The sequence below is a fragment of the Affinundibacterium seohonense genome (assembly GCF_014284305.1).
GTDB lineage: Bacteria > Pseudomonadota > Gammaproteobacteria > Burkholderiales > Burkholderiaceae_D > Undibacterium > Undibacterium seohonense.
Genome location: NZ_JACOFW010000010.1, coordinates 57,672 through 115,342, shown reverse-complemented (window position 1 = coordinate 115,342; position 57,671 = coordinate 57,672). Strand labels below are relative to the sequence as shown.

At 46.5% G+C, this 57,671-nt stretch carries 56 protein-coding genes and 1 pseudogene (2 of these 57 cut by a window edge); 19 read left to right on the top strand and 38 right to left on the bottom strand.

The window, feature by feature from the left end; translation table 11 throughout:
• On the bottom strand, positions 1 to 199 hold the 5' end (the start) of the coding sequence (locus tag H8K52_RS10900) for an efflux RND transporter periplasmic adaptor subunit (RefSeq protein WP_186922927.1). The gene continues 1,007 nt to the left of window position 1, outside the view; 199 of the gene's 1,206 nt are visible here — the first part of the coding sequence; its start codon is at positions 197 to 199; the stop codon falls past the left edge of the window.
• A gap of 3 nt (positions 200 to 202) precedes the next feature.
• Positions 203 to 754: a hypothetical protein gene (locus tag H8K52_RS10895; RefSeq protein ID WP_186922926.1), complete on the bottom strand. Its 552-nt coding sequence runs from the start codon at positions 752 to 754 to the stop codon at positions 203 to 205.
• Between the two features lie 239 nt (positions 755 to 993).
• On the opposite strand from H8K52_RS10895, the gene H8K52_RS10890 reads away from it, so the two are divergent.
• Complete coding sequence (locus H8K52_RS10890) at positions 994 to 1,674, top strand: heavy metal response regulator transcription factor (RefSeq protein ID WP_186922925.1); 681 nt, start codon at positions 994 to 996, stop codon at positions 1,672 to 1,674.
• Positions 1,674 to 3,089, top strand: a complete 1,416-nt coding sequence (locus tag H8K52_RS10885; protein ID WP_186922924.1) for a heavy metal sensor histidine kinase — start codon at positions 1,674 to 1,676, stop codon at positions 3,087 to 3,089. Before H8K52_RS10890 ends, H8K52_RS10885 begins: the two co-directional genes overlap by 1 nt.
• Before the next feature lie 58 nt (positions 3,090 to 3,147).
• On the opposite strand, the gene H8K52_RS10880 is transcribed toward H8K52_RS10885, so the two are convergent.
• From H8K52_RS10880 to H8K52_RS10870, 3 genes are all read right to left on the bottom strand, one after another.
• Positions 3,148 to 4,581, bottom strand: a complete 1,434-nt coding sequence (locus H8K52_RS10880) for a M20/M25/M40 family metallo-hydrolase (RefSeq protein ID WP_186922923.1) — start codon at positions 4,579 to 4,581, stop codon at positions 3,148 to 3,150.
• A 156-nt stretch (positions 4,582 to 4,737) separates the two neighbouring features.
• Complete coding sequence (locus tag H8K52_RS10875; protein ID WP_246464448.1) at positions 4,738 to 6,129, bottom strand: ATP-binding protein; 1,392 nt, start codon at positions 6,127 to 6,129, stop codon at positions 4,738 to 4,740.
• 49 nt (positions 6,130 to 6,178) lie between these two features.
• The gene (locus H8K52_RS10870; RefSeq protein WP_186922922.1) at positions 6,179 to 6,838 is read right to left on the bottom strand and encodes a response regulator; all 660 of its coding nucleotides are present in this window, start codon (positions 6,836 to 6,838) and stop codon (positions 6,179 to 6,181) included.
• Positions 6,839 to 7,034: 196 nt separating this feature from the next.
• Between H8K52_RS10870 and H8K52_RS10865 the strand changes: the two genes are divergently transcribed.
• From H8K52_RS10865 to H8K52_RS10850, 4 genes are read left to right on the top strand one after another with little or no spacing between them, the layout of a single operon-like run.
• Positions 7,035 to 8,321: an efflux RND transporter periplasmic adaptor subunit gene (locus H8K52_RS10865; RefSeq protein WP_186922921.1), complete on the top strand. Its 1,287-nt coding sequence runs from the start codon at positions 7,035 to 7,037 to the stop codon at positions 8,319 to 8,321.
• Positions 8,321 to 11,455, top strand: coding sequence for an efflux RND transporter permease subunit (locus tag H8K52_RS10860; protein WP_186922920.1), 3,135 nt, complete (start codon positions 8,321 to 8,323; stop codon positions 11,453 to 11,455). Before H8K52_RS10865 ends, H8K52_RS10860 begins: the two co-directional genes overlap by 1 nt.
• On the top strand, positions 11,448 to 11,774 hold the full coding sequence (locus H8K52_RS10855; RefSeq protein WP_186922919.1) for a DUF3240 family protein: 327 nt from the start codon (positions 11,448 to 11,450) through the stop codon (positions 11,772 to 11,774). Before H8K52_RS10860 ends, H8K52_RS10855 begins: the two co-directional genes overlap by 8 nt.
• Complete coding sequence (locus H8K52_RS10850) at positions 11,774 to 13,039, top strand: TolC family protein (RefSeq protein WP_186922918.1); 1,266 nt, start codon at positions 11,774 to 11,776, stop codon at positions 13,037 to 13,039. Before H8K52_RS10855 ends, H8K52_RS10850 begins: the two co-directional genes overlap by 1 nt.
• A gap of 154 nt (positions 13,040 to 13,193) precedes the next feature.
• Here H8K52_RS10850 and H8K52_RS10845 read toward each other — a convergent pair whose 3' ends face one another.
• Positions 13,194 to 14,468, bottom strand: coding sequence for an MFS transporter (locus H8K52_RS10845; RefSeq protein ID WP_186922917.1), 1,275 nt, complete (start codon positions 14,466 to 14,468; stop codon positions 13,194 to 13,196).
• 193 nt (positions 14,469 to 14,661) lie between these two features.
• Here H8K52_RS10845 and H8K52_RS10840 point away from each other — a divergent pair, with 193 nt between their 5' ends.
• Positions 14,662 to 15,042 (top strand): hypothetical protein, encoded by a 381-nt coding sequence (locus H8K52_RS10840; RefSeq protein WP_186922916.1) that lies wholly within the window; start codon positions 14,662 to 14,664, stop codon positions 15,040 to 15,042.
• On the opposite strand, the gene lnt is transcribed toward H8K52_RS10840, so the two are convergent.
• A complete protein-coding gene (gene lnt / locus H8K52_RS10835) occupies positions 15,039 to 16,595 on the bottom strand; it encodes an apolipoprotein N-acyltransferase (protein ID WP_186922915.1) in 1,557 nt (518 codons plus the stop codon). The genes H8K52_RS10840 and lnt overlap by 4 nt on opposite strands.
• A gap of 6 nt (positions 16,596 to 16,601) precedes the next feature.
• On the bottom strand, positions 16,602 to 17,483 hold the full coding sequence (locus tag H8K52_RS10830) for an HlyC/CorC family transporter (RefSeq protein ID WP_186922914.1): 882 nt from the start codon (positions 17,481 to 17,483) through the stop codon (positions 16,602 to 16,604).
• Between the two features lie 231 nt (positions 17,484 to 17,714).
• Here H8K52_RS10830 and H8K52_RS10825 point away from each other — a divergent pair, with 231 nt between their 5' ends.
• Positions 17,715 to 18,026: a DUF1294 domain-containing protein gene (locus tag H8K52_RS10825; protein ID WP_186922913.1), complete on the top strand. Its 312-nt coding sequence runs from the start codon at positions 17,715 to 17,717 to the stop codon at positions 18,024 to 18,026.
• Between the two features lie 84 nt (positions 18,027 to 18,110).
• On the opposite strand, the gene H8K52_RS10820 is transcribed toward H8K52_RS10825, so the two are convergent.
• Complete coding sequence (locus tag H8K52_RS10820) at positions 18,111 to 18,593, bottom strand: histidine phosphatase family protein (RefSeq protein ID WP_186922912.1); 483 nt, start codon at positions 18,591 to 18,593, stop codon at positions 18,111 to 18,113.
• A gap of 200 nt (positions 18,594 to 18,793) precedes the next feature.
• On the opposite strand from H8K52_RS10820, the gene H8K52_RS10815 reads away from it, so the two are divergent.
• From H8K52_RS10815 to H8K52_RS10805, 3 genes are read left to right on the top strand one after another with little or no spacing between them, the layout of a single operon-like run.
• Positions 18,794 to 19,381 (top strand): hypothetical protein, encoded by a 588-nt coding sequence (locus H8K52_RS10815; RefSeq protein ID WP_186922911.1) that lies wholly within the window; start codon positions 18,794 to 18,796, stop codon positions 19,379 to 19,381.
• Positions 19,382 to 19,390: 9 nt separating this feature from the next.
• The gene (locus H8K52_RS10810; RefSeq protein WP_186922910.1) at positions 19,391 to 19,642 is read left to right on the top strand and encodes a helix-turn-helix domain-containing protein; all 252 of its coding nucleotides are present in this window, start codon (positions 19,391 to 19,393) and stop codon (positions 19,640 to 19,642) included.
• Positions 19,643 to 19,695: 53 nt separating this feature from the next.
• The gene (locus H8K52_RS10805) at positions 19,696 to 20,340 is read left to right on the top strand and encodes a DUF4386 family protein (RefSeq protein WP_186922909.1); all 645 of its coding nucleotides are present in this window, start codon (positions 19,696 to 19,698) and stop codon (positions 20,338 to 20,340) included.
• A 34-nt stretch (positions 20,341 to 20,374) separates the two neighbouring features.
• Here the strand turns inward: H8K52_RS10805 and ybeY are convergent, their stop codons facing one another.
• The 4 genes from ybeY to H8K52_RS10785 all read right to left on the bottom strand — a co-directional run bounded on the left by ybeY (position 20,375) and on the right by H8K52_RS10785 (position 23,878).
• Positions 20,375 to 20,839, bottom strand: a complete 465-nt coding sequence (gene ybeY / locus H8K52_RS10800) for an rRNA maturation RNase YbeY (RefSeq protein WP_186922908.1) — start codon at positions 20,837 to 20,839, stop codon at positions 20,375 to 20,377.
• An 11-nt stretch (positions 20,840 to 20,850) separates the two neighbouring features.
• Complete coding sequence (locus H8K52_RS10795; protein WP_186922907.1) at positions 20,851 to 22,017, bottom strand: PhoH family protein; 1,167 nt, start codon at positions 22,015 to 22,017, stop codon at positions 20,851 to 20,853.
• Between the two features lie 139 nt (positions 22,018 to 22,156).
• Positions 22,157 to 23,482, bottom strand: a complete 1,326-nt coding sequence (miaB, locus tag H8K52_RS10790) for a tRNA (N6-isopentenyl adenosine(37)-C2)-methylthiotransferase MiaB (RefSeq protein WP_186922906.1) — start codon at positions 23,480 to 23,482, stop codon at positions 22,157 to 22,159.
• Positions 23,483 to 23,560: 78 nt separating this feature from the next.
• On the bottom strand, positions 23,561 to 23,878 hold the full coding sequence (locus H8K52_RS10785) for a hypothetical protein (RefSeq protein WP_246464446.1): 318 nt from the start codon (positions 23,876 to 23,878) through the stop codon (positions 23,561 to 23,563).
• Positions 23,879 to 24,100: 222 nt separating this feature from the next.
• On the opposite strand from H8K52_RS10785, the gene H8K52_RS10780 reads away from it, so the two are divergent.
• Both H8K52_RS10780 and H8K52_RS10775 read left to right on the top strand, forming a co-directional pair.
• Entirely contained in the window at positions 24,101 to 24,610 is a 510-nt protein-coding gene (locus H8K52_RS10780) for a flavin reductase family protein (RefSeq protein ID WP_186922905.1), read from the top strand.
• Positions 24,607 to 24,861, top strand: coding sequence for a SemiSWEET family sugar transporter (locus tag H8K52_RS10775; protein WP_186922904.1), 255 nt, complete (start codon positions 24,607 to 24,609; stop codon positions 24,859 to 24,861). The genes H8K52_RS10780 and H8K52_RS10775 overlap by 4 nt, the downstream gene beginning before the upstream one ends.
• Positions 24,862 to 24,905: 44 nt before the next feature.
• Here H8K52_RS10775 and H8K52_RS10770 read toward each other — a convergent pair whose 3' ends face one another.
• The 9 genes from H8K52_RS10770 to H8K52_RS10730 form a co-directional block, all read right to left on the bottom strand.
• The gene (locus tag H8K52_RS10770; RefSeq protein WP_186922903.1) at positions 24,906 to 25,937 is read right to left on the bottom strand and encodes an L-threonylcarbamoyladenylate synthase; all 1,032 of its coding nucleotides are present in this window, start codon (positions 25,935 to 25,937) and stop codon (positions 24,906 to 24,908) included.
• A gap of 12 nt (positions 25,938 to 25,949) precedes the next feature.
• Complete coding sequence (locus tag H8K52_RS10765; protein WP_186922902.1) at positions 25,950 to 27,152, bottom strand: 5-(carboxyamino)imidazole ribonucleotide synthase; 1,203 nt, start codon at positions 27,150 to 27,152, stop codon at positions 25,950 to 25,952.
• A gap of 266 nt (positions 27,153 to 27,418) precedes the next feature.
• A complete protein-coding gene (gene purE, locus H8K52_RS10760; protein ID WP_186922901.1) occupies positions 27,419 to 27,925 on the bottom strand; it encodes a 5-(carboxyamino)imidazole ribonucleotide mutase in 507 nt (168 codons plus the stop codon).
• 1 nt (position 27,926) lies between these two features.
• Positions 27,927 to 28,823 carry a phosphoribosylaminoimidazolesuccinocarboxamide synthase gene (locus tag H8K52_RS10755; RefSeq protein WP_186922900.1) on the bottom strand — a complete coding sequence of 299 codons (897 nt, stop codon included), beginning with the start codon at positions 28,821 to 28,823 and terminating at the stop codon, positions 27,927 to 27,929.
• Between the two features lie 144 nt (positions 28,824 to 28,967).
• On the bottom strand, positions 28,968 to 30,032 hold the full coding sequence (gene fba, locus H8K52_RS10750) for a class II fructose-bisphosphate aldolase (RefSeq protein WP_186922899.1): 1,065 nt from the start codon (positions 30,030 to 30,032) through the stop codon (positions 28,968 to 28,970).
• 333 nt (positions 30,033 to 30,365) lie between these two features.
• Positions 30,366 to 31,796, bottom strand: a complete 1,431-nt coding sequence (gene pyk / locus H8K52_RS10745; protein ID WP_186922898.1) for a pyruvate kinase — start codon at positions 31,794 to 31,796, stop codon at positions 30,366 to 30,368.
• Between the two features lie 157 nt (positions 31,797 to 31,953).
• Complete coding sequence (locus H8K52_RS10740) at positions 31,954 to 33,147, bottom strand: phosphoglycerate kinase (RefSeq protein ID WP_186922897.1); 1,194 nt, start codon at positions 33,145 to 33,147, stop codon at positions 31,954 to 31,956.
• Between the two features lie 199 nt (positions 33,148 to 33,346).
• Positions 33,347 to 33,670: an AzlD domain-containing protein gene (locus H8K52_RS10735; RefSeq protein WP_186922896.1), complete on the bottom strand. Its 324-nt coding sequence runs from the start codon at positions 33,668 to 33,670 to the stop codon at positions 33,347 to 33,349.
• On the bottom strand, positions 33,663 to 34,445 hold the full coding sequence (locus H8K52_RS10730) for an AzlC family ABC transporter permease (RefSeq protein ID WP_186922895.1): 783 nt from the start codon (positions 34,443 to 34,445) through the stop codon (positions 33,663 to 33,665). The genes H8K52_RS10735 and H8K52_RS10730 overlap by 8 nt, the downstream gene beginning before the upstream one ends.
• 200 nt (positions 34,446 to 34,645) lie before the next feature.
• Between H8K52_RS10730 and H8K52_RS10725 the strand changes: the two genes are divergently transcribed.
• Genes H8K52_RS10725 through H8K52_RS10710 form a run of 4 tightly spaced genes read left to right on the top strand, consistent with a single transcriptional unit; the run spans position 34,646 to position 36,889 of the window.
• Positions 34,646 to 34,849 (top strand): zinc-finger domain-containing protein, encoded by a 204-nt coding sequence (locus H8K52_RS10725; protein ID WP_186922894.1) that lies wholly within the window; start codon positions 34,646 to 34,648, stop codon positions 34,847 to 34,849.
• 54 nt (positions 34,850 to 34,903) lie between these two features.
• Positions 34,904 to 35,335 (top strand): YybH family protein, encoded by a 432-nt coding sequence (locus H8K52_RS10720; RefSeq protein ID WP_186922893.1) that lies wholly within the window; start codon positions 34,904 to 34,906, stop codon positions 35,333 to 35,335.
• On the top strand, positions 35,335 to 36,291 hold the full coding sequence (locus H8K52_RS10715; RefSeq protein ID WP_186922892.1) for a YheT family hydrolase: 957 nt from the start codon (positions 35,335 to 35,337) through the stop codon (positions 36,289 to 36,291). The genes H8K52_RS10720 and H8K52_RS10715 overlap by 1 nt, the downstream gene beginning before the upstream one ends.
• Positions 36,284 to 36,889, top strand: a complete 606-nt coding sequence (locus H8K52_RS10710) for a DUF2946 family protein (protein ID WP_186922891.1) — start codon at positions 36,284 to 36,286, stop codon at positions 36,887 to 36,889. Before H8K52_RS10715 ends, H8K52_RS10710 begins: the two co-directional genes overlap by 8 nt.
• 115 nt (positions 36,890 to 37,004) lie before the next feature.
• Here H8K52_RS10710 and H8K52_RS10705 read toward each other — a convergent pair whose 3' ends face one another.
• The 5 genes from H8K52_RS10705 to H8K52_RS10685 form a co-directional block, all read right to left on the bottom strand.
• Positions 37,005 to 37,436 carry a DUF4265 domain-containing protein gene (locus H8K52_RS10705; RefSeq protein WP_186922890.1) on the bottom strand — a complete coding sequence of 144 codons (432 nt, stop codon included), beginning with the start codon at positions 37,434 to 37,436 and terminating at the stop codon, positions 37,005 to 37,007.
• A 115-nt stretch (positions 37,437 to 37,551) separates the two neighbouring features.
• Positions 37,552 to 38,196 carry a DUF6928 family protein gene (locus tag H8K52_RS10700; protein ID WP_186922889.1) on the bottom strand — a complete coding sequence of 215 codons (645 nt, stop codon included), beginning with the start codon at positions 38,194 to 38,196 and terminating at the stop codon, positions 37,552 to 37,554.
• A 101-nt stretch (positions 38,197 to 38,297) separates the two neighbouring features.
• On the bottom strand, positions 38,298 to 38,849 hold the full coding sequence (locus H8K52_RS10695) for a pyridoxamine 5'-phosphate oxidase family protein (protein WP_186922888.1): 552 nt from the start codon (positions 38,847 to 38,849) through the stop codon (positions 38,298 to 38,300).
• A gap of 160 nt (positions 38,850 to 39,009) precedes the next feature.
• Positions 39,010 to 39,603, bottom strand: a complete 594-nt coding sequence (locus H8K52_RS10690; RefSeq protein ID WP_186922887.1) for a hypothetical protein — start codon at positions 39,601 to 39,603, stop codon at positions 39,010 to 39,012.
• A 533-nt stretch (positions 39,604 to 40,136) separates the two neighbouring features.
• Positions 40,137 to 41,738 (bottom strand): M48 family metalloprotease, encoded by a 1,602-nt coding sequence (locus H8K52_RS10685; protein WP_343044183.1) that lies wholly within the window; start codon positions 41,736 to 41,738, stop codon positions 40,137 to 40,139.
• A 141-nt stretch (positions 41,739 to 41,879) separates the two neighbouring features.
• Between H8K52_RS10685 and moaC the strand changes: the two genes are divergently transcribed.
• The gene (gene moaC, locus H8K52_RS10680) at positions 41,880 to 42,401 is read left to right on the top strand and encodes a cyclic pyranopterin monophosphate synthase MoaC (protein ID WP_186922886.1); all 522 of its coding nucleotides are present in this window, start codon (positions 41,880 to 41,882) and stop codon (positions 42,399 to 42,401) included.
• A gap of 32 nt (positions 42,402 to 42,433) precedes the next feature.
• Here moaC and H8K52_RS10675 read toward each other — a convergent pair whose 3' ends face one another.
• Both H8K52_RS10675 and H8K52_RS10670 read right to left on the bottom strand, forming a co-directional pair.
• On the bottom strand, positions 42,434 to 43,969 hold the full coding sequence (locus tag H8K52_RS10675; RefSeq protein WP_186922885.1) for an acetyl-CoA hydrolase/transferase family protein: 1,536 nt from the start codon (positions 43,967 to 43,969) through the stop codon (positions 42,434 to 42,436).
• Between the two features lie 64 nt (positions 43,970 to 44,033).
• A complete protein-coding gene (locus H8K52_RS10670; protein WP_186922884.1) occupies positions 44,034 to 45,698 on the bottom strand; it encodes a PglL family O-oligosaccharyltransferase in 1,665 nt (554 codons plus the stop codon).
• A gap of 214 nt (positions 45,699 to 45,912) precedes the next feature.
• Here H8K52_RS10670 and H8K52_RS10665 point away from each other — a divergent pair, with 214 nt between their 5' ends.
• Positions 45,913 to 46,662: a hypothetical protein gene (locus tag H8K52_RS10665; RefSeq protein WP_186922883.1), complete on the top strand. Its 750-nt coding sequence runs from the start codon at positions 45,913 to 45,915 to the stop codon at positions 46,660 to 46,662.
• 106 nt (positions 46,663 to 46,768) lie between these two features.
• Here the strand turns inward: H8K52_RS10665 and H8K52_RS10660 are convergent, their stop codons facing one another.
• From H8K52_RS10660 to H8K52_RS10620, 9 genes and pseudogenes are all read right to left on the bottom strand, one after another.
• Positions 46,769 to 47,350 (bottom strand): FHA domain-containing protein, encoded by a 582-nt coding sequence (locus tag H8K52_RS10660; protein WP_186922882.1) that lies wholly within the window; start codon positions 47,348 to 47,350, stop codon positions 46,769 to 46,771.
• A 128-nt stretch (positions 47,351 to 47,478) separates the two neighbouring features.
• Positions 47,479 to 48,285 carry a Stp1/IreP family PP2C-type Ser/Thr phosphatase gene (locus tag H8K52_RS10655; protein WP_186922881.1) on the bottom strand — a complete coding sequence of 269 codons (807 nt, stop codon included), beginning with the start codon at positions 48,283 to 48,285 and terminating at the stop codon, positions 47,479 to 47,481.
• A 390-nt stretch (positions 48,286 to 48,675) separates the two neighbouring features.
• Complete coding sequence (gene sucD / locus H8K52_RS10650; RefSeq protein ID WP_186922880.1) at positions 48,676 to 49,557, bottom strand: succinate--CoA ligase subunit alpha; 882 nt, start codon at positions 49,555 to 49,557, stop codon at positions 48,676 to 48,678.
• Positions 49,558 to 49,575: 18 nt separating this feature from the next.
• Entirely contained in the window at positions 49,576 to 50,760 is a 1,185-nt protein-coding gene (gene sucC / locus H8K52_RS10645) for an ADP-forming succinate--CoA ligase subunit beta (protein WP_268977982.1), read from the bottom strand.
• A gap of 578 nt (positions 50,761 to 51,338) precedes the next feature.
• Positions 51,339 to 51,797 (bottom strand): recombination regulator RecX, encoded by a 459-nt coding sequence (gene recX / locus H8K52_RS10640; protein ID WP_186922878.1) that lies wholly within the window; start codon positions 51,795 to 51,797, stop codon positions 51,339 to 51,341.
• 140 nt (positions 51,798 to 51,937) lie between these two features.
• Positions 51,938 to 52,975, bottom strand: coding sequence for a recombinase RecA (gene recA, locus H8K52_RS10635; protein ID WP_186922877.1), 1,038 nt, complete (start codon positions 52,973 to 52,975; stop codon positions 51,938 to 51,940).
• 320 nt (positions 52,976 to 53,295) lie between these two features.
• Positions 53,296 to 53,637 (bottom strand): annotated as a pseudogene (locus tag H8K52_RS10630) (IS3 family transposase); the annotation flags it as partial.
• Positions 53,638 to 53,699: 62 nt separating this feature from the next.
• Positions 53,700 to 55,019: an ABC transporter substrate-binding protein gene (locus H8K52_RS10625; protein ID WP_186922875.1), complete on the bottom strand. Its 1,320-nt coding sequence runs from the start codon at positions 55,017 to 55,019 to the stop codon at positions 53,700 to 53,702.
• Positions 55,016 to 57,671, bottom strand: partial view of an EAL domain-containing protein gene (locus H8K52_RS10620; protein ID WP_186922874.1) — the 3' portion only. The gene runs 344 nt beyond the window's last position; 2,656 of the gene's 3,000 nt are visible here — the last part of the coding sequence; its start codon lies beyond the right edge, outside the window — the gene reads right to left on this strand; the stop codon is at positions 55,016 to 55,018. Before H8K52_RS10620 ends, H8K52_RS10625 begins: the two co-directional genes overlap by 4 nt.

Genomic DNA, 57,671 nt, shown 5'->3' with positions numbered 1-57,671 from the left:
AACGCTGAGCGGAAGTCGCATCTAAGATGCTTGGCTTGACGCTTGCGACTGCGCTAGATTTGGTCGCCGGTTTGGCTGGTTTTTTACTATGATCTTCATCGCCATGCGCTTGTGCCAGATTGAATTGCACAAGGAATAAGACTGGGAGAAAAACAGTAGAAAACTTCATTGTCGGTTTCAATAGAGATAGATTTTTCATGACTTATGCTCCCCAGCCTGAACGGCTTTGACGGCGTTTGAACATAACAGTCGCAGAAATCATGACGATCAATAACAAACCTAAAGCAATCCACCACCACGGCATGTGCTCTTCTGGATGATCGTGCGCTTCCTCGCTGAGATCGGGAATTTCTAGACTAGCGGTCATGACGTCACCGATTTCGCCTGCTTGTACCGAAATCGATAAAGGATATTTGCCGACTTTTTCCATCACCCCTTTCGCCAGTTCAATCACATACACACCCGGTGCAGTTTGCTTCGCGATTGCTTTCAAGCCGCCACCGCCCTCAACTTCAATCTGCGCATCCGCTACCTGACTATTGTCGGTAAAACGATCAAGATAAATGATCAGCGAGCGGCCTTGCAAGACGGCGACCAGTTCAAAGTCTTCAGTTTGCGCACTGGCACGCGGCGCCACTTGCGTGGTTGGTGCAGCAGGCGCTGCATGTTCATGGTCGTCATTGCCATGTGCGCTTGCCGTTCCGGCAGTATGCAAACTAAGCAACAATACAATCAGGGTAAAAAGAGACTTCAAAACACACTCCTTGCTGGTGTCGAATGAGGCTAGTGCCATGCTAAAAATAGCCGCCATTATCGCTTTCGCATCACTACAGTTAGCTGACCGCCAGATTACAAATCTGTAATCTACGTGGAGAGAGCTGGTGTTTATTGGGATTTAGTGGAATTTCGCAGGTAAAATTGGCAAAAATCGGAACCGCCAGCAAATGGCACCCTTGGCTCCCATAACAATGCACTCAAAAAACTAAGCCCGACATGAAAATCCTAATCGTTGAAGACGAACAAAAAACTGGCGATTACCTGAAACAAGGTTTGACCGAATTCGGCTTTAGCGTTGATCTCGCGCGCAATGGTTTAGATGGATTGCATTTAGCAAAATCAGGAGAATACGATTTGCTGATTTTGGATGTGATGCTACCCGAACTCAATGGTTGGCAGGTTTTAGAAGCACTACGTCGTCAAGGCTTACAAACACCCGTCTTATTTTTAACTGCAAAAGATCAAGTCGAAGACCGAGTCAAAGGTTTAGAACTCGGTGCCGACGACTATTTGGTCAAACCATTTGCCTTTTCTGAATTAGTCGCGCGCGTCAGAACTTTACTGCGTCGTGGTAAAAATCAAATTGAGTCAACTAACCTGCGGGTTGCTGATCTTGAATTAGATCTACTCAAACATCGCGTTACACGCAATGGACAACGCATAGAACTCACTGCGAAAGAGTTTTCTTTACTCGAACTTTTTATGCGCCGCCAAGGTGAAGTCTTAACGCGCTCACTGATCGCCTCGCAAGTATGGGACATGAATTTCGATAGCGACACCAACGTGATTGAGGTCGCCATGCGTCGCCTGCGTAGCAAAATCGATGACCACTTTGAACCCAAGTTAATTCATACACTACGCGGCATGGGTTATGTGCTTGAAGTGAAAGAAGTCTGATGCCTAGCCTCTCGCAACTCTCGCTCACCGCACGTTTAACACTCTTCTTCACCAGCTTGTCTTGTGTGGTCTTGCTTAGCTTGGGCTGGCTGATTGGCGCGTCGATTGACGAGCATTTTAAAGAACAAGATCATCATGCATTAAGCGGTAAATTAGAACTTGCGCAGCACATTATTGAGCGCGTAAATAGCGAACAAGATGTGCGCAATTTGGCGGATCAGCTCGGTGATGCCTTAGTTGGTCATCATGACTTGGTAATCACGATCTTAGATAATCAAAACAAGGTGATTTTGGCTTCTGAGATGGTGGAATTTCCAGCGCAATACTTGCAACAGGCAAAAACGCAAAGTCGCTCTACCCTGTTTTCTTGGGAAGCGAAAGGTGATCATTACCGTGGTCTGGTGAGTGTATTCAATACCAAAGATAAGCGATATGCGCCCATCACTGTGGCCATCGCAACGGATATCGCGCATCATCAAGAATTCATGGCGAGTTTTCGCAAGACTTTATGGCTATTCGTCTTTGTTGCCGCTTTGTTGACCGGCGTATTAGCCTGGTTTGCTGCGAGTCGTGGCTTACGCCCATTGCGCATCATGCGGGAGCGCGCTGCTAAAGTCACCGCCAGCAAATTGAATCAACGTCTATCGATCGAAGCCGTGCCACCTGAGTTGGCGGATTTGGCGCACAGCTTGAATCAAATGCTAGCAAGACTGGAAGAAGCCTTTCAACGTTTATCAGATTTTTCTTCTGATCTCGCGCATGAACTACGCACCCCAATCAGCAACTTAATGACGCAAACGCAAGTGTCCTTATCGCAAGCCCGCGATGCACAAAGTTATCGCGAAATTTTGGAATCGAACGCGGAAGAATACAGCCGTTTGGCACGCATGATCGCGGATATGTTGTTTCTGGCGAAAGCAGAAAATGGCTTAAGCTTAGTGAATGTTGAACAAGTCGATGTGGTGCGTGAACTCAAGGATTTATTTGAGTTTTATGAGGCACTCGCGGATGAAAGAAAAATCCATTTTGATCTGCAAGTCGATCAATCAAACGATGCAGGATCATTGATACAAGGTGATCGCTTGATGTTACGTCGAGCACTCAGCAACATCTTATCGAATGCTTTGCGCTACACACCTGAAGGCAAAAACATACGGGTACATCTGCAACAACAGTCCGCATATTTGGAAATCAAAATCTGCAATCCCGGCACCACCATTCCTGCGCATCATCTGAGTCGCATCTTTGAACGTTTTTATCGCGCCGATCATGCGCGTCAACATGCCGATGGTGAAGGTTCAGGTTTGGGCTTGGCGATTGTCAAAGCGATTATTGATGGGCATCGTGGGCAGATCACAGCATCTTCCTACAATCAACTCACTTGTTTTACGATTCATCTGCCGCAAGCCAATTAACAAAAAGCGTCTTGCGTATCAACCACAAGGCGCTTCATGTCGTGGCATCAAGCTAGTTTTACTGACTTAGGCGTTTCGCCAACGCATATAAAAATTGCTGGCCTTCATACAAGGATTTCACTGGCAAGCGTTCATTCAAACCATGCGCGTTAGAGCCTTCGGGATAATGAAACATCCCACTAACACCATACGTCCAAATCCCTGCATTGTTCAAAAACCGGCCATCAGTCCCGCCTGGTGACATCGTCGGCACCACCGGAATACCCGGCCACATTTGATTGGTGAGATCGGTCACGGCCTTCATCAATTCCGGATGTAAGGGTTGTGCTGGTGAGGCAGTAGCGACACCAACGGGCGTGATCTTAATTGCACTGTCTGCCAATACCGTTTGCATTATTGCTTGGGTCTGTTCTACCGTTTCACCCGGCAAGATACGGCAATTCACATTCGCTTGTGCGCGTTGTGGCAAAGCGTTAGCGGCGTGTCCAGCATTCACCATCGTGGCGACACAAGTCGTACGCAGACTAGCGTTATAAAATGGCGTGCTCGCACTTAAACGAGCTAAGGCTTCGGTATCGACCGGTTCGCGCAAGATCGCTTTCATATCCGCTGCGAGCTGACCACTTTCCAAAGTCGCCATGGTTTCAAAAAAACCTCGCGTGGTTGGCGTCAGGCGGAACGGAAACTCAAACTTGCCCAGACGCGACAAACCATCGGATAGTTGATAAATCGCATTGTCTTTACGCGGCACCGAACTATGTCCACCGGTGTTCGTCACTTCCAAACTAAAGCTTTGGAATATTTTCTCGCCCGCTTGGATGCCATGTCGCACTGGCTTGCCATGTTTATCTAAACTACCACTGCCGCCCTCATTCAAGGCCAGTTCGGCATCAATCAAATCACGATGATGTTTGAGTAAGTATTCAACACCATTGTGTTTAGCGGGCACTAATTCTTCATCGCAGGTGAGCGCCAAAATCAGGTCGCGGTTGGTCGTCAACCTTTCCTTCTTATAGCGCATCATATTGGCAACGAAGATCGCCGCCATCGCTTTGTCATCCGAGGCACCGCGTGCGTAGAAAAAACCGTCCTCTTCGATCAATTTAAACGGATCGCGTATCCAATCTTCACGCTTTGCTTCTACCACATCAATATGCGCCAACATCAGTAGTGGTTTTTTACTATTAGCTTTATCACTAGACGTTGCTTTCAATCTGGCGATGAGATTCCCTTTTTTGGGCGCATCGGGCGGCACAACGATGTGCATTTCAGCATCGCTATAGCCAGCCTTTTTCAAATGCTTCGCCATCGCTTTGGATGCCGCTGTGCAGCTACCGACAGAATTGGTGGTATTAATTTCGACCAATTCTTGATAAATCGCGCGCAATTGTTTTTGTTCGGGATTTAAGTTCTGCGCGTTGGCAAAGCTTGCGCCGCTACTAAGTGCAATGGCGACCAGTGTGCTGGTGATTTTGATGCGAGATTGAGGCATAGCAGATTCCTAGAAAATAAACGGCGACTGAACAAAAATGTCGTGAATGCAGATGGACTCAGAATGTAACATCATAGTTCCATGCAAAGACGCAATTACCTAGATTAACAACGAACGCCGGCATTTTAGCGAAGATTCCAATCCCGATTTTGGGCACTAAGACGCAAACCAAACCGTCACAATCAAGCCTTGTCCCGCCGCTTCACCAAGTTCCAATCGCGCATCATGGCTACGCACGATACCTTTCACGATCGATAATCCTAAGCCACTCCCAGAAGCACTGGCACCAGGCAAACGGAAGAAGCGCTCAAACACTTTCTCTCGCATCTCTTCAGGAATACCTGGGCCGCTATCACTTACACGCAAGAAAGCACGCCCATCGACGTTACCGCAAGCAAGTTCGATCTGACCGCCTACAGGCGTATAACGCACGGCATTGTCGAGCAAATTGCGTAGCATGATGGCCAACGTATCTGGGTTCATCAAACAAGATGCGGCTTGCAAATTGCATGTGAAATTTAGTTGTTTTCTTTCTGCGAGAAGGGCAAATTCAGGTACCTGTTTGGCTAAAAAATGTTGCAAATCATAAGTCTGCAATGCGGGATCACGCGCATCTTGCGGATCTAGTCTTGATAAAGTCATGAGCTGTCCGACCAAACGCGTAGCCCTATCAACACTAATGAGCAAACCCGCGGCGGCCTCGTCGCGTTCCGGATCATTTCGAGCGCGTTGGATCACTTGCAAATTCGCTTTAATCGCAGCCAGTGGCGTCCGCAATTCATGCGAGGCATTGGCAGTAAATCGCTGTTCCTGCTCCATCGCATGACTCACACGTTCAAACAAATGATTTAAAGCAGTGAGCAATGAATGCAATTCCACCGGCGCACCAGCCAGATCGACTTTTTCTAAATCATTTGGTGTACGTTGACTGACTTGATCTGCAGAATGTTGTAAAACGCGGAACAAGCGATTGATCATCCACCATATTGCGCCCGCCATCAGCGGCAACACCAAGACAGCAAAGAGTAACAATTTATAAGCGAATCGTCCGCTGATATCTTTACGGTGGCTGATCGGCTCGGCAATTTGAATTTGCAAACGATGCGGTGCATTCCAGATCGAGTAAGTACGCCACGGTTGTCCGTTCAATTGCGTCCAGCCAAAGCCGCTAGTCGTATCGGTGGTGAGTGGCGTTTCTGGCGCTGCATTATTTCGATACAGCAGGCGTTTTTGTGTATCCCAAATTTGAAATAGCAAATACTGACTGTGTTTTTCGACGTTCGACTCAGTCAAGGTATGCGCAGTGGATGCCAAACTCTCTTCAGCTTCATGATCTGCCAACGTCAATAACAGATGCGCGGTTTCAGCCAACGATTGATCGAACAATTCTTGGCTTTCTTGATCAGCTTCGATATACACCACGATGCCACTAAAGCCCCAGATAGACACCGTGATCGCCAATACAATCGCCAAGATCGAGCGACGTAGCGACCAGCCGTGGCCTTCTTTCATCGCCAAATTCTTTAGTTCAATCTTTTTTAAATCCATGTTTGTTTCACCCAATGTGACAACGTCACTTAGGCAACTCTGTCGCAATTTATTCTTTATCAATCACATAACCAACAGCATGCGAAGTACGAATCAGCTCTTTGCCCAACTTCTTACGCAAATGGTGGATATGCACTTGTATGGTATTGCTTTCGATTTCATCACCCCAGCTATACAGCGCTTGCTCAAGCTGATCTTTGCTAATAATTTGTCCGATGTGTTCAAACAAAATCTGCAGAATATTGAACTCGCGCGTCGTCAAGCTAATCGATTCACCATGCAATTTGACTTGTCTGGCGGCAGTATCAATTTCAACACCTCGATGGCTCAATACTTCACGGCTACGGCCAGCCAAACGACGCCGGACTGAGCGGATTCTGGCGGCAAGCTCATCTAAATCGTATGGCTTAACGATGAAATCATCCGCACCACTGTCTAGACCCATGATGCGATCAGGCACTTGATCTCTGGCGGTCAAAATCAAAATTGACTCATCAAAACCCGATGCACGTAATTTTTTAAGCAAAGACATGCCGTCCTGTCGCGGCAATCCCAAATCGAGGAGCAAACATTGATACTGATGCAGTCTGATCGAGATTTCAGCATCCTCTGCTGATTGCACCCAATCGACCGCATAGCCCGATTGATCCAAACCCAACTGGGTGGCGCGTCCTAATTGTGGATCATCTTCTACCAACAAAATACGCATGCTCTTCCTTAATATTATTTTGCCAACGATGCATCTTCCAAATACACATTTTTCCGGCTACAGCTCACTGAGTATTTGTCGATTAACAACAACGTACTGTTAAATTCACTTTTCTTAAATAATAAGCCTGACATGTTAAGGAGTTCTTAAGAACCAACAACTAGAATGGTTTCATCCTTTCCTCAATGAGACTATTATGCTTACTTTAATTCATCAAGAAAAACAATTTAGCAAGCTTCTACTCCTCAGCACACTTGGGTTCTTTGGTCTGGTACCAAACAGTGATGCGCAGACCAATGCGCAGATTCATATAAGCCAGCAGCAAATCACTCGCTCAGGAATTCGGATTGAAGCGGCAGTACCAGCCACGAACGGTGGCTTGGCCGCGAATGCGAACCTCGCAGACAAAGGATTGCGATTGTCAGGCACGGTTGTGGCCGCGACCTCTGCAACTCAGCTACTTAGCGCGGTCGTGAGCGGTGTGATTCAAACTATTCATGTCAATCCCTTGCAGGAAGTCAAAGCAGGAACGCCAATTGCGACTATCTTTAGCCAACAATTGATGGAAATGCAAAGAGAATATTTGCAATTAGCAACGCAAGCACAATTGGCACAAGATAAGGTGAATCGCGATGAGAACTTATTTAAAGAAGGCATTGTGTCACAGAGCCGACTTCAAGAAAGCCGCGCGCAAGCGATGCAAACGGAAGTTGCTGCGAGCGAGCGTCGCCAGAGTTTAAAGGCGGCAGGACTAAGTGATAACGCCTTAAAGCAATTGCTCAAAACCAGAAGTTTAATAACGACTACCGCGATTTATGCCAAATCAAAAGGGACAGTGCTGGATTTTCAGGCTCAGCTTGGACAACGAATCGAAGCCGGCATGCCGATCGCCAAACTCAGTGGCGATGCGCCATTTTGGATAGAATTCCAAGCTTCCAAAATTCAAGCGGTACAAATTCGTGTCGGTGACATGTTGCAAATCAAAGACTGCGGCAACGCTAAAGTCATGGCGATTTCACCGCAAATTGATGCAGGCAATCAGAGCATTATTATTCGTGCACAAGAAGTCAATCAGGCGAAACAAGCCTCATGCTTGCGCCTGAACCAATTTGTCGAAGCTAGCCATATTGGTCATCAGGCAGTCAAAAACAGTTATGGTGTGCCAGCGAATGCCTTGGTACGTAGTGGCAATCAGCAATATGTGTTTTTAAAAAACAATCAGGGTTTTGAGGCACTCGAAGTCAAAGTCGTTTCAGGCTCACCCGATAAAATTTGGCTGACAGGTAATTTCGGCAGCAATCCACAAATCGCGACGCAAGGTTTAGTCGTACTCAAAGGCGCATGGCTGGGGTTAGGTGCGGAAGGAGAAGATGCGCCAACACCTGCACCTGCTCCGGCCACCAAAGCAGCGAACAAGGGCGGCAATCAGAATGCAGCTCAGAACGCAACTCAGAACGCAGCTTCAGCAAGTGAGAAGAAATAATGTTAGCGCGCCTTATCGCCTTTTCCTTAGCTCAACGACTATTGGTTCTCGTTATTACGGTAGTCTTGATTGCGGCTGGCTTTCAAGCTTTTCATAATCTCCCCATCGACGCCTTTCCCGACGTATCGAGTACACAGGTAAAACTCATCATGAAGGCGCCTGGCATGACGCCGGAAGAAGTAGAAACGCGTATCGTCGCCCCGATAGAACAAGAACTACTCGGCATTCCGCACCAAGTGATTTTGCGCTCGCAATCCAAATATGCGCTGGCCGATATCACCTTGGATTTTGAAGATGGCACCGACGTCTATTGGGCGCGCCAGCAAGTCAATGAGCGCTTAAATGGTGTACTGAAAGATTTACCAGCTTCGGTCAGTGGCGGTCTGGCACCAATCACCACTCCGCTAGGCGAAATCTTCATGTTCACCATCGAAGGTCCATTGTCCTTGATGGAAAAACGCACCTTACTTGATTGGACAGTACGCCCGCAGCTACGCAACATTCCGGGCGTGGCAGACGTCAATACTTTAGGCGGTCTAGTCAAAAGCTTCGAAGTCATTCCCGATCCAGTTGCCTTAGCGGCGCGCAAGGTGTCTCTGCAACAATTACAAGATGCGCTCGAGAGTAATAATCGCAATGATGGTGCAGGTCGTTTGAATAGCGGCGAAGAATCCTTGCTAGTACGCAGTGACGGTAGCATTCGCAGCATCGACGATGTGCGTGCGATTACGATTGATCAACGCGGTGGTGTTGCGGTAAGAATTGGTGATGTCGCGACGGTGACGATCGGTCAATTAACCCGCTACGGCAGTGTGACGAAAGACGGCAAAAGTGAAGCGGTTCAAGGTTTGATTTTGGGAATGCGTGGCGCCAATGCACAAAAGGTAGTTGAACAAGTTAACCAACGTCTCAAACTCATAGAAAAAACGCTGCCACAAGGTACGACTATCAAGCCCTTCTATGATCGTGGTAACTTAGTTGAACGCGCAGTGAATACTGTCACCAAAGCATTAGCCGAAGCGACGATCTTAGTGGTGATCTTGCTTTATCTATTTTTGGGGAATGTGCGTTCCGCCTTAGTTGTTGCGTGCATCCTGCCACTCGCCGCGCTCGGCACCTTTTTATTGATGCGACAATTTGGACTTAGCGCCAACTTAATGTCATTGGGTGGTCTCGCCATCGCGATTGGTATGTTAGTTGACGCCGCTGTGGTCGTGGTGGAAAACATTGAGGCACATAGCGCTGATAAAGAGCGCCCCAATTTTTCTAAACTGCATATTATTTATCGTGCCGTACGCGAGGTCGCTGTGCCAGTAACTGCTGGTATGGTGGTCATCATGATCGTATTCTTACCGCTATTATCGCTACAAGGTTTAGAAGGCAAGTTGTTTGCGCCAGTGGCGATGACGATCACTTTTGCGATCGCTGCATCTTTAATTTTATCGCTCACGGTAATCCCGGTCTTAGCGTCTTTCATGATGGGGCAAGCACATCATGAACCACCATGGTTAGTACGTAAGCTAGAAGCAATGTATAAAAAATTACTGACGCTAGCGCTGCAAAACACGAAAAAAGTCATGCTGGCATCGGTGGTCGCTTTAATCGTCACCGCCGCTTTATTCCCCTTCATCGGCAAGTCTTTCATGCCGAGTTTGGATGAAGGCGACATCATTATGCAGATTGAAAAGCTCCCTTCGGTAAATTTGGATGAATCCACAAAACTCGACATGGCAATTCAAAAGCGGATCTTGGAAACCGTACCTGATGTGCTCAATGTGATTGCTCGCGTTGGTTCTGATGAATTGGGTTTGGATCCAATGGGTCTGAATGAGACCGATACCTTCTTGGTGTTGAAACCCCATGCTGAATGGAAAAGCAAAAGCAAAGAAGCCTTAATCGATCAATTACGCGCCGTCACGTCAGAATTTCCTGGTGTCAATTTCAGCTTCACACAGCCTATCGAAATGCGCACCTCAGAAATGTTATCTGGTGTGCGTGGCGATCTGGCGATTAAGATTTATGGCAGCAATAACCAGACACTGGCGAAACTTGCAGACAGCGTCGTTAAAACGGTGGAAGGCATACAAGGTAGTGAAGACGTTCTAACGATCAAAAATAGTGGCGTGCAATATTTACAGGTCGATATCAACCAAGAGGCTGCTGGTCGACTTGGTTTAAGCGTTGACCAGATTCAGCACGATTTACGCACCATGGTTGAGGGACGCCAATCTGGCATCGTGATTGAAGATGGTCGTCGTATTCCTTTGTTGCTGCGTGGTAGCTCGTATTTGCAGATGTCGGCCGATCTATTTCAACAAATCCGCCTGCCCATCGCAGACGGTACTTCGGTCGCCTTAAGTCAAGTCGCCGAACTAAAAATGGTTGATGGACCAGTCAAAATTGAACGCGAAAACTCCTCACGCGTGGTGGTAGTACGTGCAAACGTCCGCGGTCGTGATTTGGTTGGTTTTGTTGACGAAGCCAAAGCCAAAGTCGCTGCGCAGATCAAATTGCCGGAAGGATATCGCCTTTCTTGGGGTGGTCAATTTGAGAATCAGCAACGTGCGGCAGCGCGTCTTGGTGTGGTTGTACCGATTGCCCTGTCTTTGATTTTCTTCTTACTATTCGCCACACTCGGTACCGTCCGTCAATCCGTCTTGGTGTTTGTGAACATTCCATTCGCGATGTTAGGTGGCGTGATTGCATTGGCAGTGACCGGCGAATATTTATCAGTACCGGCATCGGTCGGCTTTATCGCACTCATGGGTATTGCGGTCTTGAATGGCTTGGTGATGATTACCTATTTCAACCAATTAGTCGCGCGTGGTGTACCGATTGATGAGGTGGTATCAGAAGGTGCTTTACGCCGCTTCCGGCCGGTCATGATGACTGCCAGCATCACCGCTTTCGGTTTAATTCCTTTATTACTCGCAACCGGACCAGGTTCAGAAATTCAACGACCACTTGCAATTGTTGTCATCGGTGGCTTGTTATCGGCGACTAGTTTGACACTCATCTTGTTGCCTATTTTGTTTAAACGCTTTGGTATTGCTCCACCAGAATCAGCGCGCGCGAGTGCCAATACCAATGCCAATACCAACACAGAATCAACGTCAGGTGATCAGCATGACTAATACTTCTACGCATCACAATATGGACAGTATGTTAACGCTAGCGATTCCGCTCAGTCTTACCGAAGAAATCTGTGATTTTCTTTTACTCAATCCGCAATGGGCTAGCGGCTTTTCAATTATCGATGCACAAGGTATGGGGCAAGGTGCGGCGCTCCTTACTGCGATTGAAAAAGTGCAAGGCCGTAGCAAGCGCAAACTCATCATGGTGGTTGGCGAACAAACACAATTAATGCAATTAGTCACAGCGCTAGGTGAAAAAATTAAGAATAGCGATGTCGCCTATTGGGTCACGCCAGTCAATAGTTTTGGGAGATTTTGATGTTCAACATAAAAGTAAAATCAGTGGCTCGTGTGTGCTTGGTCGCGACTGGACTGCTGGCTCTCCCCGTTCTAGCAAATGACGATCCACTATCCATATTGCCGCCTGACGCCATGGTCAGAAAGACTTTTGAAAAGATACCGCAACTTCGTGCTGGCAATATGGGAATCAATCTAGCAGGGAGTCAGAAATCACGACTAGAAGCCGGTCACTATGAGTGGACCGCAAGAGTCGGTATCAGTCGTCGCACCGACCAATTCGGTGAACGTTTTCGTGAGCAAGAATTTGCCTTAGAACGCCCTATCCGTTGGTTTGGCAAAGCGGATAAAGATCGCGCCATCGGCGATAAAGGGATTGAGATAGCAAAAGCCAGTTATGCCGATCAATGGCATGAGACCAGTCGTGCTTTACTGAAGGATTGGTTTGAAGTTATTCGTGAAAATTTCACACAACAACAATTGCGCCAACAACTTGAAATTGCGGAACAACTCAACGCGATTGCCATTAAACGCGTCAAGGCTGGGGATGCGGCGAAGTTTGAGCAGCTGTTTGCAGAAACCGAGCTACAACGCGTGCGAGCCTTGTTACAACAAACAGAGCAACGCGTCGAACTGGCAATACAAGCATTGCAAGCAAACTATCCAGGCTTGATTGTTCCAGTTACGTCATCACTTCCGCAACCAATTAATCTGAATGAGCAAGATGCAAAAAGCACAGAGCATTGGTTGGACAAAATTATGGAAGACAATCATGAACTTGAGCTTGCTCAAGCTGAAGCAGAATTTGTGGGATTGCAGGCAGCGCGGATTGATCAAGACAAAATGCCCGACCCAAGTTTAGGCATACGTTCAAGTCGAGAGCGTGATGGCCAAGAACGGGTTCTTGGTTTTACTATTTCTATGCCATTTCCTGGTGCGGCACGAAGCAGTGAGCGCAGCGCAGCATCGACAAAGGCGCAAATCGCCAACGAGAAATTGCAGCAAGTACAAACCAAGGTAAAGCTGATGGCAAGACAATCGATTACCGATAGTCAACGTACTTACACCACATGGAAAACCTTGGAAAGCTTGCACCAGCAAAGCCTGCAACAAGCCAATCTCATGCAGACTGCGTATCGACTTGGTGAAGTCGGTATCACAGATGCACTCAACACCAGAAAAATGGCGCTCGATGCAGCGATTGCTGCAGATACCGCACAAATCGACGCACTGGCCGCCTATGCCCGTCTGCATTTAGATGCGCATTTAATTTGGGCTTTAGATTAAATCGCGCTTGATCGTCATCCAATACGAAAATGCTCCAAGAATTTTAATCCATTCTTGGAGCATTTTTTATTTTCATTCGCTGACTTGACTGTTTTAAGTTGCTACCCGCCTTCGTCAAACTATCAAGCTAATTCATCACTTTGGACCATGCATTTCATGCATTCGCAGTATTTGCAGAGTTCAATGCAGCTTGTGCAGATTGCATAATCTCTTTACGGAACTGGAAGTGCATCCATACTAAAGATACGCACACTGTGCCATACAAAAGCATGAAGCAAGAGCTACGCACGCCAGTTAAATCGACCATCGCACCAAACATAATCGGCAAGACAAAGCCACCAAGACCACCAGCCAAACCCACCACGCCCGATACCGCACCGATATTGTGGGTGTACTCATCTGAGATAAATTTGAACACGGATGCTTTACCGACCGCCATCGCAATACCAACAACAAATAACAAACTAGTGAAAATGATGGGCGTCAACGCGATGTTAAATACCTGTGGTCCCGTCACTGTTTTGATCGTGAATTCAGTCTGAGGATAAGACAACAAGAAGAACGACACCCAGCATACCCACATCACCCACCAAGTTACTTTGTACGCACCATATTTATCCGATAACCAACCACCAAAAGCACGCAATACGCCACCCGGCAAAGAGAAGCAGGCAGCCAGCAAAGCAGCGTCCTTCATATCAAAATCGTATTCAGTCACATAGTATTTCACCATCCACAAACTCAAACCAACGTATCCACCAAACACTACGGAATAATACTGACAATACCGCCAAACTTTAGGATCTTTGAGCATCTTCAATTGTTCCGCGAAACTCGCGGTGGATTTCACATTGTGACTAGGATCGGTAGACGAAAACGCCCAGAAAATCAGCGCTGCAGCCAACATCATCACAGCGTATACCTTCGGCACCATCACCCAACCAGCGGACGCAATAATCGCTGGTGCAATAAATTTATTCACTGCAGCACCCGAGTTACCAGCACCAAAGATACCCATCGCTAAGCCCTGACGGTCTTTTTTAAACCAGCGCGCGACATACGGCGTACCGACTGAGAAAGAACCACCAGCCAATCCAACGAAAAGGCCTAAAACCAAAAAGTGCCAATACGCTGTTGCGTAACTGATCAGATAAATTGGAATCACGGTACTGATCATCAGCAGAAATAAGACGATGCGACCACCGAATCGATCGGTCCAAATACCTAGCGGTACGCGGATTAAAGAGCCGGTCAAGACCGGCATCGCGGTGAGCAAGCCAAATTGGGTTTCGTTCAATCCCAAAGACTTTTTAATTGGGATTCCGATGACACCAAACATCATCCAAATCGTGAAGCAGATGGTGAAAGCCAGTGTACTGGCGCCCAGTACCGAATTGGCTTTGCCAGAACTATTTACCTGCGTAGTCATTATTTACTCCCTTAACTATTATCAGTGCTGTCAGCTTAGGGGAGTTTCACCAAATGAGAAATTCGTCTGAAGTAGGTAAAGGACTAGGCTGTTCAGGCTAGGGATACGCCAAAAGAACTAGGCTAGATTTTTATACAGACACTAAGAGTGTTAAACTATCGCCTGCGAAACAGTTCTTCATAAGAAAATCACAATGAATCAAAACCTCAGCATCGACGAATATGATGCATTAGAACAAATCACTAAATTACCAAGAGGCGCGCGCCCTAATGCCTGCATCTCACGTAATTCCAAACGTTTAGTCGGTATCAAATTAATTGCGCATAAGCGTGATGGTAGTTTTGAGTTAACCGACAATGGGAAACAAGTTTTATTTATCAAACAATGTATTGATGGATTGCGTGCCATTGCAGCGAATCCCGATTTTATCTTGAGTGGTCCAGTCGCGACTTTCTTAGGTAAAAAAGCGCATATTGAAGTGGATGCCACGAGCGGCAAAAATGTGATTACCGCGCGAGGCTTAGAATGTTTGGCGGATATTGAAGCGACCAACGCCTCTTCGAAAAAATACTAAGTTTGGCTCTTTGAGTTTTGGCGCTGACTCAACAGGTAAGCGCCAAGCATCGCCACTACGGCAAACGCAGCCCACAGCCAATTCCCAAAACGGATATACGGCGTCAACCCACGCATCCCTTGCACTTGTCCTGTCAAGGTACCGCGCGTCAATGTATCCAAGCGCGCCACGACTTGACCGCGCGCATCGATGATCGCTGTTGCGCCGGTATTCGTCGAACGCAACATAGGACGACCAGTTTCCAAACTACGCATTTGTGAAATTTGCAGATGCTGAGGAATGGCAATCGAATCGCCATACCAAGCAAGATTCGACACATTCAATAAAATATTTGCGGCGCCCTGTTTGGTCTCAGCTTGCGCGCGTAATTGTTGGGCGATCTCTTCGCCGAACAAATCTTCATAACAAATATTTGGCATGACCCATTGATCTTTGACCGCCATCGCGGCTTGTACTACGCCCGGGTTTTGATACTCGCCCAGCGGAATATGCATCATATCGACGAACCAACGAAAACCGAACGGGACGTATTCACCAAATGGCACCAAATGATGCTTATCATATCGATAGGGATCACCTCCCAAACCAATCACACTGTTCGAGTATCGATAATTGCCATCATCACTCACCACACCAAGCATCAAACGACTATCCGTTTGTCTGGCAAAATCTTGTAGTCGCGGCAAATAATTAGGCGGCAACTCGGTCACAAAAATAGGTAAAGCTGTCTCAGGTATCGCGATCAAATCTGCGGACTTCTCTGTGATTAAATCCGCATACATACGTAAAGTTTCGTCCAGAAAACTCGGCGTAAACTTAATGCCTTGATCGATATTCCCTTGCGCCAAACGGACACTAATCGGCTTACCATTCGCCTCAGTCCACGCAATTTGGCGCAATGCAAAGCCACCGCTTAACACCACCAAGAAACCAATACTAGCAACTAGACGCAAAGACTTATGCAGGATAATCAGAGCAATGCAAGCAGACGCCAACATCGCCACGCCACCTAGACCATAGACACCAAATACTGGCGCATAGCCTGCCAGCGGACTCACATTGTGCGCATAGCCAATCGACACCCAAGGAAAGCCCGTAAATAAATGTCCACGTAAGAATTCGCTTGCGGCCCAAGCGACCGGAAACAAAATCAAGGCGCTGAGGGCATCGTTGGTCTTCCACTTCTTACGAAGAAATTGAACGGCGACAAAACAGAATGCTGGGAAAATCGCCATGAAGGCTGCCAATAGCATGAGCGCAATGACACTCAAAGCGAAGGGCATGCCACCGTAGCGCGACATCGCCACTACCAACCAACAAACACCCAAAACAAAGGTACCAAAGCCGTAACTTAAGCCGAGAACAGCGGTCTGTTTCTTACTCCACTCAGGGTGCGATATCAGCATCGATATCACTATTGCAGCACTGAATAATTGTATTGGCCAAATGAAAAAAGGGGCGAATGAAAGAACATTCAAAGCCCCTAATAGCAATGCCACGAGACTAGCCCGTGGCAACGAGAGTTTTTGCAACCAAGAATTTACAACGATCATGCCAGCTCAGTCTTCCGCGCTATAACTAGCACTGCGCTTTTCAACCAAGACAATTTGCACTTGGCGCGCGTCAGCTCGCAAGACTTCAAAATACAATTGGCCGATATTGAATTCATCGCCTTTGTGCGGCACGCGTTGCAAATGATTCGTGATGAAGCCACCAACGGTATCGGCATCTGCATCGGTAAATTCAGTACCAATAACTTCATTGAATTGCTCAATTTCCGTTAAGCCTTTTACACGCCAGCGTTTGCCATTACCCTGATTTTCTAGGACGATGATGTTATCTTCCTCTTCGTCAAAGTCATATTCATCTTCGATGTCGCCGACGATTTGTTCTAACACGTCTTCAATCGTAATCAATCCAGCAACCGCACCATATTCATCGACCACCATCGCCATGTGATTACGATTTGCACGGAAATCACGCAACAAAATATTCAAACGTTTTGATTCAGGAATATAGACAACTGGGCGTAGCATCTTGAGTACATCGAAGCTCTCCTCCGCATAGTAACGCAGCAGATCTTTCGCCAACAAAATACCAACGACTTTATCACGGTCGCCATCGACTGCTGGAAAACGCGAGTGTGCTGTTTCCAGCACTTCTGGTATCCATTCAGCTATCGGCTTGGAAACATCCACCACATCCATTTGCGAACGCGGCACCATGATGTCACGGGCAGATAAATCGGAGACTTGAAAAACCCCTTCGATCATTGCCAAGGCATCGGCATCGATCAAATTACGTTCTTGCGCGTCGTGCAGGACTTCTAACAGCTCTTCGCGGTTTTCGGGTTCAGGAGAAATTAAGGCGGTCAATCGTTCAAACAATGACCTGTGTGGTTTAAGGTCAGATGGTCTGACCTTACTAGAGTGCTCTTGCATAATGGGCTTAACGCCGTTGTTTCAATCCTACAGGATACAACATCTGCGCGGTTTTCCCAAATTTTGGCCGCATTTTCTCAGGAAAACCACGTCTCAAGTTCAAGAATCTGGCTATACAAAAAGGAACTTATCCATAAAACATAAATACAATTCAAACACTTAGCACGACTATTTCACCTAAAACAGTCAAATTCTTTATACTGCCAATTTCTGTACGCAATCCTCAATAACATGCATCAATTCTTCCAAGAATATCCGCTTGAGAGTTTTTTCATCTCCTACTACCTCATTCTGAATCTAATCTGCTTCTGGCTATATGGCTGGGACAAGGCAGCGGCACGTACAAAAAAACCCCGCATCGCAGAGAAAACCTTGCATGGCTACACATTCGCTGGTGGTGCTATTGGTGCCTTAGTTGCACAGTCTTTTTTCCGACACAAGACACAGAAAGCATTTTTCAAATGGTTTAGCTGGTTTTGTTTTGGCTTGCATGTTGCACTACTTTTCTTGCTCTTCGGTTCCACAGGAATTTTCAGTGATTGAAAAAGCTAAAACTGAGACTTTCAAGGCGCACATGCTTCACGGTTCCTCGGCATTGAGCGCCTTTCGAAGACGAATGCATCGAATCTAATAGCGCAACAAAGTGTACGAAGGACTGGCATTTTTGTTCAGTGTCACGATGATTAGACGATCATATTCATCATCCGCAACTGGTTTCACATCGGTGATCCCCATACCTTTCAAAATATCGAGCAAGGTGTTTGAGTGTCCGACCACCAAAGTATTCACATCTGCCGCCAACAGAGTTTTTCCAAAACTCGCAGATTCTTTCGCGGCATACTGTGTGACCGACAATTGACGCACATCCGCTAAAGGTGCCGCCGTCATCTGCGTGCGCTGAAATTCGGTCGCATAAACACGTTTGATATCCGCATCACGCAAATGCAGCGCCAAATTGATTGCACGCTGCTTGCCCTTCAAACTTAAAAGTGGATCTCGACTTTCGTCAACTTTCTCAGCGTGACGCACAATCACGATGGTTTGCGACCAAGCTACCGCACTTATCTGAAAGGCCAAGATCAATAGGAATGCGCGTAAGATATTTTTCATTTCTTTCTCTTTTCAAGGATTTTCAACTGTCGATTAGCCGTCATAAAAGACACTTCATGAGATTATAAACAGCTCACGTACATCAAACACAAAAAATTACATAACAATAAAAAATTATCGATAAACGATAATTTTTAATTGCTTTTCATATTTTTACTTCATACAATACGCACATCGAGAAACCAATTCAGGAGCGATGTATGAACTTAGAACGCAACAAACGTATTGCTGCATTTCGCAAAATTAGTGGATATTTGCTTTGGTTATTTACGCCATTACTTACCCTTGCGTATTTAGGCGGCATTGCTGGCCTCCTTGCTCTAATCTCTGTAGACTCTGGCAACATTGACCTTCAACAAAGCATTATTAAATTGATAGACGATCCCAATCAACTTGGCGAGTTCTTCAAGCCAGGAATCACTTTAACTGCAAGGATTTTTCTGCTTATTTTTCTAGGGCTATTCCTCGCTCCTTTAATCTACATCCTTACCCATGTTCAAAATTTAGTTCAATGTTTCCACTCAGGTGATGTTTTCAATGCGCGCGCACTTAACCATGCTCGCAAGGCATATCGCGTGAATTTTTACTTCTCATGGATCGCCATACTCGTCCATTTCCTTGCAATTTGTTTTGTCGCATCTCAACTCGATAATGGCAATGGCGAGCGTTTTTTGAATTGGTGTTACTTGTCTGGAATCACGCTAATCGATCTCGGTTTCTATAGCCTGATCCTATGGGCCCTGGAAATCGGCACCGATCTCAACGAAGAAGCCGAACTCACCATTTAAGGAAACTGCATGCCTATCATTGTGAACTTAGATGTGGTGTTAGCACAGCGCAAAATGCGTCTGAACACTTTGGCGGAATTAGTCGATATCACACCACAAAATTTATCGGTGCTCAAATCAGGACGTGCGAAGGCGATACGCTTTGATACGCTGGAAAAAATTTGTCAGGTATTGCAGTGTCAGCCAGGCGATATTTTGGCCTTTGACGGCAAGGTATCCGAGGCACAGAACACAACTAACGATGTAGAAAATGCTGGGTAATTTCTGAAGTTCCAACACGGCCACTTGAACATAACCGACAAAGGAAACAAACGATGATGAATTTACAGAAAACAGCTGGCATTGCAGCACTATGTGAAGCCTTAATTTATATCACCACATTTGTACTTTACGGTACCGTACTAGCGGCGCCGAGCGGACTTGATACTGCGCAAAAATTGACATTTTTAGCGGGGAAACAAAGCTTACTTTTCTTCAGTAATCTACTTGCTTATGTCATCTTTGGCATACTGCTAGCAGTCTTAGTATTGGCACTACATGAACGATTAAAAAGTACTGCGGCCACACTCACGCAACTCGCCTCAATCTTTGGCGTTTTGTGGGCTGGTCTGGTCATCGCTAGTGGAATGCTGGCGAACATCGGTTTAGATGCAGTTCTCAAATTGAGTCTCACAGAACCAGGGCAAACGCGTGCGCTGTGGCTTAGTGTTACCACGATAACGGGCGCTTTGGGCGGCGGTAATGAAATTGTTGGGGGGCTGTGGGTTTTGCTGATTAGCTGCGCAGGACTGAAAGCTAAGGTGCTACCGACAACATTGCACTATCTTGGCATTGTTGTTGGTGTCGCAGGCATCGCAACATGCTACCCTGCTGATGGGCTCACAGAAATATTTGGTCTTAGCCAAATCATCTGGTTTAGCTATCTTGGCTTTGCATTACTGCGGCAACGCCAAGATTAATGGATTAAGCGAGTTCGAATTTCGAAACGAAAAATCAAGACTCTACGTAAGGATTGGCTAGACCCAAACCCGCCAGAATCTCGACTTCCAAAGCTTCCATTTCTTCGGCTTCTTCATCTGTTTCGTGATCATAGCCTTGTGCATGTAAGACACCGTGTACAACTAAATGTTGAGCATGTTCGAGCACGGTTTTCTTTTGTTCTTTGGCTTCTTTTTCAAGCACATCGGTGCACAAAATGATATCGGCTTGCGTGACTTCAGCATCACTATCTTCGGTGTAGGCAAAGGTCAACACATTGGTCGCGTAATCTTTGCCGCGATAATCACGATTGAGTTCTTGTCCTTCTTCAGCGTCGACGATGCGCAGCGTCAATTCTGCTGGGAAGAACAAAGCCGCTTGTATGGTTTTGCGCAATAAAGGACGGGTTAATACGTCTTTCAAGCGCTCGTCGACGTATTGAACGGATAGTGTTAATTTAGGTTTAGGACTAGTTGCCATGATTATTTACATTATCTACGTCGAGGTTTATTCATTGCAGTTGCGTGCTTCAGATTGACGATCTCCGCATCTTGCTGGTCTTGATGTTGCGTCGCTTCTTCATAGGCATCAACAATACGACCAACCAAAGGATGTCGCACTACGTCAACACTAGTAAATTGGTTAAAGGCGATACCGCGTACATTGCGTAAAACTTGGCACGCATCGACTAAACCACTCTTTTGATGGCGCTGTAAATCAATCTGCGTCACGTCGCCAGTAATCACGGCCTTGCTACCAAAACCGATGCGCGTTAAGAACATCTTCATTTGCTCAGGCGTGGTGTTTTGCGCCTCATCCAAAATAATGAAAGAATGATTTAAAGTGCGGCCACGCATGTAAGCCAAAGGGGCGATTTCGATCACCTGTTTTTCAAACATTTTTTGGGTGCGATCAAATCCTAACAAATCGTATAACGCATCATACAAAGGGCGTAAATAAGGATCGACTTTTTGCGCTAAATCACCAGGCAAGAAACCTAAGCGCTCACCGGCTTCCACTGCTGGACGCGTCAATACGATACGCTTTACCGCATCACGCTCTAAGGCATCGACGGCACAAGCGACTGCTAAGTATGTCTTACCAGTTCCCGCTGGACCTATACCGAAACTAATATCATGTTCGAGGATAGATTTGATATAGGTATTTTGATGTGGCGTGCGACCGCGTAAATCACTGCGGCGAGTTTTGAGGATGGGACTTTCTATAGCTTCTTCAACCTCGACCGGTGCGATTTCTTTGACTTTACTTTTTGCTGAAGTCACCGTCTTCGTCGTCGCTTTTGTAGTACGGCGTTTTGTAGTCGATACGTCTTCGACATCTGCTTCCGGTTCAAACGCAGTCTCTGCCGTTTTTTTCAAACTGCTCGCTGCCCGTTGCTCAACCAAGGCTAACTGAACTTCATCAATAGTGATGATTTTCTTCGCTTGCGCATAAAATTTTTCGAGTAACTCCAGACCTTTTTCCGCATTGTTTCCGCTGACGATAAATTTCTCACCACGGCGAAAAATACTCAGATCCAAAGCCGCAGAAATTTGTCGCAGGTTTTCATCCAAAGGGCCGCACAAATGCGCAAGCCGCAAATTATCCAACGGCTGCGGAACAAAATATAAAACTGGAACTGGCGTTTTCGTTTTCAAAATTTTTTATTTCCTAAAATAAATCTAGGTCGAAATTAAAACCCCTCAACGCAGAGACGCCGAGGCACAGAGGAACGCAGAGAAAACCATAAGATCGTAGGGCGGGTGCAACCCACCCTACTTTTATACCTAAGCAAAATTAGTCGACCAACTCACCGCGTAAAGAATAATTATAAGACTCCGTAACGCGTGTGTTCACCAAAGTACCGATCAACTCTTTACCGCCTGGGAAATTCACTACGCGATTATTCTCGGTACGACCTTGCAACTCATTTGGGTCTTTGACCGATGGGCCTTCAACTAAAATACGCTGTATCGTACCTATCATCGCATTGCTATATTTTTTGGTATTCGCATCAATCACTGACTGCAAAAACTGCAGGCGTTTGAGCTTTAACGGTGCAGGTGTAGTGTCTTCCAAACTCGCCGCTGGTGTACCGGGACGAGCGCTAAAGATAAAGCTGAAGCTATTATCAAATTCCACATCGTTAATCAACTTCATCAGCGCATCAAAATCTTCATCCGTTTCACCTGGGAAGCCGACAATAAAATCGGAGGAAATATGTATATTCGGGCGCACTGCACGCAATTTCCGGATTACCGATTTGTATTCTAATGAAGTGTATCCACGCTTCATCGCCGCCAGAATACGGTCTGAGCCATGTTGCGCCGGCAAATACACGTGATCAACTATCTTAGGAATTTTTGCATAGGCATCAATCAAACGCTGATTAAATTCTTTAGGATGACTAGTCACAAAACGAATACGTTCTATTTGCGGGAATTCTGCAATGAATTCAAGAAGCAACGCGAAGTCAGCGATCTCGCCATCTTCCATGACGCCGCGATAAGCGTTGACGTTTTGACCTAGCAAACTAATTTCTTTAATGCCTTGCTCCGCCAAGCCAGCCACTTCGACCAAGACGTCGTTGAAAGGACGTGAAACTTCTTCACCACGCGTGTAAGGCACTACGCAATAACTGCAATACTTAGAACAGCCTTCCATGATGGAAACAAAAGCGGTGGAGCCTTCAACTTTAGCAGGAGGCAAATGGTCAAATTTTTCAATTTCAGGAAAACTGATGTCGACTTGTGAGCGACCTGTATCACGGCGATCTTTTATCAATTGCGGCAAGCGATGCAAAGTTTGCGGACCGAAGACCACATCCACATAAGGCGCGCGACGAACAATCGCTTCGCCTTCTTGCGAAGCGACACAGCCACCAACGCCGATCAATAAATCTGGTTTCGTTTTCTTCAGTTCACGCAGGCGGCCAAGATCCGAAAACACTTTCTCCGAAGCCTTCTCACGCACACTACAGGTGTTGAGCAAGATCACATCGGCATCTTCCGGATTATCGGTTTTGATCATGCCATCGGTTGCCGCCAGCACGTCTTGCATTTTGTCCGAGTCATACTCGTTCATTTGGCAACCAAAGGTTTTGATGAATACTTTCTTCTGCATGGAACTAGATTCTTCCTACTATTAAATAAAACACATTACAAAAATCTGTCTTGCGAAAATAGGTTCGCAAGTCCTTACTTAATTCTTTTTGGGTAGTGGCTGTCGAGCTTCTTCCGCAGTTAGAATCCAAATCCTGACGATCTCGCCGATCTCATTTTCCACATAGTTAATCACGATATTTCGCACATCAACACTTGCAATAGTTGAAATGGAATTGTCTTCATTAAAGATGCGCAGAGCCGGTGAATCGACTCTCAACTTTCCGTCAATCACGAGTTGAGCCAGTGCTGTCGTAGTTAATTTGCCACGCTTAATGTCCTCAGGGAATTTGCGTTCAATTTGCATCGCATTGACACTCAATATCGACATAAAAACTGTCAAGATCCAAGACATCATAAGGAGTCGTAATATTTTACTATTTAGCATGGCAAGCTCACGATTAAATATTCTTAAAAATCAATCAGTTACAAAATCAACTCACTAGCAATGAGTGCTACAGTTTAACACACGCTAGTGTTTTCTTCGTTTTTTACAAAGACGCAAACTATGCACCGATTTTCTAGGCGATGCGTTTAGGAAAAATCTGGGATAATGCTGGAAAATGATTTTGGAAATCCAATGTTCACCCCAACCAACACAGCACTTCCCCCAGATTTTGATAGCCGCCACTTTCGCCATGCTCTATCGCAATTCGCCACCGGCATTACGGTCATCACGACACGACTAGAAGATGGAACCTTGCTTGGATTGACCGCTAGCTCTTTCAACTCAGTCTCGCTGGACCCACCTTTGGTGCTTTGGAGCTTAGGTGATCGTGCTCAGAGTTTGTCGGTTTTTACTGGTAATTCACATTATGTGGTCAATGTTTTAGCCGCAGATCAACGACATCTGGCAGAACAATTTGCCAGTCGCACCGAAAACCGTTTTCAAGGTGTCGAATATACTTTGTCACGCACCGGACTCCCCATACTCAAAGGTGCTTCCGCCTGGTTTGAATGCTTCAATCGCAGCCGCTATCCTGAGGGTGACCATGTGATTTTCGTAGGCGAAGTTGAACAATGTGCTGCACTTGATCAAGCGCCTTTAGTATTTCACCAAGGTCAATTCTTGACTAGCAAAGCCTTATGACCCAACTCGATATCGTCGGCTACATCGCGGCCTTCCTCACGACCAGCGCATTTATCCCGCAAGCATGGCTAACCTGGCGCCGCAAACGCGCTGAGGGCGTTTCTCTTGGTATGTATTGCATCATGGTGACCGGCACGGTTGGCTGGTTAATCTATGGCTTAATGCTTGGAGCCTGGCCCATTATTGTGGCCAACGTGATTTCACTATCACTTTCGGCATTCATTTTAGTGATGAAGTTGGTCTACAAGTGAAAGCGGTTCAGCTTCAGTCCGTCTGACGTGCGTTTAACATGCGCTTAGGCAGTTAACAAGCGTTCTAAAATACCCTGAGAATCAAATGCTGCGCGGCGAAGACGATCTGCCACGCCTTGCCACTCACGCTCCATTGGTAATGCTTCAACCAGAATAATGTCAGCGCCAACATGATCGAGCTCACGCAGATCCGCATAAAGATCATGGGCATAGGAAACCGGATCTGGATTCAATTGACGCCATCCCTGCAATTGCGCATTGCTTGTATGTGGCTGGTACGCCATCACGGCGACGCGCTTTTCCGCTGCAAGCAATTGCGTAATCGTCGGCTCTAATTCTTCAACTGCGACCATCGCAACCGGTGTACTCGGCGCATAATGCGCTTCCAATGTTCCAGACGCGCGCGGCGCAGCTTGATCTGGCGCATTCACAGTCATATCCAACACTTGTTCCAATTGTGTCGCAGTAATATGACCGGGGCGCAATAACACTGGGCCATGTGTCCCTAAACGACTCATATCCACAATCGTCGATTCTATACCGACATCACTTTGTCCACCATCGAGCACTGAGGCAATCATGCCGCTTGCTACTTCTTCGGGAAATTCTTCTAAGACGTGCTCGGCTTTTGTCGGACTAACATGACCAAACTTATTTGCAGATGGCGCGGCAACGCCACCCTTACCGTCTTTAAATACGCGCAATAAAGCTTGTGCAACGGGATGCGAAGGACAACGGATACCAATAGAATCCTGACCACCAGAGACCGCATCTGGAATATGATCGGCGCGCTTCAAAATCAAAGTCAAAGGTCCGGGCCAAAAAGCGTCGATCAGTATTTGTGCTGGTGCTGGAATCTCTTTGACCCAATACGAAATATCCGCTTCGGGAGCAACATGCACAATCACCGGATGATTCGATGGCCGACCTTTGGCTTTATAAATATTCGCGACTGCATCGACATTCTCCGCATCGGCACCAAGGCCGTACACAGTTTCTGTAGGAAAGCCGACTAATGCGCCCTGTTCTAAGGCGCGCGCAGCGGCAAGAATTTGTTCAGAAGAATTCAATCTCAACCTCGGTCGCGATCAAACTTCAATGCCGAGGATGGCACAAGCTTGGCGCATCTCGTCCTGCGCTTGTTCTAATGTTGGCGCTATAAAAGTGATGTGTCCCATTTTGCGGGCACGACGCGCTTCCGACTTGCCGTATAAATGCAAATGCGCTGATGGTAAGGCTAAGACTTTATCCCAAGCAGGTTGACGTTCAGTATTTTGTTCAACATCGTCAAACCAAATATCACCAAGAATATTCAACATTACGCAAGGTGAATGCTGACGCACATCGCCTAAAGGCAAACGTGCCATCGCTCTGACTTGCTGAGCGAATTGACTGGTCACGCAAGCATCAATTGTGTAGTGACCGCTATTGTGTGGCCGCGGTGCCATTTCATTGACGACAACGGAGCCGTCTTCCAAGACAAAAAATTCGATACAGAGCACGCCAACGTAATCGATATCCGCGATCAATTTCAATGCCGCGTTTTGGGTTTTCAATGCAGCTTGCTCAGAGACGTGCGGACTTGGCACTGTTGTCGTAAACAAGATGCCATCACGATGAACGTTTTCTGCAATCGGATACACGACAGCTTGACCATCTGCACCACGTGCTACCAATACAGAAATCTCATAGGCGAGCGGCAGCATTTTTTCAAGCACACAGACCACACCCTTGAGATTGTCAAATGCCGTGCGTAATTCTTCCATCGACTTCACACGCACTTGACCTTTGCCGTCATAGCCCATGCGCGCAGTTTTCAAAATACCCGGAAACAAATCGGCACTGACTTTTTCCAGATCATCCGCTGTACGCAGAATCGCGTGCGGTGCTGGCAAAATGTCGGTTTGTGGTGCGCAACGCGTGAAGAAAGCTTTCTCTTCGATGCGATCTTGGGCGATGGAGACGCAAGCGGCGCTTGGTGCGACAAAACCGGTTTCCGCCAGCTTAGCCAGACTTGCTGCGGGGACGTTTTCAAACTCGGTCGTGAACGAAGTACAGGCTGCTGCTAATTGCTGCAAACCCGACGCATCATCATAAGCAGCTTGAATATGCCCATCGGCAGCATGTGCAGCTGGGCTGCCTGCTTCAGGTTCCAACACCATCACTTTAAAACCCAGAGCCTGTGCTTCATGCACAAACATACGTCCTAATTGTCCACCACCAACCATGCCTAACATGCTGGTTTTGTTGTTGGGGAATTGTGGATTGGTATTGATAGTAGAAGTGGACATCGTTGGTTTTTCCATGCTGGTGCGATACAAATTAAATGCGATTTGAAACGTCGTTTGATGCTGGTACAAAACTAAAAATCTAGAGCGCTTGTTACTCAATGTCATTCCCGCGGGGGGAGGGAATCCAGCAGCGTAAAAGCCTAAAGACACTGGATCCCTGCCTGCGCAGGGATGACGCCTGAATGGCCTGCACTTAAAAATAACAATACTGCGATCTATGTGCTTCTACGGCGAAAAAAATTTACTGCTTCGCCAAAGCTGTCGTATTACAAAGGTAAATGCATATCCCGCGCAACTTGCGTTTGCTTCACGCGGAAGGCTTCTAACTTGGCGGCCATTGCATCATCGGTCGTCGCCAACATCGCAATCGCTGCCAACGCTGCATTACCCGCGCCCGCTTCACCAATTGCAAAGGTATTGACTGGGACGCCTTTCGGCATTTGTACGATAGACAGTAAGGAGTCTTCACCACGCAAATACTTAGACGGCACAGGCACACCAAATACAGGCACGATGGTCTTCGCTGCAATCATGCCTGGTAGATGTGCTGCACCGCCTGCTCCCGCGATAATGCCGCGTATGCCGCGACTACGTGCTGTTTCAGCATAAGTGAACATTTCATCTGGCATACGATGTGCAGACACGACCTGCGCTTCGAAAGGAATGCCGAATTCTTTCAGCATATTCACTGCATGTTGCATCACATCCCAATCGGATGAAGAGCCCATCACAACACCGATGATCGGCGCTGCATTTAATGTTGCGTCGCTCATATTACGCCTTCAAACTTTCACCCGTTAAGCGTTCCAACGCCTCACGGTATTTCGCTGCCGTCTTTTGCACGACTTCATCCGGCAAAGTTGGCGCAGGTGCCGTTTTATTCCATGTCGTAATCGTTTCTAAATAATCGCGTACGAATTGCTTATCAAACGATGGTGGCGAAATCCCTGTCGCATAAGAGTCTGCTGGCCAGAAACGGGAAGAATCTGCTGTCAACACTTCATCCATCAAATGCAATACGCCATTGTCATCGAGACCGAATTCAAACTTCGTATCGGCGATGATGATGCCGCGTGTTGCTGCGTAGTTTGCCGCTTCGGTGTACAGCTGAATACTGATGTCGCGCATCTTGGCCGCGAGTTCTGCGCCGATACGATTTTCCATGTCAGCAAAGCTGATGTTCTCGTCATGCTCACCCATTTCAGCTTTTGCCGCTGGTGTGAAAATCGGCGCATCTAATTTAGCAGCTTGTGGCAAACCCGCTGGCAATTGGATGCCGCAGATCGCGCCTGTGTCTTGATAATCTTTCCAACCTGAACCGATAATGTAGCCACGAACTACCGCTTCAACCATAATCGGTTTCAAGCGCTTGGCAACGACTGCGCGACCACGCACTTGTTCTGCTTCGTCAGCCGCTACGACAGATACTGGATCAATGCCGGTCAAATGATTTGGCACCACATGACCGAGTTTTTCAAACCAGAAGTTGGCCATTTGATTGAGCACACGACCTTTATCAGGAATGGCTTCATTCATGATCACGTCAAATGCGGACAAGCGGTCACTTGTCACGATCAACAGTTTATCTTCGCCAACGGCATAGTTATCACGGACTTTGCCACGACCTAACAGTGGTAGCGAATGTAAAGTGGAGTTTATTTGCGTAGTCATAATGTGGTCTCAAAAAAAATGCTGAAGGGAGATTCATCAGTTCTTCATCAATACGTTATCCGCATCAATAAACAAGCTTTGAATCTCCCTGCGGGGCGCACCACGCGCCCGGGTTACTTCGATCTAAAAAGTGATCGGCTCAGATTAGTTAACAACCTGTGCTAATGCACCTGATTTATATTGCTCTGCAACTTTTTCCAAAGTCAAAGGCTTGATCTTTGCCGCTTGACCTTCGCAACCGAATGCCAAGAAACGTGCTTTACAAACCAATTTCGCTGCTTCGCGCGCTGGTTTCAAATAATCACGTGGATCAAACTTGCTTGGATTTTCAAACATGTAACGACGAATCGCTGCGGTCATTGCCAAACGAATGTCCGTATCGATGTTAATTTTACGGACGCCGTTTTGAATACCAATGACGATTTCTTCAACTGGCACGCCATAGGTCTCTTTCATGTCACCACCAAATTGACGAATTTCTTCGAGCAATTCTTGTGGAACAGAAGAAGAACCGTGCATCACCAAATGCGTATTCGGAATACGTGCGTGGATTTCTTTGATACGGTCAATCGCCAAAATATCACCAGTAGGCTTACGGGAGAATTTGTATGCGCCGTGGGAAGTACCGATAGCAATCGCCAAAGCGTCGCACTGAGTTTGTTTGACGAAATCAGCTGCTTGTGCAACGTCAGTCAACAACTGTTCACGTGTCATCTTACCATCCGCACCGTGACCATCTTCTTTGTCGCCCATCATGGTTTCCAAAGAACCCAATACGCCCAATTCCGCCTCAACCGTTACACCGATAGAGTGGGAAAACTTCACCACTTCTTTGGACACTGCAACGTTGTATTCATAGCTCGCGACAGACTTACCGTCTTCCATCAAGGAACCGTCCATCATCACGGATGTGAAACCAGACTTAATCGCAGCCATACAAACTGCAGGAGATTGGCCGTGATCTTGATGCATCACCACTGGGATATGCGGATAGGCTTCGACCGCAGCAGAAATCAAATGGCGCAAGAAAGCTTCACCGGCGTACTTACGCGCACCAGCAGAGGCTTGCATAATCACCGGCGCGCCGACTTCATTGGCGGCTTCCATGATCGCTGTAACTTGTTCCAAATTATTGACATTAAACGCTGGAATGCCATAGCCGTTTTCAGCTGCATGGTCCAACAATTGACGCATAGATACGAGAGACATAGTTTTTACTCCAAATAAAAAAATCTTCCTTTGAGACACTGATTAAGCTACTGCGCGGGCAGATTTTGAATCTGCGATGCTCACCGTACTGAAGTACGGTTGCGCTTCTTAATTCAAACTTTGCCCGCTCGCTACGCTTACTCAGCGCCTCAACAAGCTTGTGGCTTTTCTGAGTTCATCGATTTGAATCGTGTTCAAATTGCATACATTTTTATGAAGCCTCTAGAAATTCAATTTTAGGGATGCTGTGCTAGGCGCAAAACGCAGCAATACACAAGTATTGCGAGGCTTTGCAACGACGCAATGCGCCCTACAATTGGATTTATAGCGACTTCATTCGCCGATCTTTACTATTCGCATGGCATTGGTGCCACCCACTTTACCCATTTGCTCGCCCCAAGTTGCCACGATCAAATCACCTTTTTTGACCGCGCCTTTATCAAGCAAGACATCTTCCGCTTCTTTCAACACCAAATCGCGGTCTGGGTTGTACGGCAACTTAAAAGTCTGCACATTGCGGTACAAAGCGGCTTTACGCATCGTCGCGACACTTGGTGTCAACGCAAACAAAGGCACGTCAATACTTTGGCGGCTCATCCACAATGCGGTCGAACCTGATTCAGTCAAGGCTGCGATTGCTTGCACGCGCAAATGGTGCGCTGTGAACAAAGCACCGTACGCAATCGATTGATCGATACGCGTGAATTGCAAATTCAAAAAGTCGGCATCCAATTTGCACTCTTGGAACTTCTCAGCTTCCAAGCAAATCGCTGCCATGGTTTCTACCGTTTCAATCGGATATTTGCCGGAGGCTGTTTCTGCTGACAACATCACTGCATCTGTACCATCCAACACCGCGTTCGCAACGTCGGAGACTTCGGCACGGGTTGGCACAGCGTTTACAATCATGGATTCCATCATTTGAGTCGCTGTAATTGCCAATTTATTCGATGCACGCGCCATTTTGATCATGCGTTTTTGCAAAGCAGGAACCGCGGCATTGCCGACTTCAACCGCCAAGTCACCACGCGCGACCATGATGCCATCAGAAGCATCGAGAATTTCTTGCAACGCTGGAATCGCTTCCGCACGTTCAATCTTCGCGATCATCATCGGTTTATGGTTATACGGTTCACCAGCTATGTTCGCCAGTTGGCGTGCCATTTCCATATCAGTGGCATTTTTTGGGAAAGAAATCGCCAGATAATCGGCTTGGAAAGACATCGCTGTTTTGATGTCTTCCATATCTTTAGCAGTCAATGCTGGTGCAGTTAAACCGCCGCCTTGACGATTAATACCCTTGTTATTCGATAACTCACCACCGATTTTCACTGTGGTATGAATTTCATTTCCAATGACTTTATCAACGATCAACACAATTAGACCGTCATTCAATAACAAGACGTCCTTTGGTTTCACATCGCGCGGCAAGGCTTTGTAATCTAGGCCAACGCGCTCTTGATTACCCAAGGTGCAATCCGCATCGAGAATAAATTTATCGCCATTTTCGATTTGAATCTTGCTGTTTTCAAACTTGCCAATACGGATTTTCGGACCTTGCATGTCCGCCATAATCGCGATTTCTATGCCACAGACTTCCGCTGCTTTGCGTACCAGTGCAGCGCGATCAATATGGTCCTGTGCTTTGCCGTGTGAGAAGTTCAGACGAACTACATTCACACCAGCCTTTAACATACTCACTAAGGTATCTAGATCATTGGATGCCGGGCCTACTGTCGCTACAATTTTGGTTCCGCGTAACATTGAATCTCCTGATGGATAATTTTTACAAGGTCGGGCTTAAACTTAAAATCTTATTTTTTCGCCACAGAGGCGCAGAGTACGCAGAGAAATTCAACAATAAAACTCTGCGCTCTCTGCGCCTCTGCGGCTAATATTTTTCCGCGGTTTTCTGCACAGATTACTGCGCTGCTCTTTGCAACAGAATTTCTACCGCTGGCAAAGTTTTACCTTCCAAGAATTCGAGGAAAGCGCCGCCACCAGTCGAGATATAACCAATTTTTTCTGTGATGTTGTACTTGGCAATCGCTGCTAAAGTATCGCCACCGCCAGCAATGGAGAAACCGTTTGAATCTGCAATCGCTTCAGCCAATACTTTAGTACCATTGCCGAATTGATCGAACTCAAACACACCAACTGGCCCGTTCCAAACGATGGTGCCAGCTTGACGAATTTGCGCTGCTAAAACCTGTGCTGTTTCTGGGCCGATATCCAAAATCATGTCGTCGTCTTGTACATCTGCAACCGCTTTCACTGTCGCGACAGCTGTTGGAGAAAATTCTTTAGCACAAACGACATCTGTTGGGATAGGCACGATCGCGCCGCGCGCAGCCATCATGTCCATGATCGCTTTTGCTTCGCTTACCAGATCCGCTTCAGCCAAAGATTTACCGATCTTCAAACCCGCTGCCAACATGAAAGTATTCGCGATACCACCGCCGACGATCAATTGATCGACTTTTTCTGCGAGCGATTTTAAGATCGTCAATTTGCTAGAGACTTTTGAGCCAGCCACAATCGCCGCCAAAGGACGTGCAGGATGGCCAAGTGCTTTGCCTAAAGCATCCAGTTCAGCAGAGAGCAAAGGACCAGCACAAACGATAGGTGCATATTTCGCGATGCCATGAGTTGTTGCCTCAGCGCGATGCGCAGTACCGAAAGCATCATTCACGTAAATGTCGCACAGCTTTGCCATTTTTTGCGCGAGCGCGTCATCGTTCTTTTTCTCGCCTTTGTTCACACGGCAGTTTTCCAACAAGACGACCTGACCTGCAGCAACTTCAACGCCATCGACCCAGTTTTGTTTGAGTTCAACTGTCACGCCTAACAATTCAGACAAGCGTTTAGCAACTGGTGCCAAAGAATCTTCCGGCTTAAATTCACCTTCAGTCGGACGGCCCAAATGCGATGTGACCATCACAGCAGCGCCCGCTTTTAAAGCTTGCTGGATCGCTGGCACCGAGGCGCGGATACGTGTGTCTTCGGTGATATTGCCTGCATCATCTTGCGGAACGTTCAAATCTGCACGAATAAATACACGTTGACCTTGGAGTTTATTAGCAGCGATGAGATCGCTCAGACGATTAAATTGCATAGCAGGACCAGTTAAGATGAGAAGGAATTAAATCGAGACGACGTATCACAGGAGATTAAAAAATTGCTTCAATGAAAGCAAAACACAATTCCTATGACACTTTTTAATTAATCGAGCATTTTACCAAATCACGCGCCTGATTCACGATTTTTATCGCGAATCGTGACTTTTGAGAAAGAAAATAATGCGCCAGAGTCAATTAAAAATAGAGGCGCACCACAGTAAATATTCCCATACCGAAAATAATTGTCAGCAACATATCTTTTTTCCAGAGATAAAAGACGCCGGCAGCGATGCCCGCAATTAACTTGGGATTGTGTAAAGAAGTAACGACTTGATTATCGTTAATAAAAAAATCAGGGGCGACAATCGCTGCTAATGCGCAACTGGGCGCATAACGCAAAGCCTCCTGCACTCGCCTTGGCAAATTAATATGATGACCAATGACCCAAAAGGCACTTCGATCAATGATGGTCGCAATTGTGAGCAAGATAATCACAGCCCAGATTTCGATATCACTCATCGCCGCGCCCCTCAGCACTTGACTGCTTAGAAGACATGTCGACGTCATTGTTGGCACCCGATGGCGCAACAGGGTCAAAATGCTCCTCGACCCACATCGCTACCGCCATACCTACCAACACAGCAAGCAATAACCCTAATTTATAAGGCATCGCATGGGCAGCCACCGCGACCACGCTCGCCACCAATACACCGACAAATCCCGGACGATTACGCATCATCGGCAATAAGATACACAAAATCGCCAAAGTGCCGGCAAATCCCAAGCCCCAATGCATGGGTACCTGACTGCCAGCCAAAATACCGAGAATTGAACCGGCTTGCCAAACAAACCAGTTCGGGATGATTAAGCCTTTTAGATACAGCACTTGTTCGCACTCTTGCGCCGCACTCTTCCACATATCAGGGAAACGCTGCATAAACAATGGGACAGAGATATCGCCCGTCAGAAAGCCAAATACGACGCGCTTTGGCCAAGGCAAATGCGCAAATCGGGGAGCAATCAAGGCCGACATAATCAAAAAGCGCAAATTCACGATCAAGGCCGTCGCAAAAATCACCCAAATCGGCGCGTTCGCAACGATCAAGGGTAATGCCGCCAATTGGGCGGAGCCAGCAAAGACCAAGAGCGTCATCCCGAAAGCCTGTGGCAAACTCAATCCTGCCTTAATCATGGCAACGCCAACCACCATGCCCCAAGCGGCCATACCAAATAGCGAAGGCGCGGAAGCGTTAAAGCCTTCGCGATAGGGAGCCGAATTCCAGTCTTTTAACATATTGGGAAACGCACATGCGTTTGATTTGAAAGTGCTTGCCAGCGAGCATACGCGGCAAAACCGCTATTGTAACGCCACGACCAAATACTTGCCTAACATCAACGCAACACTATGATCCGGGAGACAATCACTCTCCGCAAACGCGAAGGAATCCGTTAAAATCATGCGCTAGAGAAAATTCACTCATTGAGGAGAAAAATATGTCAAATACGCCATCCAATGCTACCGCTGCAGTTGAATTACAAGCGAGCGACTTGCCTGCACACTGCCCTAACCCTGCGATGCCTTTGTGGTCCTCACATCCACGCGTTTATCTGGACTTGTCCCACGGTGGTTCGGCGACCTGCTCTTATTGCGGCACTGTCTATAAGCTGGCTCCAGGAACCGTACTAAAAGCACACTAAAAGCACATTAATTCCCAAAGTCCCCCCAAAAAATCATAATTCAGAGAAAATCAGATGCCCGCCAAAAAGCAACTCAACGGTAGTGCAGACGAAGTCGAAATTGCCTTCTACGATGCGATTGCGCGCGGGGATCTCGATGGCATGATGGCGCTGTGGGCGGAAGATGAGGAAATCGTCTGCGTGCATCCAAACTCGCCGCGCTTGATCGGCCATGCCGATATCCGCGCCTCGTGGGAAGCCATTTTTGAAAATGGCACCATGCAAATTCACATACGGCAATTGCATGCCATGCATAATTTGCTGACTGCCGTGCATAGTTTGATCGAAGAATTCCACTCCAAAGATCAGATCGCCCAAGACGTGCATATTATCGCTACCAATGTGTATGTCAAAACGCCACGCGGCTGGCGCATTGCCACGCACCATGCCTCGGTTGCCGCAGGTGCCGCTCCTGCCGATTTATCCAAAGGCGACGTTTTACACTAATGCATTACTCTTCCCCATGGTGGCTAGCTGGCGGTCACGCGCAAACGATTTATCCCGCAACCTTAATGCAAAAGCCGGAAGTGCCACTCAGGCGCGAACGTTGGACCACGCACGATGACGACTTTATCGACGTCGACTTTCTCGATGGCGAAGCAGGCAAACCTTTTCTGGTCTTATTTCACGGTTTAGAAGGTTCCAGCAATAGCCACTATGCTCGAGCCTTAATGCACAAACTAAAAAGTTTAGGCTGGTCGGGCGCAGTGCCGCATTTCCGTGGCTGCTCAGGCGAGCCAAATCAAGCACCGCGTTTTTATCATTCGGGTGATGCACAAGAAATCAACTGGATCATCCGCCGCCTGCATAGCGAGTTTAAAGCGGCACATCCACAAGCGAAGTTCTATGCCAGTGGCGTCTCGCTAGGCGGAAATGCGCTATTGCGTTGGCTGGGCGAATCGCAATCAAGCGCCAGCATCGTCGATGCGGCTTGCGCAGTCTCCGCACCACTGGACTTAACCAATAGCGGCGCGACCTTATCACGCGGCTTTAATCGCATTTATACGAAAAATTTTCTGCAGACTTTAAAACCCAAATGTCTGCACAAGCTCACACAGTTTCCCAAGCTCTTTGACCGGGAGCGCATGTTAAGCGCAAAGAATTTGTACGAGTTCGACAATATCGTCACCGCACCTCTGCACGGCTATCGCGATGTCGATGATTATTGGCACCGCGCCAGTGCCTGTCTGGTGCTAAGCGATATTCAGGTTCCTACATTGGTGTTGAATGCGCAAAATGACCCGTTTATGCCAGCGCAATTCTTACCCAAAGTCGCATCAACTTATGTCACACTAGACTACCCACAACACGGCGGTCATGTGGGCTTTGCGCAAGGCAGCTTCCCAGGCAAACTAGATTGGCTACCGGAAAAAATCATCACCCACCTACAAACACATGGATGACATTGTTCTAGCCGCCATGGCCAAATGGCCAAACGTACCGCATTGCTACGGCTGGCTAGCACTCGATGCACGCGGCAATTGGCGTATGCGCGATGAATGCGCACAGGCTTTGAATTTGGCGGGTGATGTGATTCGCAACTCAACGTTGCTGGGCTTTATCAATCGCAATTATCTGTGCGATGACAAGGGCAATTGGTACTTTCAAAATGGCCCGCAAAAAGTCTATATCGACTTAGCAGCAACGCCGTATATTGCGCAGATCTTGCCTGATCAAACTTGGCGTTTACATACTGAGCAAATCATGCCGACTACGACACGTGTCTGGATTTTGAACGATGGGAATATTGTGTGTCAGGCTGGTCAGTTTTTGTGTCAGCTCGACGATAGAGATATCGCTATATTTCTTGAGACGCTCTCAGAAAATCAACAGTCTTTGAGTGAAACACGCTTGCTAGAGTTTATGGAAGCATCACCTGATGCGGCTTCGGAATTCAACATCTCCGCTCGGATTAGTGATCTGGATGTTCGTTTGGAGAAAGGTGAATTGATTAGTTTGATGAGAAACGCTGGATATTGTCGACAGCCTCGGCAATCATAGGCCCAAAGGCACTTTGCACAAAGCACATCAGCCGGAGAGTGTTTGATTGATAAAGTGATGACCATTGGAATTCCAGCATGCGCAGCTTCCGACGTGAACGGAATATTAAGCTGCTTTATTCCTCAATCCTCCAAGTCGGATAAGCGAAGTGCAGTCCCTGTGCTTCCCACTTGCTAATGATCTGGTCAAACTCCTTCAAATCAATCGTTGAAGGAACATCGATAGAATAATGTGAAAATTTGAGCAAACCTTCAACGCGGCAATGTAATGATTCAATCTCTTCGATAAACTTGGAAACATCCAAACGATCAGCATTCAACATCCAAACTACAGAATGCCCAGATTTTTCAATCACTTCAAATTCGAAAATGTGGTCATTAATAGCATCAGGAACTGCAGAAAAAACATCTCCGAAAGCAAGCCCCTTAATAAAAAATGGGGTGTTTTCCATCCGATAATTTCCATCAACGCGTTCACACCAAACACCTTCTGTTCCCACAGGTGGCCAATCGTTATCGATATCAAGAGCAAACAGTACTTTTTCCATGGCAATGATTTTTTGAAGGTGCGCGTTGAGGTATCAGGATCGCCGACACGATAAAATTAATAAAGAGAAAATCGTCATTGGTGATTCCCAGACGGCTATCCTGTGACACAACAAACTACCATAGCTTCCACCAAGGACTTGCGCGTTTGAAGCGCATCAAAGGAATACTCTCTGGCTCTAACTGCGATGGGTCAATCACTCCCTCAAGTTGATAGCCAAAAAACTCAAGCAAGGCCGACTCAGCCAATTCCAAAGGGTGAAAAACAAACGGATAATCAGAGTCGTCGTCTTCTGGATCTATCGCAGGATGTTGTCCGTTCCAATAGGGTTCTTCAAAGGGCAGTTTCATACCGATGTCTTCGAGAACACCACTGTCTGGCGATAGACTCAGGGATCTTTGAAGTTTACCATCTCTCCAAATCGCATAGGCAAACCAATCGACAGTACTGTGCATCGCATGTAAATACAATGTAGTTCCAAGCGAAGGATCAAGAAATTGTGTTGGTAGTTTAGATGGATAATCGATGCCAAATTCTTTGGCGGCGATGATATTCAAGCCAGAGAAGCAGCCAATAATCAATTCATCATCAGGTGGGCACGTGTAGTAAAGATCGACATCTGAAAGTGGTTTCAGCGTTTCAGATGGAAAAAGTCTTTTTGCAAGCTCAACAGTAGTCGCTCGATCTAAGGCTGGCTTCTTTTTAAGTGTCTCGCTTATGCTTTCATTGCCATATATAAGCATCCATGTTTTCGCGCCCATCAGTGGTTCCTTAAGTTATTGAAAGCAAGGGCGAGCGAGTAGCCTCCCACGCAAATTGCACAAACGTAGCCATATCACGGACATTCCGATCGATCATCCTACTAGCCCTCTTGTTTGACGATGTGGGTAGGTATTCCATCAAGGCTGAACTGGTTTTTTTCTGCCCAATATTCCTTGATGCCCTCATCACCTTTTTTTGCGGCCCAATCACTTAACAACTCGCGATCACTTTCATAGCTAAAATAGGGGACCGCCATACCGCAGGAAGACTGAACTAAGTCGACCTCTAAATCGAAGATTTGCCGAGCGCCTGGAAGTGAGGGAAAGAGCTTATACAACTCGTGCCAATCTGCGCTGCCTTTGTGTATGACTTTGGCTGTGCCGTAAAGACGCAGGATGAGCGGCGCGCCTTCAAATCCACAAAACATAATAGTCATTCGTGGGTTGGATTGGATATGTGCCGCCGTTTCATTGCCGCTGCCTGTCACGTTGAGCCACACGACACGTTTGCTGTCGACGACTCGGAAAGAGTCCATACCTTTAGGAGAGATATTGACCCGGCTATCAGCGGTGGCAGTGCCGACAAAGAACAGTTTTTGCTGAGCGATGAACTCAATATGTTTTTCAGACAGTTCGGGATATTTTTGACCCATGCAAGTGCTCCGAGAAAATGGGGGGCTACAAGGAAGTTGAAGAGAGCCCCGATTTACCGCCAATCAGAAGACAAAATATGCTCATTGGTTCACACTCGAAAAATTAGGCTCATCTAAAGCTTATTATGGAAATCTCATGGCGTCAGTCAAATAGAAAAAATCATCTGTACAGCAATCCAAGAGAACCAACCTTCAATCTTTGTGAATACATTTGCCCCACGACCAGTTGATCGTACTCTTTGAATGAGACATCTAGAGTGATTTGCCTTCCATTGATATCAGTTAAAGTAACCTTGTAACGCGTTGAATTGCGTCCTGAAATTTCTTTCTTTGTGACATTACCTTGAACAGCGAGTTCACTTTGACTAGGTCCAAACGCATTAATTATCAATAGATAACTCCCGCTCATTACGGTCAGAAGCGCGGCCACAGCAAGCGTTACAAAAATTCCCATTATCCTGCTCGTTTCCGAGCGATATGAGGGCATCTTAAACAAATAAATGTAAACAGAAAGGATGAAGATGGGAGCACTCAAATACTTAAGCGCAAGGATAAAAGATGCATCAAGCTCGCCCTCATAGATGAACAAGGGAATCAAGCTTATTAAAGCATTCACTAATAATAGGCGACCACCCTGCTGTCGCAAGAACCACTCAAATGATGTAGGTATTACCATTTTGTGCTTAACACTTGCGCTGATCAGAACACAACCATTGCGTTGAACGCCCAGCTTCTTGGTGTGTTTCAGTGGCAAGCAAAATGTTATAAGGAATTCGGTAACTCATACTAAAATAGGCAGCTCTCTTTTTGTTTGATTTTATCCAGCTCTGGTGGTGCAAGGTACTCTTTTTGTGCTACCTCAACAGCACCCTCCGTGAAGAAAATGTCCACAAGAGAATGAATCCACTCGTTTAGTTCGGCATCGTTATAAATGTAATCGTCGAAGCTAAATGAAACCCACTTGTGTGCCTCGTGCGCAGCGTATTGTTCAGGTGTATGTCTTGTATGGAAACAACTTCCTCACCTCTTCTTTGCAACGCTCTAGCGCTGAACTATTTTCATGCAAATATTTGTTCATGGAATTATGACTTCTAATAGATATGATGGTTGAAATCAAAGGCGAAAAAGCTATTGTCGCAAGACACTTTTTATCAATACGCTCCAAAAGCTTTTAAACATTCGCTTTCCAGCATTGCACGGTACATTTCATCACTACTAAATTACTGTGAAGTGCGTCATGCTGATATTGAATTTGACCAAACACATTAACAATTCAACCGGCACTCCCTACTTCCCCTTCTTCTCATCTTCCATCTCTTCACGACGCCTTTCTTTCCATTCACGCTCACGTGCGTCAATCACAGACAAATCGTAATACTTAACATCGGGATCAAGGCGGGCAATTTCTAATTGCGCTAAGGCTGCTGGCAATGCGCCTTCTATCGCATAGGCTTCGGCTAGAGCGATGTGTTGTAATGCTTGTTTCCCCTCCGCTGCGTAGGCCTTGGCTAATAGATGTTGCAGCTTCGCTTCGCGCCGGTATAGCGCAATTTGATCGCGTAAAAAGACTTCTGCATCCGTATAGCTTTTTGCTTCAATTAAAACTTCGGCAAATTGATGCGCGAGACCACGTGCCAAAGGCAAGTCACGCACCGCGTTTTTCGCTTTGATCACGGCCAAATCTGGACGTTTTTTACCCATCTCAATATCGATGGCGAGACTGGCAAAGGCACTGGTTTCCTTCAGCCATTTTTTTTGCGACGGCAATTGGGCAATTTGCGCCGTTAGTTCATTTAACAGTTTTTCGGCTTTCAAAAAATCATTCTTTTTATAGGCGACAAATGCTAAACCGTATTGCGCGCTTAGGCGACTTTCTTCATTGCCGTTTTTGATTTGATTCTCAAATGCTAGTGTCGCATCAATCAAACCTTGAGCTTTGCTATCTTGCAGCACGCGTATCCTTGCTTGCGTCAAATAAAAATCCAGTCCATCTGCGCGCTGGCGATAGCGTTCGCCGAATAGCCGTCCTTGAATATCGGCCATGCGCTCGCTGGTCAAAGGATGGCTGCGCAAGTAAGACATGCCGTTGTCTGTGTAGTTGCGTGACGCATGCTGCATACGTCCAAAGAAGGCTAGCATACCCGAGGTGTCATAGCCGCCTTCACGCAAAATTTGGAAGCCAACTCGATCCGCTTCACGCTCTGCATCGCGACTAAAACTGAGTTGACGTTGAATCGCTAAACCTTGCCCGCCCATCACCATGGCCATCGCCGCATCGGGACTGGATCGTGCAGCTAATGCAGCCAAAATTAAAGCGGCGATAGGAATCAAGAAGTCTTGTTTTTGATTGCCTAACATACGCGCAATGTGACGCTGCGAGACGTGCCCAATCTCATGCCCCATCACTGAGGCCAATTCAGACTCGGTCTGCGCTGCTAGAATTAAGCCTGAATGAAAGCCCAAAAATCCGCCAGGAAAGGCGAACGCATTTAAGACTGGATCTCGGACAGCAAAAAATTCAAAGTCGTAAGATGTTTCGCCGCGCGCATCGGGGCGCTTATCTAGTAAAGAATTACCCAACTTGGTCAAATATTCGGTGACTGGGCCATCCTCCAAATAATCAGGATCGTGCCGCACGCTGCTCATGATTTGCTCACCAATTTTGCGTTCCATGATGGGCGACAGATCACCGCGCGCAGTATCTCCTAAAGTCGGTAAGGATTGATTCTTCCCGCTACTCGGCGCTGGTGTTTGCGGACTGGACTTGGCACTAAACTGTGGCTGTGCCGTAGCGAGATTCAATGATGAAAATACAGTCGAACAAGTAAAGCTCGCCAGCAATGTGAGCGAGATCAACTTAAGACGAAATTGCGGGAATTCTTTTTTCACGGTGATATGATCACGAATAATGTTGCATTACCAAAGCTAAAAGTCGGATAGCACGGTCGCCATGTTCACAATGCGACATCGATCCCAACTGACAGCTTATATTAACTCACAATCGCTCACAATCGAATTGAATGTTCATTTATGACTAGCAAAACCTCTACAAGTTCGCCATCAACGACAAATGGTGGCTTAACCCACTTTGATCAAGGTGGTCAGGCACACATGGTCGATGTCGGCGACAAAAATAGCACACACCGCATCGCCGTTGCTGCCGGCAAAATACGCATGCAAGCCGCCACTTTTGAAATCATCCAAAGCGGCAATGCGAAGAAAGGTGACGTCATCGGCATCGCCAGAATTGCGGCGATCATGGCAGCGAAGCGTACCAGTGATTTGATCCCCTTATGCCATCCACTCGCACTCACCCGCGTCACGGTGGATTTTCAACTGGTACCCGAGAACCATAGCGTTGAATGTCAGGCGCAAGTCGAAACCTATGGTAAAACCGGGGTGGAGATGGAAGCCCTCACCGCCGTACAAGTTGGCTTACTCACCATCTACGATATGTGTAAAGCCGTTGACCGCGGGATGGTGATGAGCGATATCCGTGTCTTAGAAAAACATGGTGGCAAGTCGGGGGATTGGACCGCTATGATTGACTGATGTGAGCTTATCAAGTAGCTCTTTTAATGAACTCACGCCTTGGGCAACATTTGCCCTTCACGTTCATAACGACTGTGCCATGACAAAGCTTCATCCAGAATATGCGGCGTGTGCATGCCGCCGTGACCCGCGCGGGCACTCTGTTGTGCGCGTTGAAAATAGTCGAGCAAGGCTGGACGATAATCAGGATGTGCGCAGCGTTGAATAATTAATTCGGCGCGATGACGAGGCGCCAATCCACGTAAATCTGCCAAGCCTTGTTCAGTGACGACAATTTGTACATCGTGCTCGGTGTGATCAACATGGCTAACCATAGGCACAATACAAGATATCGTCCCTGCTTTGGCGGTCGATGGCGACATGAACATGGAGACGTAAGCATTGCGCGCAAAATCTCCGGAGCCGCCGATACCATTCATGATACGGGTTCCCATCACGTGTGTTGAATTCACATTGCCATAGATATCGGCCTCTAACATCGCATTCATCGAAATCACACCAAGGCGACGGATCAATTCCGGATGATTCGACATTTCTTGCGGACGTAAAATAATTTTATCGCGATAAAAATCTAGGTTATCTAAGAATTCTTGATTCGCACTAGGACTAAACGATAAGGCGGTTGCTGATGCGTTCGTCATCTTGCCGGATTTGATCATTTCCAGCATACCGTCTTGCAATACTTCAGTGAACCCCGTCAACTGATCGAAGGGCCCACGATTCAATCCCGCCAATACGGCATTCGCAATGTTGCCGACGCCAGACTGCAAAGGCAATAAAGTTGGCGGCATTCGTCCCATCTTCACTTCTTGTGTGAAGAATTCCAAGATATGTCCGGCTATGCGCTCAGAGTTTTGATCTGGCGCAGAAAATTCCGTATTGCGATCAGGCAGATCGGTCTCGACAACTGCCACCACCTTATTCAAATCTACGCGCAAATACGACTCACCAATTCGGTCTCCCGTATGTTCCATCGGTATCGGCTTACGATGGGGTGGACGTTCAGTTCCATAATAAATATCGTGCATGCCTTCTAGCGCGGCACTTTGATGTGAGTTCACTTCCAAAATCACTTTATCAGCCTGATCGAGCCAAGTCTTATTATTGCCCACCGATGAGGAAGGGATTAATCGACCATCCGGCAAAACCCCCGCGACTTCGATCACGGCGACATTCAATTTACCCAAAAAACCGAACCAAACAAATTGCGCAACGTGCGATAAATGCAAATCCACATAGTCCATTAAGCCAGCATTGATACGCGCGCGGCAGGTCGGATCTGACTGATAGGGCAAGCGCATATTGATGCCGCCCACCTTGGCTAGCGCACCATCTAGCTCTGGTGCAGTAGAAGCACCAGTCCAAACGCCGATACTGAACTTGGATGCGCCTTGATTCGCCAACTCAATGCGTTTAGCTAAAGCTTGGGGAATTAATTTTGGATATCCGGCGCCAGTAAATCCGCTCATCCCAACGTGATCGCCATTTTCAATCAACATCGCTGCGGCTTCTGCGGACATTATTTTTTGTTGTAACCCAGGATGTCTTACACGAGAACTGACGCTCATTTGGTTTTCACTTCCATCTATTAAATTCTTCAAAAACAGATCGCATCAATTTGAATGTATTGCGCTATTCAACATCACGTGCAGGCATTCCGGAAAACACTTGCGCAAAACGGGTATCCGTTTGCGCCAATACTTTCCAGTAATCGTAGTATTCGGGATATGACCAAGGGTGTAATCGTTGCAGTCGAACCATCGTTTGCAGGGCAGCATCCGGACGATGATTCAGTGCATAAATCTCTGCCTGCTTGCTTAAAATATGCACGTACCCGAAACGCAAACTAGCCTTCTCGACAAATTGTATGTCTTCAGATGACATGCCCGTGGTAGGGGAAATTCGCATCAATTTGAAATAATCGTAATACTCAGGCAAAAGGGTCCAAGCAGGCGCTTGAATTTTTGCAGCTGGAATCTGATCGTAATTTTTTTCCTGCCGAAACGCGACGAAGCCATCAACCACCCGGTGATAGTCAAACCATGCCCACGTCAATAAACTCAGGCAAATCACAGCAATCACATGGAAACTATTTAATGACAAACTGATGTTCGCCGACTGCCAGCGCAGTTGGCAAAGAGCACCCAAGCAAACACCAACTGGCAACAACACGTAGGCGTACCAAAGTGGGAACTCAACTAAACTATGCACTGCAACCGCAAACAACAGCATCACAAAAAACAGAATCTCCTGATTGCGAAGGCGCCCGCGCGCAAAGCAAGTTTTCCACAGGAACACGGAGAAAGTCAGGAAGAAAAAAACTGTGTAAGGAATTCCCAATTCAGCAGCAAAATTAAGAACTAAATTATGCGAATGTTCTGCATAGATACTGGCAGAAAAATTCGCGGCATGAGCGACTTGCTGCGCACCAAATCCAAACCATCCAACGCCCAACCAAGGATGGGAACTCGCCATGGTCCAAGCCTGTTGCAGCAACACAGTGCGTTCAGAACGTCCACCAACACGCTCACCAATCGTTCCAGCAACGAAACCCAAGTATTTCGCGATTGTTGGTAAGCTAATCAACAAAAAGACATAGATCAGCAACAGGCTACCCACGCCAACCCAAAAACTTGTGGACTTCTGAGACGGTCGATGCGACAAAACAAAAGCTGCCAGACCCGGCAAAATTATCCAGGCGATTCGTGACTGCGTTAATACCAAGCCCCATAATAAAAACACCGCCAAACACCAAGCTAGCAGACCCGAGAAACGAGTGTTCTGCAGCATCCACCACAGTGATATGAGGCCAAAACAAATCAGTAAAGCCAGCTGATTTGGTTGGGCGACATTGGCAAAAGCGCGAATTGGATTCACGCCATCATGCCCCATATACATGACCAACGGACGCCAATCCAAACCCAAAATCTGGACTTGTTGCATCGCCACAGACAATACTGCTGCGACTAAATAAACCAGCGCAAACATCCAGCATAGGGATGACGCATTCCCACTATATTTAACCCAACTGGCCCCCAAACCCATCGCGAGAATCGCAGCGAATAGCATAAAAATCGGGTAATAAATGGCGGCTACCGAACTGATATCCAGCAAACTTTGCAAACCAATCCAAGCAATTAATGACAGGACCAAAAGGCCAACGGCAGGAAAAACCAATTTCGGTTTTGCCGACAAAGAATACGGTATGAACGCAACAAATACACCCACCGTAATCACGAATTCATGATAAAAGCTCCGATAAGGATGAATGTGCCCAGCGTATAGTTGCGCGAACAATAAACATGAACCGAAAATCAGTAGAGAGAGATGAGTGGGATTTTTAAAAAACATCGTCTTATATACATACGTGGAGAGGGGTACCGCTAGTTGAATTGACAATGATCAGATTTATTTTTACAAAACACGTTTCAAAAAACTTAGAATATACCGATGTGATAGCCATCCGCTTACAGGTATGATCTTAAGCAATTTTAATTTTCAGAAGGCCTCTATGTCCACAACTTATCTATCCAGACTCAATCGTTTCCAAGCGACAGGGCTACATTTATTGGCCAGTCTTGCCGTCCTCATTTTTATTTTCGGTTTCGTCAAATTAGTTTGGTATCCCCAACAATTATTTTTCGCAGCCAATGGTTTTGATATTCTGAAAATATTGGTAGCGGTTGACTTAGTACTAGGTCCATTAGTGATGTTGATTATCTTTAATCCAAAAAAGAAATCACTCAAGTTTGATGTGATTGCTATTTTGATTTGCCAGCTACTCTTTCTTGGCTATGGGGTGTGGTCATTGTACACAGTACGTCCTGCCTATATTGCTTTTGTTGAGAAAGAATTTACCCTCGTAAAAGCGAATGAAATTGAGGTTGATGATTTAAATAAAGTCGAAGATCCGAGTTTCAAACATGTACCATTTTTGGGTCCAATTTTTATCGGCACAAAAATACCAGAATCGAAGGAGAAACGGGATGAACTGATGTTCGCAAGTCTGGAGAACCGAGGGATACAAACTTTCCCACAATATTACGTGCCGCTAAAAAATGTTCAAACTCAAATGCTGGCAAATTGCCAAACAATAGAGCATCTATCACTAGATAAGAGTCGTAAAGAAGCGCTTGAAAAAGTCAAAACAGAAATTGCAGCGCCCACACAAAAGCTACTCTTTTGCTCGCTACTCATTAAAGAACAACAACTTTTTGTAGCAATAGATGCTGAACATGGCGAAATACAGGGAATTTACTAAAGCGGTCTTAGAAATCCAAGACCGTGTTTGCAGCAGATGGTAGACGATCCAAGCGGTAAGGCTAATTTTGTGAAGCTAGCCTTACCTCTCTGGTGTAGGAAGGACATTAATTCAGCTGGAATTCCATCTTGGTTCCCGACAAATCGATCTCATCACCATGCTCTAGTACACGCGGGCGCGCATCAATCGTTTCTCCATTAATCTTTGGAAAAACTTTTCCTTCTACAAACGTGATTTTAAATCGATTGCCATCGCGTGCAATGGAGACGACTAAGATACCTGGACTACCCAAAGTCGTGACTGGTTTGGATAAAACCATTTCTTTGCCAGAATTACCGCCATTTAATACTTTGATTTTTCCAACCTTCAAAGTTTCATCTGGAGAAATCTGATAATTATCAACCTCGACCACAAACTTTAATTGATACTTACCGACTTCAACCACATCATCATTCTGCAATTGATGCTTTTTAATAGGCTGACCATTCACAGCCGTACCGTTGGTACTTCCTAAATCCAATATAAATGTTCCCTCTGAGGTCGTATCGATAGCAGCGTGACGTCCGCTAACTGCGAGGTGATCAAGCACTAAATCGTTGCCCGGTCGACGTCCAATATTCATACGGGCACGGTCAATATTGACTTCCTTTTGAACCTGACCATTAAAAATCACCACAACTTTCGCCATAATATGTCCACCGAATACAAAAAAAATAAACTTAATTAGAGGGAAGAAACCGACTCAAAACACTTTTACTAAGCAATTCACAACTCTTTGAGTTGCCATCATCACTTGCCTACAATTTAACTTGCAATTTAACTAGCAAAAATATACTCCATAATGCCACGCTCATGCAATTCTTTGACGCGTATTAAAACAACGGAAATATTATCAAAACCACCCTGTCTATTGGCTAAATACACCAAGGTTTTACAGCAGGTATCTAAATCATTGCTCTGGTCACGCAAGACCATCTGTATATCAATCTGATCCAGCATGTCACTCAAGCCGTCAGAACAAAGTACGAAAATATCACCGACTTTCATTTGATGATCATGTACTTCAACTTCAATCTCTTCATGCGAGCCCACGGCTCTGGTAATAAGATTCTTAATTGGAGACAAATGCGCATCCGCTTGTGAAATCAATCCCGCATCAATTTGCGCTTGCAAAACGGAATGGTCGCGGGTAATTTGATCTAAAAAATTATCACGGAACAAATAAGCCCTCGAGTCACCAACATGTCCAATGACAAGTTTATCTTGGTGGCATAAAGCAGTAACGATGGTGGTTCCCATACCAAAGTTATCGGGATTTTTATTGGCCTGCTCAATCACTTTTTGATTGGCATAAACAATCGCGTCATGTATCCATTTTTCTGAGATTGACGTTTGCCAAGGCATCCTTGGCATCCACGCATTTCCTTGTTTTTGCAGGATCTGTTCACTGACGAGTTCGACACTCATTTGACTTGCAATCTCACCGGCATTATAGCCGCCCATCCCATCCGCTAAAATGGCTAAACCAGCTTCTTTATAAATCGCAATCGCGTCCTCATTATGACTACGGACCAGTCCGGTGTCAGTGTGACTAGCAAATTCCAAAACGGTATGTGCATGCATGGAGGAAATTAGCGAAAATGAACTCAGAAACAGCGAAAATCGGTGCAAAAACTGAACTTACAGCAATTGTTATTGAGCTTACCATTAACCGAGAGAATTATGAACGCCGAAAGCAAATTTTGATATTTCAATAGCGCAACTACAACAACTATCAATTGTCCGAGATTTTCATCAGGATTTGAGTTGATGACAAATGCATTTTCGAAAGAATTGTTGGCGTGTATGAGGTGTTCATGATGTGCCATGCGCACGATGAAGAAAATAAACCAAAAGGCGCGATCAGCAATCAACTAGCACCAGGTGCTGCGGATCGCAACTCACGGCTTTATTCTTTTACAAATAATAAGGGGGCCGTAGCCCCCTTATTATTTGTACTAAAACTGCCTGAAATTACAGCATTGCTTTCAACAAACGCGCCATTTCTGACGGGTTTTTAGTTGCTTTGATACCGCACTCTTCCATGATGTCCAATTTTGCTTGCGCAGTATCAGCACCACCAGAAATCAAAGCACCAGCATGACCCATACGTTTGCCTGGAGGCGCAGTCACACCAGCGATGAAACCAACGACTGGCTTCTTCATATTGTCACGTACCCAGTAAGAGGCATTCGCTTCATCTGGACCACCGATTTCACCGATCATGATCACAGCGTCTGTATCTGGATCATCGTTGAACATCTGCATGACGTCGATATGTTTCAAACCATTGATTGGATCGCCACCAATACCAACAGCAGAAGATTGACCCAAACCGAGTGCAGTCAATTGACCAACCGCTTCGTATGTCAATGTACCAGAGCGGGAAACCACGCCGATACGACCTTTACGGTGGATATGACCTGGCATAATGCCGATCTTGATTTCGTCTGGTGTGATCAAACCTGGGCAGTTAGGGCCGAGCAGTTTTGTTTTGCTACCAGCTTTTGCCATGCGGTCTTTCAACATCATCATGTCACGAACAGGAATGCCTTCAGTGATACAGATCGCCAAATCGAGATCCGCTTCAACTGCTTCCCAGATTGCAGCTGCTGCACCTGCTGGTGGAACGTAGATAACAGAAACAGTTGCGCCAGTTGCTGCTTTAGCTTCAGAGACGTTCGCGTAAATTGGAATGCCTTCGAAATCTTCACCAGCTTTCTTAGGATTTACACCGGCAACGAAACAGTTTTGACCGTTTGCGTAGTCGCGGCACATGCGTGTATGGAACTGGCCAGTTTTGCCAGTGATACCTTGGGTGATGACTTTAGTGTCTTTATTAATCAGGATGGACATAGTGATTCCTTGCGAAAATTAAGCTTGACCGGCAGCAGCGGCAACAACCTTCTGCGCCGCTTCTTCCATCGTGTCTGCAGCGATGATAGGCAAACCAGAGTCAGCCAACATTTGCTTGCCGATTTCTTCGTTTGTACCTTTCATACGTACCACCAAAGGTACTTGCAAGGACACTGCTTTAGACGCAGTGATAACGCCTTCTGCGATCACGTCACAACGCATGATGCCGCCGAAGATGTTGACCAAGATTGCTTTCAAACCTGGGTTTTTCAACATAATCTTGAATGCTTCAGTGACTTTCTCTGCTGTCGCACCACCACCTACGTCCAAGAAGTTTGCTGGTTCGCCACCAAACAATTTAATCGTATCCATGGTTGCCATCGCCAAACCTGCACCGTTAACCAAGCAACCGATATTGCCGTCGAGGGAAATATAAGCGAGGTCAAATTTAGATGCTTCGATTTCAGCTGGATCTTCTTCGTCCAAATCGCGGTAAGCAACGATTTCTGGTTGACGGAACAAAGAGTTCGCATCGAAGTTGAACTTAGCATCAAGAGCGATGACTTTGCCAGAACCAGTCAAAATCAATGGGTTGATTTCAGCTAAAGAGCAATCTGTTTCCATGAAAGCTTTGTACAAGCCTTTCAACTGAACACGTGCGTCTTCGATAGAGCCTTCTGGCACACCGATTTTGCGGGAGATGTCATCTGCTTCAGCATCTTGCAAACCAGCTGTTGGATCGATCGCGATCGAATGGATCAATTCTGGATGTGATTCAGCCACTTCCTCAATATCCATACCGCCTTCAGACGACGCCATCAATACGACGCGTTGGCTGATACGATCAGTCACCATACTTACATACAGTTCTTTCTTAATGTCAGCGCCTTCTTCGATCAACAAGCGACGTACTTTTTGACCTTCTGGACTTGTTTGGTGCGTGATCAATTGCATACCCATGATCGCTTCCGCATATTCGCGTACTTGCTCCATGGATTTAGCGACTTTAACGCCGCCACCTTTACCACGGCCACCGGCGTGAATTTGTGCTTTGACTACCCATACTGGACCGCCTAAAGTTTCAGCAGCTTTGACTGCTTCTTCAACGGACATGCATGGGATACCGCGCGGTACGGTCACTCCGTATTTACGGAGGATTTCTTTACCCTGATACTCATGGATTTTCATACGACTTCCCTTCAGACACTGAGGTATTAGTTAAAAAGTAAAACAAAAAAAATAGAACTCTATCAACACTTTACAGCATAAAGTATTCGAATTTTCATTAAGTCAGCAATACAAAACCACTAGTCCAAACAAAAAAACGCGACAACCAAATTCGGGAGTCACGTTCATCTGTTAATTAACTGGTAATTTCGGAAAATTTCGTTTGCATCGACTTAGCACGAGCAAAAACACGATCCATTTGACCACAAACCATATCACCCAGTTTAGAAATATCTGCTGGGATAAGAAAATTGAACCCCAATGAGGGTGTAGAGAATGTCATCAATTTAAAAGAGGCATCATGCCTGCTAGCGGCAATTCGAACATAAAAAGCCACAATTGCGTGCGTAATCGCAGCTTCTACGATCACAGCCGCTCTTGCGGCATTGCAAAAAACCTGTGGATTTTAGCACAGCTAAAGCATGAATTCTATTTTTTGGTTAGGCCAATTTATTGGAACTACGATTTGAAAATACGAAATTTTGTGACTTTCAGCGAGATATTGTGTTTTCTCAAATGACCTAAATTCAATTACGAAAACAAAAATCAATTCTCTATTCACCAATATCATCACGGGATTGGCGCAAGGCATAACTAATTGCACGGCTCGAGAAGCCTCGTTGCGCTAGGAAATGCATTTGTTTCGACTTTTCATGATGATCAACAGGCGGTGCGGCGAATTTACGCCATAAGACATCCACCGCTCTTTGCATCTCCGATTCTTGTAATTCATCCTTAATATTCGACAAATCGTCCTTGCTCAAATTGTGACTTTGTAACTCCGCCAAAATTTTCTGATTACCGAATCTTGCCTGTCGCTTATGCACTAAGGCTTCTGAGAAGCGTTGATCAGATAAAAATTTTGATTCCTCTAGCCAATTTAAAAGTGCATTCAATTCATCGTCCGCTTCCACATAAGGGGAAAGCTTGCGAGCCAGCTCAACACGGCTGTGTTCACGCATAGAGAGGTAGCGCAAAGCGCGGGCTTTTATACTAAGTTTAGGTCGGATCATGTCAAAGACTTACAAACACTGTAGCTCGGTATTACAAATATCGAAAAAAAATAAAAAAAGTCGACCACTTGTTACCAAGCAATCGACTCAAGACTAACGTGATCTATACAAGACTTAGAGTAAAACTCGAAGGAGTTTTATTATTCTGCAGCTAATGCAGGCAACAATGGCACACCCAATTGCGCACGCACTTTGTTTTCAATTTCATGTGCCAAAGCTGGACGTTCAATCAAGAAATTACGCGCATTATCCTTACCTTGACCAATTTTTTCACCGTTATAGCTATACCAAGAACCAGATTTTTCAACAATCTTGCAATCAGCACCTAAATCCAGAATCTCGCCTTCGCGTGACGTGCCCGCACCGTAAAGAATGTCGAAATGCGCTTCTTTGAATGGTGGCGCAACTTTATTCTTCACGACTTTGACTTTGGTTTCGTTACCAATCACTTCATCGCCGGCTTTGATAGATCCAGTACGACGAATATCTAAACGTACAGAGGCGTAGAATTTGAGTGCATTACCGCCTGTCGTGGTCTCTGGGCTACCGAACATCACACCAATTTTCATACGGATTTGATTAATAAAAATCACTGTGGTGTTAGTGCGATTAATACTACCCGTTAATTTACGCAGAGCTTGAGACATCAGACGTGCTTGCAAGCCAGGCAAAGAATCACCCATATCGCCTTCAATTTCAGCTTTTGGCGTTAAGGCTGCAACAGAGTCGATCACAATCAGATCAACGCTGCCAGAACGTACCAAAGCATCTGTAATTTCCAACGCTTGCTCACCGGTATCTGGCTGAGAGATCAACAGATCATTCAAGTTAACACCTAGCTTTTGCGCGTAGCCGACATCGAGAGCATGTTCCGCATCGATAAACGCACAAGTACCACCTAATTTTTGCATCTCCGCAATCACTTGCAGAGTCATCGTTGTTTTACCTGAAGACTCTGGACCATAAATTTCGATCACGCGGCCACGTGGCAAGCCACCGACGCCCAGTGCAATATCGAGCCCTAAAGAACCAGTGGAGACCACTTGAACTTCTTCAACCGTTGCGCCATCAGCCAGACGCATGATGGAGCCTTTACCAAATTGTTTCTCAATTTGCGCAAGCGCAGCAGCCAATGCTTTACTTTTATCGGTGCCGTTATCAGATTTTCTATCGTCCATAATATCTCTCAGGTAAGTGCAATTGACTACGTTTTTTGTAAATTTGCTGCTTCAAACCACTGCATGAACGACACTGTATAAAAAATCAGTAGTTTTGGCAAGCACGATTTTCACTTTTTTTAAAATTGATGTGTTTCGTATTTCGGTGCATGTTGTCGAAATTGTCGAAATTCTTTTAATTCTGAATTTTTTTCATTTAAATCTAAACTCAAACAAAGAAAAATATCCACGCAACTTTGACTCACTGGCTTAATCACCCAAGTCCCAAAATTCTTTGATAAACATCTAGACAATGCTATTTGCGCTTGGCTCGCTCGGATTTGTGCAATTGTTATCGAACACCAACCGCACGGATAGACCATCTCAACCCTCAGTCTTCCAATAAATCATTCACAGACGGCCTTATCCGGGGAGCGGATCATACAAGCGTTATCAACACGTGATATCCCATCTGGCCATCGGTAGTGACCATCTCGATCCGAGTGGGCGATCGCGTTGTAAGCATTATTGCCAACCGTCTCGATGGCAGGTTTCAACATTGCATTCACCAAGTCTGCGTCTAAGCTTAAACCAATCGACCAGCTCACAACCATGCCATCGAAACAGTCCATCATGTGTGATAGATGAGCCTTCCCTGTTGGGAAGTGGAATGCAAATACGTCTTTAAAAGTGCTCCTAGATTTTGTCGCCCCCTCATTGGTCGATTTCGAGTGTGCCCAAAGAATCAAGGTGGTGAGGCTGACCTCATTTGGCGCTCAGCAATTCGCTGTCCTTGCGCCATTACATCTACCACACTGATTTTCCCTGTTACGGCTTCAGAGACTAGTTGACCAACTTGGTCACCAATAGCGACGAACTCTGGGATGGTAGCGAATTGAATCCCTAGGTATGGATTTGGATGCAAGGTCGCATTTCTTGGATTCGCCGAGCGAATCGCGTCAAGCTCAAGATTTGACCACGGCGCTGCTCGCTGAAAATTTCGATTTGCATAGATCGAAGCCCGAGTGCCTGACGGTACAAGCCCCCATCCACGAAGTTCTACAACCCGCTTGATATAGTCACTCGAACTCGCCCATGTAACAAACTTGTGGGCTGCAATTGCTTGAACATCAGAGATGTCGGAGGGGATAGCAAGAGCCCATGCCCAGAGCCAACTTGATCCCTTATCTGTAATACCAATTGGTGCCCGAGCGAAGCCAACGGTATGCGCTAGCCGATTCTGTTTGGGATCAAGAAGAAAACCTGCAGCGACTGTGGCGTCAACCCAGATCGCACAGCGACCACTTTGGAATAGCGAGAGGTTTTCGTTATAGCCTCGCTTCACGGCGTCCGGTGGCCCGTAGCGCCGCAACAAATTGACATAAAGTTCTAATGCATCTTTCCAGGCTTGGCTATTTAATTGCGGCTGCCATCGCATATCGAACCACTGGCCACCAAACGCATTCACGATAGTCGCCAAGAGTGTCATATTTTCACCCCAACCAGCCTTGGCGCGCAGGCAGATGCCATGCACGTTGCCCTTAGGATCATTCAGTTGGGCTGCAAAATGTGCAATGTCGGACCAGTTAGGTTTGGCCGGCATAACTAACTTAGCTCGCGCGAAGAGGTCCTTGCGGTAGTAGAGCATTGAACTTTCGCCGTAAATCGGTGAGCCATAGAGCTGACCTTGGTGTGAGAGCCCTTCCCGGATATTAGGGAGCATGTCATCGAGATCTTCCGCCGGTAATTGAAGCGGCTTAAGCCAACCTTTTTTTGCCCAGATTGGCGCCTCGTAAGTACCAATTGTCACGACATCAAACTGCTGGTTTTTTGTTGCGATGCTGCTACTCACCGCTTGTCGCAATTGAGATTCGGTCAGCGTAACCCAACGGATCTTGATCGCCGGATTTGATCGCTCAAACTCATCACTCATTGACCTCATTTGGATCATGTGCTGATTGTTCACTGTAGCCACGATCAACGTGACCGCTGAGACTGGCATTGCAATCACGGCAAACAGTGCAAAGATCACATTCCGGCAGGCAAAGATTGTGGCCGCACTCATGCTTGTGTCTCCGCTGTCTCCAACTCACGCAGATGTGCCTCGAACAAGTCGGCGGAAACGGGCTTCCCAAAGTAATAGCCCTGAAAGGCTGGGCAACCAATATCCAGCAAGTAATTGAATTGTGCCTCGGACTCAACGCCTTCTGCTATTACGTGCAAGTCCAAACCTTGCCCCATGTTGATGATTGTCTGAGCCACCATAGCGTCACGGTGGTTGTTGGGGAGATTATCAACAAATGATTTGTCAATTTTTAATTGCGTCAAGGGTAATTTGGTCAGCACATTGAGCGAGGAATTGCCTGTTCCGAAGTCATCAAGCGAGATCTGAAATCCGGCCGACTTGAGCGCTTCTAGTTTGGCCATGGAATCATTGAGGTTGTCTATGGCCATACTCTCGGTAATTTCAAGCTTCAATTTTTGAGCCGGAACACCTGCTTTCCTGACGATAGAAATGACTTCGCCCACGATGTTCGCGGATTTCAATTGTCGTGGGCTGATGTTCACCGCGACGACAAGTTCACACGTTGCTGGGTTGTGTGCCCATTCTGCGATTTGGCGGCAGGCCGTCGCCAGCGCCCAGCGACCAATCGGCTCTATCAATCCAGTTTCTTCCGCTAAAGGAATAAATTCTCCTGGGGAAATAATGCCACGCTGCGGATGAAACCATCGCACTAAAGCTTCCGCACCGATGGGTTGGCAGCGTTCATTGACCTGTAATTGGTAGAACAGAACCAACTGATTCTGGTCGATGGCCTCGCGCAATTCGTTTTCGATCTGACGGCGTCGATCAATTTCAGTCTGCATAACGGACTCGAAAAAACGGACCGCGTTGCGCCCGTTCGTCTTGGCCTCGTACATCGCTATCTCAGCCTGCCTTAGCAAAGCCTCGGAATTTCCAACTTGGCCGTCGTTATGAAAGGCAATTCCAATCGAGGCAGTGCATATAATACGGTGTCCCTCGACTAAAACTGGCATCTCGAGTGCCCGACGGATTGTCTCGGCAAGGCCTAGTGCTGCTTCAGCGATCCTTTCAGAATCCTCTCCAAGTTTCTCCGCGACGAGAACGAAATTATCCCCACCGAAGCGGCCGACCATATCACTGTCACGTGCTTCATGACTTAAGCGCTGGGCCATTTCAATAAGCAAACGATCACCAATGCCATGTCCTAGTGAATCGTTGACCTTATGAAAAAAATCAAGGTCAATCATCATTACTGCACAGCTATTCTGATTTGCTGAGATTTGATTTAGGGCATTGGTGATATGCCTCTCAATCAAATATCGATTCGGAAGATCGGTCAAAGCATCAAACAACCTGCGATGCTCTGCGAGCTCTTGTGCAGCCTTTTCTGCTGTGATGTCTTGTAAGTTGCCAACATAGCGAAGGGTCTGGCCCTCTGCATCGGTCACCTTGGAAATGGACAATCGTAGGGAGTAGTAACGCCCCTCTTTGTGCCTGTCGACAACTTCTCCTTGCCAGTAGCCATCACTCAATAAGGTGCTCCACATTTCTTGATAGAACTGTGGCAGCTGCAATCCTGGCTGCAAAAAGCTAGGTGTCCGACCGACCACTTCTTCTGGCGGATAGCCAGTTATGCGGGCGAACGAGGAATTGACACGTTCGATCACCCCATTGGCATCGATAATCATCATGCCATCGTGTGCCTCGAAAGCCACGGCGGATATTCGCAACTCGCTTTCAATTTGACGGCGTTCGGTCACGTCGCGCGCTACCGTTAAAATACCCGCTGGCGCACCTTGCGCATCATGAACAAGCACTTTAACAACCTCAAGATTGCGGTTGGAACCATCTTCGGTAGCAATGATGGTCTCGTATTGAAGCGGCTGGCCGTTACGTAGCACCTCGCGATCATTATCTCGTATGGCATGTACCAAGCTTCTGTCTTCAAAAATAGCTTCATCAGATTGCCCAATCACCTCTGCTTTAGATCGGTTTAGCGCTGAAAGCATCTGTGCATTGCAATCTAGATAGATTCCATCTGGACTTTTAAGGGACATCGCATCGGGACTGCTGTCAATAATTGCACGCAGGAGTGCCTCTTCTTTTCGCAAATCGCGGGCTGCTATTTGAAGCTGTTCATGCTTTTGCAAAATCTCAGCAGTTCTTGCTCTAACGGCCCGACGAAGTAGCATAATCCAAAGGCCAGCAACGATGGTCACGCCAAAAGCGGCCAAAACAACAATCAGAATTATGCGTAAATAAGGGCGGAACTCAAACGGCTCGCTAAACCATTTATCGCGCAATTCCTTGCGTTCTGCGGCAGTAATGAGCGCCATGCCTCGTTGAATGAGCGAATAGGTTTCCTTGTTACCACGGTTGACAGCCCAATGGAATTGCCCTTCGTAAAGTTTGAAGGCACGTGCAAATCGAAGCTGGGCTCGATGCAGATAAAGATAGTAACTGGCAGGATCGTCGTCCATGCAGAACATCTTGATCTGCCCTTCTTTGGCAGCACTCAACATGTCGTCATAATTTTTAAAAGCAAGAAAGCTTGTGACGCCTTGATTGACTAATGTGTCCACACAGGCATCGCCACGTTGCACTCCTATGGTGAAGCCACGTACAGACTCAATGCCTTTTACACCATGGATAGAACTATCTACATAAATACTGGCTGGTAATGTGGCATAG

What these genes read in the sequence shown, in the direction of transcription:
- H8K52_RS10890 (WP_186922925.1), top strand. Translation starts at nt 994, where the DNA reads ATGAAAATCCTAATCGTTGAAGACGAACAAAAAACTGGCGATTACCTG.
- H8K52_RS10885 (WP_186922924.1), top strand. Translation starts at nt 1,674, where the DNA reads ATGCCTAGCCTCTCGCAACTCTCGCTCACCGCACGTTTAACACTCTTC.
- H8K52_RS10880 (WP_186922923.1), bottom strand. Translation starts at nt 4,581, where the DNA reads ATGCCTCAATCTCGCATCAAAATCACCAGCACACTGGTCGCCATTGCA.
- H8K52_RS10875 (WP_246464448.1), bottom strand. Translation starts at nt 6,129, where the DNA reads ATGGATTTAAAAAAGATTGAACTAAAGAATTTGGCGATGAAAGAAGGC.
- H8K52_RS10870 (WP_186922922.1), bottom strand. Translation starts at nt 6,838, where the DNA reads ATGCGTATTTTGTTGGTAGAAGATGATCCACAATTAGGACGCGCCACC.
- H8K52_RS10865 (WP_186922921.1), top strand. Translation starts at nt 7,035, where the DNA reads ATGCTTACTTTAATTCATCAAGAAAAACAATTTAGCAAGCTTCTACTC.
- H8K52_RS10860 (WP_186922920.1), top strand. Translation starts at nt 8,321, where the DNA reads ATGTTAGCGCGCCTTATCGCCTTTTCCTTAGCTCAACGACTATTGGTT.
- H8K52_RS10855 (WP_186922919.1), top strand. Translation starts at nt 11,448, where the DNA reads ATGACTAATACTTCTACGCATCACAATATGGACAGTATGTTAACGCTA.
- H8K52_RS10850 (WP_186922918.1), top strand. Translation starts at nt 11,774, where the DNA reads ATGTTCAACATAAAAGTAAAATCAGTGGCTCGTGTGTGCTTGGTCGCG.
- H8K52_RS10845 (WP_186922917.1), bottom strand. Translation starts at nt 14,468, where the DNA reads ATGACTACGCAGGTAAATAGTTCTGGCAAAGCCAATTCGGTACTGGGC.
- H8K52_RS10840 (WP_186922916.1), top strand. Translation starts at nt 14,662, where the DNA reads ATGAATCAAAACCTCAGCATCGACGAATATGATGCATTAGAACAAATC.
- lnt (WP_186922915.1), bottom strand. Translation starts at nt 16,595, where the DNA reads ATGATCGTTGTAAATTCTTGGTTGCAAAAACTCTCGTTGCCACGGGCT.
- H8K52_RS10830 (WP_186922914.1), bottom strand. Translation starts at nt 17,483, where the DNA reads ATGCAAGAGCACTCTAGTAAGGTCAGACCATCTGACCTTAAACCACAC.
- H8K52_RS10825 (WP_186922913.1), top strand. Translation starts at nt 17,715, where the DNA reads ATGCATCAATTCTTCCAAGAATATCCGCTTGAGAGTTTTTTCATCTCC.
- H8K52_RS10820 (WP_186922912.1), bottom strand. Translation starts at nt 18,593, where the DNA reads ATGAAAAATATCTTACGCGCATTCCTATTGATCTTGGCCTTTCAGATA.
- H8K52_RS10815 (WP_186922911.1), top strand. Translation starts at nt 18,794, where the DNA reads ATGAACTTAGAACGCAACAAACGTATTGCTGCATTTCGCAAAATTAGT.
- H8K52_RS10810 (WP_186922910.1), top strand. Translation starts at nt 19,391, where the DNA reads ATGCCTATCATTGTGAACTTAGATGTGGTGTTAGCACAGCGCAAAATG.
- H8K52_RS10805 (WP_186922909.1), top strand. Translation starts at nt 19,696, where the DNA reads ATGATGAATTTACAGAAAACAGCTGGCATTGCAGCACTATGTGAAGCC.
- ybeY (WP_186922908.1), bottom strand. Translation starts at nt 20,839, where the DNA reads ATGGCAACTAGTCCTAAACCTAAATTAACACTATCCGTTCAATACGTC.
- miaB (WP_186922906.1), bottom strand. Translation starts at nt 23,482, where the DNA reads ATGCAGAAGAAAGTATTCATCAAAACCTTTGGTTGCCAAATGAACGAG.
- H8K52_RS10785 (WP_246464446.1), bottom strand. Translation starts at nt 23,878, where the DNA reads ATGATGTCTTGGATCTTGACAGTTTTTATGTCGATATTGAGTGTCAAT.
- H8K52_RS10780 (WP_186922905.1), top strand. Translation starts at nt 24,101, where the DNA reads ATGTTCACCCCAACCAACACAGCACTTCCCCCAGATTTTGATAGCCGC.
- H8K52_RS10775 (WP_186922904.1), top strand. Translation starts at nt 24,607, where the DNA reads ATGACCCAACTCGATATCGTCGGCTACATCGCGGCCTTCCTCACGACC.
- H8K52_RS10765 (WP_186922902.1), bottom strand. Translation starts at nt 27,152, where the DNA reads ATGTCCACTTCTACTATCAATACCAATCCACAATTCCCCAACAACAAA.
- purE (WP_186922901.1), bottom strand. Translation starts at nt 27,925, where the DNA reads ATGAGCGACGCAACATTAAATGCAGCGCCGATCATCGGTGTTGTGATG.
- H8K52_RS10755 (WP_186922900.1), bottom strand. Translation starts at nt 28,823, where the DNA reads ATGACTACGCAAATAAACTCCACTTTACATTCGCTACCACTGTTAGGT.
- fba (WP_186922899.1), bottom strand. Translation starts at nt 30,032, where the DNA reads ATGTCTCTCGTATCTATGCGTCAATTGTTGGACCATGCAGCTGAAAAC.
- pyk (WP_186922898.1), bottom strand. Translation starts at nt 31,796, where the DNA reads ATGTTACGCGGAACCAAAATTGTAGCGACAGTAGGCCCGGCATCCAAT.
- H8K52_RS10740 (WP_186922897.1), bottom strand. Translation starts at nt 33,147, where the DNA reads ATGCAATTTAATCGTCTGAGCGATCTCATCGCTGCTAATAAACTCCAA.
- H8K52_RS10735 (WP_186922896.1), bottom strand. Translation starts at nt 33,670, where the DNA reads ATGAGTGATATCGAAATCTGGGCTGTGATTATCTTGCTCACAATTGCG.
- H8K52_RS10730 (WP_186922895.1), bottom strand. Translation starts at nt 34,445, where the DNA reads ATGTTAAAAGACTGGAATTCGGCTCCCTATCGCGAAGGCTTTAACGCT.
- H8K52_RS10725 (WP_186922894.1), top strand. Translation starts at nt 34,646, where the DNA reads ATGTCAAATACGCCATCCAATGCTACCGCTGCAGTTGAATTACAAGCG.
- H8K52_RS10720 (WP_186922893.1), top strand. Translation starts at nt 34,904, where the DNA reads ATGCCCGCCAAAAAGCAACTCAACGGTAGTGCAGACGAAGTCGAAATT.
- H8K52_RS10715 (WP_186922892.1), top strand. Translation starts at nt 35,335, where the DNA reads ATGCATTACTCTTCCCCATGGTGGCTAGCTGGCGGTCACGCGCAAACG.
- H8K52_RS10710 (WP_186922891.1), top strand. Translation starts at nt 36,284, where the DNA reads ATGGATGACATTGTTCTAGCCGCCATGGCCAAATGGCCAAACGTACCG.
- H8K52_RS10705 (WP_186922890.1), bottom strand. Translation starts at nt 37,436, where the DNA reads ATGGAAAAAGTACTGTTTGCTCTTGATATCGATAACGATTGGCCACCT.
- H8K52_RS10700 (WP_186922889.1), bottom strand. Translation starts at nt 38,196, where the DNA reads ATGGGCGCGAAAACATGGATGCTTATATATGGCAATGAAAGCATAAGC.
- H8K52_RS10695 (WP_186922888.1), bottom strand. Translation starts at nt 38,849, where the DNA reads ATGGGTCAAAAATATCCCGAACTGTCTGAAAAACATATTGAGTTCATC.
- moaC (WP_186922886.1), top strand. Translation starts at nt 41,880, where the DNA reads ATGACTAGCAAAACCTCTACAAGTTCGCCATCAACGACAAATGGTGGC.
- H8K52_RS10675 (WP_186922885.1), bottom strand. Translation starts at nt 43,969, where the DNA reads ATGAGCGTCAGTTCTCGTGTAAGACATCCTGGGTTACAACAAAAAATA.
- H8K52_RS10665 (WP_186922883.1), top strand. Translation starts at nt 45,913, where the DNA reads ATGTCCACAACTTATCTATCCAGACTCAATCGTTTCCAAGCGACAGGG.
- H8K52_RS10660 (WP_186922882.1), bottom strand. Translation starts at nt 47,350, where the DNA reads ATGGCGAAAGTTGTGGTGATTTTTAATGGTCAGGTTCAAAAGGAAGTC.
- H8K52_RS10655 (WP_186922881.1), bottom strand. Translation starts at nt 48,285, where the DNA reads ATGCATGCACATACCGTTTTGGAATTTGCTAGTCACACTGACACCGGA.
- sucD (WP_186922880.1), bottom strand. Translation starts at nt 49,557, where the DNA reads ATGTCCATCCTGATTAATAAAGACACTAAAGTCATCACCCAAGGTATC.
- recX (WP_186922878.1), bottom strand. Translation starts at nt 51,797, where the DNA reads ATGATCCGACCTAAACTTAGTATAAAAGCCCGCGCTTTGCGCTACCTC.
- recA (WP_186922877.1), bottom strand. Translation starts at nt 52,975, where the DNA reads ATGGACGATAGAAAATCTGATAACGGCACCGATAAAAGTAAAGCATTG.
- H8K52_RS10625 (WP_186922875.1), bottom strand. Translation starts at nt 55,019, where the DNA reads ATGAGTGCGGCCACAATCTTTGCCTGCCGGAATGTGATCTTTGCACTG.